Annotated in this window: 53 protein-coding genes, 1 tRNA gene and 1 pseudogene (2 of these 55 only partly in view); 27 read left to right on the forward strand and 28 right to left on the reverse strand. The window is 73.0% G+C overall.

Annotated elements, in window-relative coordinates:
* Window positions 1-1,630, reverse strand: the 5' portion of a protein-coding gene (locus ACZ4M3_RS00955) for an AMP-dependent synthetase/ligase (RefSeq protein WP_467730086.1). It extends 194 nt beyond the left edge of the window; 1,630 of the gene's 1,824 nt are visible here — the first part of the coding sequence; its start codon is at window positions 1,628-1,630; its stop codon lies off the left edge, out of view.
* Between the two features lie 173 nt (window positions 1,631-1,803).
* Complete coding sequence (locus tag ACZ4M3_RS00960; protein ID WP_467730088.1) at window positions 1,804-2,655, reverse strand: LysR substrate-binding domain-containing protein; 852 nt, start codon at window positions 2,653-2,655, stop codon at window positions 1,804-1,806.
* A 209-nt stretch (window positions 2,656-2,864) separates the two neighbouring features.
* Between ACZ4M3_RS00960 and ACZ4M3_RS00965 the strand changes: the two genes are divergently transcribed.
* Both ACZ4M3_RS00965 and ACZ4M3_RS00970 read left to right on the forward strand, forming a co-directional pair.
* On the forward strand, window positions 2,865-3,917 hold the full coding sequence (locus tag ACZ4M3_RS00965; RefSeq protein ID WP_467728947.1) for a bile acid:sodium symporter family protein: 1,053 nt from the start codon (window positions 2,865-2,867) through the stop codon (window positions 3,915-3,917).
* Window positions 3,918-3,926: 9 nt separating this feature from the next.
* The gene (locus tag ACZ4M3_RS00970) at window positions 3,927-4,364 is read left to right on the forward strand and encodes a (2Fe-2S) ferredoxin domain-containing protein (RefSeq protein ID WP_467728949.1); all 438 of its coding nucleotides are present in this window, start codon (window positions 3,927-3,929) and stop codon (window positions 4,362-4,364) included.
* A gap of 12 nt (window positions 4,365-4,376) precedes the next feature.
* On the opposite strand, the gene fdhD is transcribed toward ACZ4M3_RS00970, so the two are convergent.
* Window positions 4,377-5,204 (reverse strand): formate dehydrogenase accessory sulfurtransferase FdhD, encoded by an 828-nt coding sequence (gene fdhD, locus ACZ4M3_RS00975; RefSeq protein ID WP_467728950.1) that lies wholly within the window; start codon window positions 5,202-5,204, stop codon window positions 4,377-4,379.
* A 221-nt stretch (window positions 5,205-5,425) separates the two neighbouring features.
* Here fdhD and ACZ4M3_RS00980 point away from each other — a divergent pair, with 221 nt between their 5' ends.
* From ACZ4M3_RS00980 to ACZ4M3_RS00990, 3 genes are all read left to right on the forward strand, one after another.
* On the forward strand, window positions 5,426-6,367 hold the full coding sequence (locus ACZ4M3_RS00980; RefSeq protein WP_453352650.1) for a beta-ketoacyl-ACP synthase III: 942 nt from the start codon (window positions 5,426-5,428) through the stop codon (window positions 6,365-6,367).
* A 134-nt stretch (window positions 6,368-6,501) separates the two neighbouring features.
* Window positions 6,502-6,589, forward strand: a tRNA-Leu gene (locus ACZ4M3_RS00985).
* Window positions 6,590-6,699: 110 nt separating this feature from the next.
* On the forward strand, window positions 6,700-8,343 hold the full coding sequence (locus tag ACZ4M3_RS00990; RefSeq protein ID WP_467728952.1) for a serine/threonine-protein kinase: 1,644 nt from the start codon (window positions 6,700-6,702) through the stop codon (window positions 8,341-8,343).
* A 340-nt stretch (window positions 8,344-8,683) separates the two neighbouring features.
* On the opposite strand, the pseudogene ACZ4M3_RS00995 reads toward ACZ4M3_RS00990, so the two are convergent.
* Window positions 8,684-9,403 (reverse strand): annotated as a pseudogene (locus ACZ4M3_RS00995) (IclR family transcriptional regulator domain-containing protein); the annotation flags it as partial.
* Between the two features lie 788 nt (window positions 9,404-10,191).
* Window positions 10,192-10,713 carry an RNA polymerase sigma factor gene (locus tag ACZ4M3_RS01000; RefSeq protein WP_467728954.1) on the reverse strand — a complete coding sequence of 174 codons (522 nt, stop codon included), beginning with the start codon at window positions 10,711-10,713 and terminating at the stop codon, window positions 10,192-10,194.
* 650 nt (window positions 10,714-11,363) lie between these two features.
* Between ACZ4M3_RS01000 and metG the strand changes: the two genes are divergently transcribed.
* Window positions 11,364-13,112: a methionine--tRNA ligase gene (gene metG, locus ACZ4M3_RS01005; RefSeq protein ID WP_467728955.1), complete on the forward strand. Its 1,749-nt coding sequence runs from the start codon at window positions 11,364-11,366 to the stop codon at window positions 13,110-13,112.
* On the opposite strand, the gene ACZ4M3_RS01010 is transcribed toward metG, so the two are convergent.
* Together ACZ4M3_RS01010 and ACZ4M3_RS01015 are read right to left on the reverse strand one after the other, a co-directional pair.
* Window positions 13,076-13,525: a hypothetical protein gene (locus tag ACZ4M3_RS01010; RefSeq protein ID WP_467728957.1), complete on the reverse strand. Its 450-nt coding sequence runs from the start codon at window positions 13,523-13,525 to the stop codon at window positions 13,076-13,078. The two genes, metG and ACZ4M3_RS01010, sit on opposite strands and share 37 nt — an antisense overlap.
* Window positions 13,525-13,821 carry a hypothetical protein gene (locus ACZ4M3_RS01015; protein ID WP_467728959.1) on the reverse strand — a complete coding sequence of 99 codons (297 nt, stop codon included), beginning with the start codon at window positions 13,819-13,821 and terminating at the stop codon, window positions 13,525-13,527. The genes ACZ4M3_RS01010 and ACZ4M3_RS01015 overlap by 1 nt, the downstream gene beginning before the upstream one ends.
* Before the next feature lie 317 nt (window positions 13,822-14,138).
* Between ACZ4M3_RS01015 and ACZ4M3_RS01020 the strand changes: the two genes are divergently transcribed.
* On the forward strand, window positions 14,139-14,690 hold the full coding sequence (locus tag ACZ4M3_RS01020; protein ID WP_467728960.1) for a hypothetical protein: 552 nt from the start codon (window positions 14,139-14,141) through the stop codon (window positions 14,688-14,690).
* Between the two features lie 37 nt (window positions 14,691-14,727).
* A complete protein-coding gene (locus ACZ4M3_RS01025) occupies window positions 14,728-15,504 on the forward strand; it encodes a bestrophin-like domain (RefSeq protein WP_467728962.1) in 777 nt (258 codons plus the stop codon).
* 16 nt (window positions 15,505-15,520) lie between these two features.
* Here ACZ4M3_RS01025 and ACZ4M3_RS01030 read toward each other — a convergent pair whose 3' ends face one another.
* The 3 genes from ACZ4M3_RS01030 to ACZ4M3_RS01040 form a co-directional block, all read right to left on the reverse strand.
* Window positions 15,521-16,708 carry an MAB_1171c family putative transporter gene (locus ACZ4M3_RS01030; protein WP_467728964.1) on the reverse strand — a complete coding sequence of 396 codons (1,188 nt, stop codon included), beginning with the start codon at window positions 16,706-16,708 and terminating at the stop codon, window positions 15,521-15,523.
* A complete protein-coding gene (locus ACZ4M3_RS01035; protein WP_467728966.1) occupies window positions 16,705-17,262 on the reverse strand; it encodes a toxin-antitoxin system, toxin component in 558 nt (185 codons plus the stop codon). The genes ACZ4M3_RS01030 and ACZ4M3_RS01035 overlap by 4 nt, the downstream gene beginning before the upstream one ends.
* A 64-nt stretch (window positions 17,263-17,326) precedes the next feature.
* Window positions 17,327-17,995: a helix-turn-helix domain-containing protein gene (locus ACZ4M3_RS01040; protein ID WP_190185069.1), complete on the reverse strand. Its 669-nt coding sequence runs from the start codon at window positions 17,993-17,995 to the stop codon at window positions 17,327-17,329.
* Between the two features lie 219 nt (window positions 17,996-18,214).
* Here ACZ4M3_RS01040 and ACZ4M3_RS01045 point away from each other — a divergent pair, with 219 nt between their 5' ends.
* The 3 genes from ACZ4M3_RS01045 to ACZ4M3_RS01055 all read left to right on the forward strand — a co-directional run bounded on the left by ACZ4M3_RS01045 (window position 18,215) and on the right by ACZ4M3_RS01055 (window position 22,932).
* Window positions 18,215-19,204, forward strand: coding sequence for a helix-turn-helix domain-containing protein (locus tag ACZ4M3_RS01045; protein ID WP_467728968.1), 990 nt, complete (start codon window positions 18,215-18,217; stop codon window positions 19,202-19,204).
* A gap of 248 nt (window positions 19,205-19,452) precedes the next feature.
* Window positions 19,453-20,802 carry a 6-phospho-beta-glucosidase gene (locus tag ACZ4M3_RS01050; RefSeq protein WP_467728970.1) on the forward strand — a complete coding sequence of 450 codons (1,350 nt, stop codon included), beginning with the start codon at window positions 19,453-19,455 and terminating at the stop codon, window positions 20,800-20,802.
* Between the two features lie 36 nt (window positions 20,803-20,838).
* Window positions 20,839-22,932: an MDR family MFS transporter gene (locus ACZ4M3_RS01055; RefSeq protein ID WP_467728972.1), complete on the forward strand. Its 2,094-nt coding sequence runs from the start codon at window positions 20,839-20,841 to the stop codon at window positions 22,930-22,932.
* Window positions 22,933-22,945: 13 nt separating this feature from the next.
* On the opposite strand, the gene ACZ4M3_RS01060 is transcribed toward ACZ4M3_RS01055, so the two are convergent.
* Window positions 22,946-23,431 (reverse strand): nucleotide triphosphate diphosphatase NUDT15, encoded by a 486-nt coding sequence (locus ACZ4M3_RS01060; RefSeq protein WP_467728973.1) that lies wholly within the window; start codon window positions 23,429-23,431, stop codon window positions 22,946-22,948.
* Window positions 23,428-24,072: a helix-turn-helix domain-containing protein gene (locus ACZ4M3_RS01065; RefSeq protein WP_467728975.1), complete on the reverse strand. Its 645-nt coding sequence runs from the start codon at window positions 24,070-24,072 to the stop codon at window positions 23,428-23,430. The genes ACZ4M3_RS01060 and ACZ4M3_RS01065 overlap by 4 nt, the downstream gene beginning before the upstream one ends.
* A 66-nt stretch (window positions 24,073-24,138) precedes the next feature.
* On the opposite strand from ACZ4M3_RS01065, the gene ACZ4M3_RS01070 reads away from it, so the two are divergent.
* Window positions 24,139-25,137, forward strand: coding sequence for an NAD(P)/FAD-dependent oxidoreductase (locus tag ACZ4M3_RS01070; protein WP_467728976.1), 999 nt, complete (start codon window positions 24,139-24,141; stop codon window positions 25,135-25,137).
* A gap of 177 nt (window positions 25,138-25,314) precedes the next feature.
* Here ACZ4M3_RS01070 and ACZ4M3_RS01075 read toward each other — a convergent pair whose 3' ends face one another.
* Window positions 25,315-26,385, reverse strand: coding sequence for an ATP-dependent DNA ligase (locus tag ACZ4M3_RS01075; protein WP_467728977.1), 1,071 nt, complete (start codon window positions 26,383-26,385; stop codon window positions 25,315-25,317).
* A 102-nt stretch (window positions 26,386-26,487) separates the two neighbouring features.
* Here ACZ4M3_RS01075 and ligD point away from each other — a divergent pair, with 102 nt between their 5' ends.
* From ligD to ACZ4M3_RS01095, 4 genes are all read left to right on the forward strand, one after another.
* Window positions 26,488-27,510 (forward strand): non-homologous end-joining DNA ligase, encoded by a 1,023-nt coding sequence (gene ligD, locus ACZ4M3_RS01080; RefSeq protein WP_467728979.1) that lies wholly within the window; start codon window positions 26,488-26,490, stop codon window positions 27,508-27,510.
* 44 nt (window positions 27,511-27,554) lie between these two features.
* Window positions 27,555-28,064, forward strand: a complete 510-nt coding sequence (locus ACZ4M3_RS01085; RefSeq protein WP_467728981.1) for an HAD domain-containing protein — start codon at window positions 27,555-27,557, stop codon at window positions 28,062-28,064.
* 80 nt (window positions 28,065-28,144) lie between these two features.
* Window positions 28,145-28,939 carry a VOC family protein gene (locus ACZ4M3_RS01090; protein WP_467728982.1) on the forward strand — a complete coding sequence of 265 codons (795 nt, stop codon included), beginning with the start codon at window positions 28,145-28,147 and terminating at the stop codon, window positions 28,937-28,939.
* Between the two features lie 87 nt (window positions 28,940-29,026).
* Window positions 29,027-29,281, forward strand: a complete 255-nt coding sequence (locus tag ACZ4M3_RS01095) for a WhiB family transcriptional regulator (protein WP_467728984.1) — start codon at window positions 29,027-29,029, stop codon at window positions 29,279-29,281.
* Between the two features lie 123 nt (window positions 29,282-29,404).
* Here the strand turns inward: ACZ4M3_RS01095 and ACZ4M3_RS01100 are convergent, their stop codons facing one another.
* From ACZ4M3_RS01100 to ACZ4M3_RS01115, 4 genes are all read right to left on the reverse strand, one after another.
* Complete coding sequence (locus ACZ4M3_RS01100; protein WP_467728986.1) at window positions 29,405-30,376, reverse strand: acyl-ACP desaturase; 972 nt, start codon at window positions 30,374-30,376, stop codon at window positions 29,405-29,407.
* A 264-nt stretch (window positions 30,377-30,640) separates the two neighbouring features.
* Entirely contained in the window at window positions 30,641-32,293 is a 1,653-nt protein-coding gene (locus tag ACZ4M3_RS01105; protein WP_467728988.1) for an ABC-F family ATP-binding cassette domain-containing protein, read from the reverse strand.
* Window positions 32,294-32,565: 272 nt separating this feature from the next.
* Entirely contained in the window at window positions 32,566-32,982 is a 417-nt protein-coding gene (ssgD, locus tag ACZ4M3_RS01110; RefSeq protein WP_467728990.1) for a spore wall synthesis regulator SsgD, read from the reverse strand.
* 177 nt (window positions 32,983-33,159) lie between these two features.
* A complete protein-coding gene (locus ACZ4M3_RS01115; RefSeq protein ID WP_467728992.1) occupies window positions 33,160-33,600 on the reverse strand; it encodes a (4Fe-4S)-binding protein in 441 nt (146 codons plus the stop codon).
* Window positions 33,601-33,674: 74 nt separating this feature from the next.
* Between ACZ4M3_RS01115 and ACZ4M3_RS01120 the strand changes: the two genes are divergently transcribed.
* Window positions 33,675-34,769, forward strand: coding sequence for a WD40/YVTN/BNR-like repeat-containing protein (locus tag ACZ4M3_RS01120; RefSeq protein WP_467728994.1), 1,095 nt, complete (start codon window positions 33,675-33,677; stop codon window positions 34,767-34,769).
* Window positions 34,770-35,274: 505 nt separating this feature from the next.
* On the opposite strand, the gene ACZ4M3_RS01125 is transcribed toward ACZ4M3_RS01120, so the two are convergent.
* Window positions 35,275-35,577 carry a YciI family protein gene (locus ACZ4M3_RS01125; RefSeq protein WP_467728995.1) on the reverse strand — a complete coding sequence of 101 codons (303 nt, stop codon included), beginning with the start codon at window positions 35,575-35,577 and terminating at the stop codon, window positions 35,275-35,277.
* 25 nt (window positions 35,578-35,602) lie between these two features.
* On the opposite strand from ACZ4M3_RS01125, the gene ACZ4M3_RS01130 reads away from it, so the two are divergent.
* Window positions 35,603-36,289, forward strand: a complete 687-nt coding sequence (locus ACZ4M3_RS01130; RefSeq protein ID WP_467728996.1) for an endonuclease V — start codon at window positions 35,603-35,605, stop codon at window positions 36,287-36,289.
* A 46-nt stretch (window positions 36,290-36,335) separates the two neighbouring features.
* Here ACZ4M3_RS01130 and ACZ4M3_RS01135 read toward each other — a convergent pair whose 3' ends face one another.
* Window positions 36,336-37,541 (reverse strand): saccharopine dehydrogenase family protein, encoded by a 1,206-nt coding sequence (locus ACZ4M3_RS01135; protein WP_467728998.1) that lies wholly within the window; start codon window positions 37,539-37,541, stop codon window positions 36,336-36,338.
* Between the two features lie 93 nt (window positions 37,542-37,634).
* Here ACZ4M3_RS01135 and ACZ4M3_RS01140 point away from each other — a divergent pair, with 93 nt between their 5' ends.
* The 6 genes from ACZ4M3_RS01140 (at window position 37,635) to ACZ4M3_RS01165 (ending at window position 44,884) form a co-directional block, all read left to right on the forward strand.
* Complete coding sequence (locus ACZ4M3_RS01140) at window positions 37,635-38,027, forward strand: MmcQ/YjbR family DNA-binding protein (RefSeq protein ID WP_467728999.1); 393 nt, start codon at window positions 37,635-37,637, stop codon at window positions 38,025-38,027.
* Between the two features lie 95 nt (window positions 38,028-38,122).
* Entirely contained in the window at window positions 38,123-39,253 is a 1,131-nt protein-coding gene (locus tag ACZ4M3_RS01145; protein WP_467729001.1) for a CaiB/BaiF CoA transferase family protein, read from the forward strand.
* Window positions 39,253-40,278, forward strand: coding sequence for an LLM class F420-dependent oxidoreductase (locus tag ACZ4M3_RS01150; RefSeq protein ID WP_467729003.1), 1,026 nt, complete (start codon window positions 39,253-39,255; stop codon window positions 40,276-40,278). Before ACZ4M3_RS01145 ends, ACZ4M3_RS01150 begins: the two co-directional genes overlap by 1 nt.
* A 9-nt stretch (window positions 40,279-40,287) precedes the next feature.
* Entirely contained in the window at window positions 40,288-41,430 is a 1,143-nt protein-coding gene (locus ACZ4M3_RS01155) for an acyl-CoA dehydrogenase family protein (RefSeq protein WP_467729005.1), read from the forward strand.
* 23 nt (window positions 41,431-41,453) lie between these two features.
* A complete protein-coding gene (locus ACZ4M3_RS01160) occupies window positions 41,454-42,668 on the forward strand; it encodes an acetyl-CoA C-acetyltransferase (protein WP_453352120.1) in 1,215 nt (404 codons plus the stop codon).
* 44 nt (window positions 42,669-42,712) lie between these two features.
* The gene (locus tag ACZ4M3_RS01165) at window positions 42,713-44,884 is read left to right on the forward strand and encodes a 3-hydroxyacyl-CoA dehydrogenase NAD-binding domain-containing protein (RefSeq protein ID WP_467729007.1); all 2,172 of its coding nucleotides are present in this window, start codon (window positions 42,713-42,715) and stop codon (window positions 44,882-44,884) included.
* A gap of 50 nt (window positions 44,885-44,934) precedes the next feature.
* On the opposite strand, the gene ACZ4M3_RS01170 is transcribed toward ACZ4M3_RS01165, so the two are convergent.
* Window positions 44,935-45,594 carry a maltokinase N-terminal cap-like domain-containing protein gene (locus ACZ4M3_RS01170; RefSeq protein WP_467729008.1) on the reverse strand — a complete coding sequence of 220 codons (660 nt, stop codon included), beginning with the start codon at window positions 45,592-45,594 and terminating at the stop codon, window positions 44,935-44,937.
* A 10-nt stretch (window positions 45,595-45,604) separates the two neighbouring features.
* Window positions 45,605-46,330 (reverse strand): MerR family transcriptional regulator, encoded by a 726-nt coding sequence (locus ACZ4M3_RS01175; RefSeq protein ID WP_467729009.1) that lies wholly within the window; start codon window positions 46,328-46,330, stop codon window positions 45,605-45,607.
* An 85-nt stretch (window positions 46,331-46,415) separates the two neighbouring features.
* Here ACZ4M3_RS01175 and ACZ4M3_RS01180 point away from each other — a divergent pair, with 85 nt between their 5' ends.
* Complete coding sequence (locus ACZ4M3_RS01180) at window positions 46,416-48,233, forward strand: AMP-dependent synthetase/ligase (protein ID WP_467729011.1); 1,818 nt, start codon at window positions 46,416-46,418, stop codon at window positions 48,231-48,233.
* Between the two features lie 77 nt (window positions 48,234-48,310).
* Here ACZ4M3_RS01180 and tgmC read toward each other — a convergent pair whose 3' ends face one another.
* The 6 genes from tgmC to ACZ4M3_RS01210 all read right to left on the reverse strand — a co-directional run bounded on the left by tgmC (window position 48,311) and on the right by ACZ4M3_RS01210 (window position 52,452).
* Window positions 48,311-49,477 carry an ATP-grasp peptide maturase system methyltransferase gene (gene tgmC, locus ACZ4M3_RS01185; protein WP_467729013.1) on the reverse strand — a complete coding sequence of 389 codons (1,167 nt, stop codon included), beginning with the start codon at window positions 49,475-49,477 and terminating at the stop codon, window positions 48,311-48,313.
* Window positions 49,474-50,439 carry an ATP-grasp ribosomal peptide maturase gene (tgmB, locus tag ACZ4M3_RS01190; RefSeq protein WP_467729014.1) on the reverse strand — a complete coding sequence of 322 codons (966 nt, stop codon included), beginning with the start codon at window positions 50,437-50,439 and terminating at the stop codon, window positions 49,474-49,476. The genes tgmC and tgmB overlap by 4 nt, the downstream gene beginning before the upstream one ends.
* Entirely contained in the window at window positions 50,439-50,702 is a 264-nt protein-coding gene (gene tgmA / locus ACZ4M3_RS01195) for a putative ATP-grasp-modified RiPP (protein WP_467729016.1), read from the reverse strand. The genes tgmB and tgmA overlap by 1 nt, the downstream gene beginning before the upstream one ends.
* A gap of 123 nt (window positions 50,703-50,825) precedes the next feature.
* Complete coding sequence (locus tag ACZ4M3_RS01200) at window positions 50,826-51,038, reverse strand: hypothetical protein (RefSeq protein WP_467729017.1); 213 nt, start codon at window positions 51,036-51,038, stop codon at window positions 50,826-50,828.
* Window positions 51,031-51,192, reverse strand: coding sequence for a hypothetical protein (locus ACZ4M3_RS01205; RefSeq protein WP_467729018.1), 162 nt, complete (start codon window positions 51,190-51,192; stop codon window positions 51,031-51,033). The genes ACZ4M3_RS01200 and ACZ4M3_RS01205 overlap by 8 nt, the downstream gene beginning before the upstream one ends.
* Window positions 51,193-51,276: 84 nt before the next feature.
* On the reverse strand, window positions 51,277-52,452 hold the full coding sequence (locus tag ACZ4M3_RS01210) for a helix-turn-helix domain-containing protein (protein WP_467729019.1): 1,176 nt from the start codon (window positions 52,450-52,452) through the stop codon (window positions 51,277-51,279).
* A gap of 93 nt (window positions 52,453-52,545) precedes the next feature.
* On the opposite strand from ACZ4M3_RS01210, the gene ACZ4M3_RS01215 reads away from it, so the two are divergent.
* Window positions 52,546-53,079 carry a flavoprotein gene (locus ACZ4M3_RS01215; protein ID WP_467729021.1) on the forward strand — a complete coding sequence of 178 codons (534 nt, stop codon included), beginning with the start codon at window positions 52,546-52,548 and terminating at the stop codon, window positions 53,077-53,079.
* A 98-nt stretch (window positions 53,080-53,177) separates the two neighbouring features.
* On the opposite strand, the gene sph is transcribed toward ACZ4M3_RS01215, so the two are convergent.
* On the reverse strand, window positions 53,178-54,167 hold the full coding sequence (sph, locus tag ACZ4M3_RS01220) for a sphingomyelin phosphodiesterase (RefSeq protein WP_467729022.1): 990 nt from the start codon (window positions 54,165-54,167) through the stop codon (window positions 53,178-53,180).
* Between the two features lie 127 nt (window positions 54,168-54,294).
* Here sph and ACZ4M3_RS01225 point away from each other — a divergent pair, with 127 nt between their 5' ends.
* Window positions 54,295-55,044 carry the 5' portion of an oxygenase MpaB family protein gene (locus ACZ4M3_RS01225; protein WP_467729024.1) on the forward strand. 138 nt of this gene lie beyond the right edge of the window, so the window shows 750 of its 888 coding nt (coding positions 1-750); it begins with the start codon at window positions 54,295-54,297; the stop codon falls past the right edge of the window.

The raw sequence follows: 55,044 nt of genomic DNA on the forward strand, positions 1-55,044 counted from the left end.
GCTCCTCGTCGTGCACCAGCTCCGCCGCCGGCCGCTGCGGCAGGCCGCGCATCGACAGCCAGTGCGCGACGCCCTCCGCGTCCAGCGTCAGCAGCGCCGCGATGTACGGCCGGTCGTTGCCCACCAGCACGCACTGCGACACCAGCGGATGCGAACGCACCCGTTCCTCCAGGGCCGTCGGCGAGACGCTCTTGCCGTTGGAGGTCACCAGGATCTCCTTCTTGCGCCCGGTGATGCTCAGGTAGCCGTCCTCGTCCAGCCGGCCCAGGTCCCCGGTCGCCAGCCAGCCGCCGCGCAGCACCTCCTCCGTGCCGCGCGGGTCGTTCAGGTACCCGGAGAAGACGTGGGCTCCGTGCAGCCACACCTCCCCGTCGTCCGCGATGTGCACCGTGCCGCCGGGGATGGGAGGGCCCACCGTCCCGTACTTGGTCGCCCCCGGCGGGTTCGCGGTCGCCGCCGCGCACGACTCCGTCAGGCCGTAGCCCTCGTACACCGTGATGCCCGCGCCGTCGAAGAACAGCCCCAGCCGGCGCGACATCGCCGACCCGCCCGACATCGCGTGCCGCACCCGGCCGCCCATCGCCTCGCGGACCTTGCCGTACACCAGCTTCTCGAAGAGCTGGTGCTCCATGCGCAGCCCGGCGGACGGCCCCGGACCGGAGCCGAAGGCCTTCTGCTCGCGCGCCTCCGCGTACCGCACGGCCGTCTCCACCGCCCGGTCGAAGGCGCCGGTGCGGCCCTCGGCCTCCGCCTTGCGGCGGGCCGCCGCGAACACCTTCTCGAAGACGTACGGGACCCCCAGCACGAAGGTCGGCCGGAACGCGGCGAGATCGGGCAGCAGCTCGGCCGCCGCCAGCACCGGCTGGTGGCCCAGCTTGACCCGGGCGCGGACCGCCGCCACCTCGACCATCCGCCCGAAGACGTGCGCCAGCGGCAGGAAGAGCAGTGTGGACGGCTGTTCGCCCGCCCCGGCCTGGAAGACCGACTCCCAGCGCGTCACCATCGTGTCGGCCTCGAACATGAAGTTCGCGTGCGTGAGGACACAGCCCTTGGGGCGGCCGGTGGTACCGGAGGTGTAGATGACGGTGGCGACCGCGTCCGGGGTGACCGCTCGGCGGTGGCGGTGCACCACGTCGGGCGCCACCGACGCCCCGTCCACGACCAGCTCGGCCACGGCCCCGGCGTCCAGCTGCCAGAGCCTGCGCAGGGCCGGGAGCCGCTCGATGACCGAGCCGACGGTCATGGCCTGGTCCTCGTTCTCGACGACGCAGCCCGTGCACCCGGAGTCGTACAGGATCCAGTGCACCTGCTCGGCGGAGGACGTCGGGTACACGGGCACCGGCTGGGCGCCGATGGCCCACAGCGCGAAGTCGAACAGGGTCCACTCGTACCGGGTTCGCGACATCACGGCGACCCGGTCCCCGAACCCGACGCCCTGGGCCAGCAGCCCCTTGGCGAGCGCCAGCACCTCCTCGGCCAGCTCGCCGGAGGTCACGTCGCACCAGGCCCCGTCCGTCTTGCGGCCGAGCACCACCCGGGCGGGGTCCTCGCGGGCATGCTGGAACACGATGTCGGCCAGGCCGCCGGACGGCGTGCCCGCGACCACGGGTGGGACGGTGAACTCGCGCAACATCCCGCTCCTCTCCGTGCGGCGCCGCGACGCTATCCCACGCACCGGGCCGACCGGCACCCCCCGGGAAACCTCCACAAGATCCCCCCGCCCCCGTCGGAGCGGGCATGACCTGCACCGGGGCGGCCCGGGAGACCCCTGCGGGGCGGTCAGGCGGTCAGGCGGTCAGGCGGTCAGGCGGGCCGGCTCAGCCGGTCGCCGCCGGAGAGGACGGCGGCCGCCAGGGCGTCCGAGGCCGGGGTCGGACGCCGCCCCTGGAGCAGCGCGAACTCCACCGGCCCCAGCTCCGGGAGCCCGCCGACCCGGACCAGGCCCGGCGGGACCAGGCCCCGGGTGTGCGCCATCACGCCGAGCCCCGCCCGGGCCGCCGCGATCAGCCCGCTCAGGCTGCCGCTCGTACAGGCGATCCGCCAGGCCCGCCCGTCCCGTTCCAGCACCTCCAGGGCCCGCGCCCGGGTGATTCCCGGCGGCGGGAAGACGATCAGCGGAACGGGCCGCTCCGGGTCCAGCCGCAGCCCCTGCACCCCGATCCACACCATCCGGTCGCGCCACACGAGGCGGCCGCGCTCGTCCCCGGGACCGCGCCGCTTGGCCAGGACCAGGTCCAGGCGGCCCGCGTCCAGCCGTTCGTGCAGGGTGCCCGACAGTTCGACGGACAGCTCCAGGTCCACCTCGGGGTGCTCCTGGCGGAACGTCCTGAGGATCTCCGGGAGCCGGGTCAGGACGAAGTCCTCCGACGCCCCGAAGCGCAGCCGGCCGCGCAACCGGGTACCGGTGAAGAACGCCGCAGCCCGCTCGTGCGCCTCCAGGATGGTCCGGGCGAAGCCGAGGAGGGCCTCGCCGTCCTCGGTCAGCCCGACGCTGTGCGTGTCGCGGGCGAACAGGGGCCGGCCCGTCGCCTCCTCCAGCCGGCGCACGTGCTGGCTGACGGTGGACTGGCGCACCCCGAGCCGGGCCGCCGCCTGCGTGAAGCTGAGCGTCTGGGCGACGGTCAGGAAGGTACGGAGCTGGGTCGGGTCGTACATACCGGGACCGTTCATCCCCGCCAGCTTATTGCGGATCGCGATGGCAGTCAGTGCGGTGTACGGGTTTCCCGATGGGCATCGCCCGGGCGAGCATGGGGAACGGCCCGCCCGCCACGCCCGCCCGCCGCCACGCCCGCCCGCCGTCACACCCGCCACGCCCGCCCGCCCGCCACGCCCGCCCGCCACCACGCCCCCGCGAGAGAGCACCCATGCGCCGCCCCCGTCTGCCCGCCCGGTTCCCCCTGGACCCCTACGTCCTGGCCCTGCTGGTCACCGTCGCCCTCGCCGCGCTGTTCCCCGCCCGGGGCCCGGCCGCGAGCGCCGCCGAGGGGGCCCAGTCCGCAGCCGTCGCCCTGCTCTTCTTCCTCTACGGAGCCCGGCTCTCCACCCGCGAGACCCTGGACGGCCTGCGCCACTGGCGGCTGCACCTCACCGTGCTCGCCGCCACCTTCACCGTGTTCCCGCTGCTGGGCCTGGCCGCCCGCGGGCTCGTCCCGGGGGTCCTGACGCCACCGATCTACCAGGGCCTGCTCTTCCTCTGCCTGGTCCCCTCGACCGTCCAGTCCTCCATCGCCTTCACCTCGATCGCCCGGGGCAACGTACCCGCCGCCATCTGCGCCGGCTCGTTCTCCAGCCTCGCGGGCATCTTCCTCACGCCGCTGCTCGCCGCCGGGCTGCTGGGCGGCGCGACCGGCGGCTTCTCCGCCCGCTCCCTGCTGGGGATCGTGCTCCAGCTGCTGCTGCCGTTCCTCCTGGGCCAGGCCCTGCGCCGCTGGGTCGCCACCTTCCTGGTCCGCCACAAGAAGGCGCTCGGCTACGTGGACCGGGGCTCGATCCTGCTCGTCGTCTACGCCGCGTTCAGCGCGGGCGTGGCCGCCGGGATCTGGCACCAGGTCAGCCTCCCGCGCCTCGGTGCGCTGCTGGGGGTGGAGGCCGTACTCCTCGCCGTGATGCTTGCGGTCACCTGGTACGGCTCCGGGCGCCTGGGCTTCGTACGCGCCGACCGCATCGCCATCCAGTTCGCCGGGTCGAAGAAGAGCCTCGCCGCCGGACTGCCCATGGCCGGCGTGCTGTTCGGCCCGCAGACCGCACTGGCGGTGCTGCCGTTGATGCTGTTCCACCAGATGCAGCTGATGGTCTGTGCGGTGCTGGCCCGCCGCCGCGCCCAGGACCCGGTTCCGGCCGACGGCTCCGAACTGCCCGCCCACCGTGTGGCGGAGGTCTCCCGCACCGTCCAACACCCCACCGCCCGGGCCCGGTAACGTGCCTCGGTGACCTGGATACGCCCGCTCTCCGCCCACGCCGAACGCCCGTGCACCCTGGTGGTCTGCCGGGGCTGCTGTTGTGGAGACCCCCGCAAGAACCCCGGCACCGACCACGCCGGCCAGCTGGCCCGGCTGCGCGAGGCCGCCGCCGCGTCCGGCGGGCGCCTGGCCGTCCGTACCAGCGACTGCCTCGGCCCCTGCGCTCAGGCCAACGTGATCGTCGTCCAGCCCACCAGCGAGGCCCGCCGCCGGGGCGCCAGGGCCACCTGGTTCGGCTGGGCCCTCGACGACACCGCGACCGACGAGATCATCGCCTGGGCCGAGTCCGGCGGCCCGGGCACGAGCCCCCTGCCCGCGACCCTGGACCTGCACCGCATCGACCCGCCGGCCCCCGACCCGAAGCCGGCGGCCCGCGGGAACCGCCGGGGTCGCGCCAAGGGGTGAGGGCCGCCGGGCTCAGAGCGTCACGCGCTCCTCGCCCGCGTAGATGTTCATGTCCTGCCCGCGCAGGAAGCCCACCAGCGTCAGTCCCGACTCCAGCGCCAGGTCCACGGCGAGGGAGGACGGGGCCGACACCGCGGCCAGTACGGGTATCCCGGCCATCACCGCCTTCTGCGCCAGCTCGAAGGACGCCCGGCCCGACACCAGCAGCACCGCGCCGCCCAGCGGGAGCCGCCCGGCCTGGAGCGCCCGGCCGATGATCTTGTCCACGGCGTTGTGCCGGCCCACGTCCTCCCGTACGTCCAGCAGCTCGCCCTCAGCCGAGAACAGCGCCGCCGCGTGCAGGCCGCCGGTACGGTCGAAGACCTTCTGCGCCGCACGCAGCCGGTCCGGCAGCTCCCCGAGGACCTTGGCGCTCACCCGCACCGGATCGGCCGCGAGACCGGGGAAGCGGGTCGCGGTGCGGACCGCGTCCAGACTGGCCTTGCCGCACAGGCCGCAGGAAGAGGTGGTGTAGACGTTCCGCTCCAGCGAGATGTCGGGCAGCGGCACCCCGGGCGCGAGCCGCACGTTCACCACGTTGTAGGTGTTCGTCCCCTCGTCCGTGGCCCCCTCGCAGTAGGTGACGGCCTGGACGTCCGAGGCGTGCGCGAGGACGCCCTCGCTCACCAGGAAGCCCGCCGCGAGCGCGAAGTCGTCGCCCGGCGTGCGCATGGTGATGGCCAGCGGCTTGCCGTTCAGCCGGATCTCCAGCGGCTCCTCGGCCACCAGCGTGTCCGGCCGGACCCCGGCCACCCCGCCGCGGATCCGGACGACGCGACGGCGTTCGGTGACCCGTCCCATGTGATCACTCCACGTTCTGTCGCTCTGACGTGCGTTACGGTCCGTCGCGCACCTGCCGGGCACATTCTCGCGGATGTGCGGTTCCGGGTGCCCCCGGCAGGAAGATCCTCTGAATTCTCCAAATTACGAGCCCTCAATCCTGTCGGGTCACACGCACCCGTACCCGCCGGTAGCAGGCAAAGCTGGGTGAACCTGACAGTCGTACGAGAGGGATCCCGCCCATGACCGGTTCACGCGTGGTGGCGCTAGGGCACTACCAGCCCGCGAAAGTGCTCACCAACGAGGACCTCGAGGCGATGGTCGACACCAACGACGCGTGGATCCGCTCGCGGGTCGGCATCAGGACCCGGCACGTAGCGGGCCCCGAGGAGCCGGTCGACGAGCTGGCCTACCAGGCCGCCGGCAAGGCCCTCGCGCACGCCGGCCTGCACCCCGGCGACATCGACCTCGTGCTGGTGGCCACCTCCACCGCGATCGACCGCTCGCCCAACATGGCCGCCCGCGTCGCCGCCAAGCTGGGCATGACCGGCGGGCCCGCCGTCATGGACCTCAACGTCGTCTGCTCGGGCTTCACGCACGCGCTGGCCACCGCCGACCACGCCATCCGGGCGGGCTCCGCCACCCGCGCCCTGGTCATCGGCGCCGACAAGATGACCGAGATCACCGACTGGACGGACCGCACCACCTGCGTGCTGACCGGCGACGGCGCGGGCGCCGCCGTCGTCGAGGCCTGCGCGGAGCCCGGGATCGGCCCCGTCCTGTGGGGCTCGGTACCGGAGATGGGCCACGCGGTCCGGATCGAGGGCACGCCCCCGGTCTTCGCCCAGGAGGGCCAGGCCGTCTACCGCTGGACCACCAGCCAGCTCCCGCCGCTGGCCCGCAAGGTCTGCGAGAAGGCCGGGATCACCCCGGAGGAACTGGCGGGCGTCGTCCTGCACCAGGCCAACCTGCGCATCATCGAGCCGCTCGCCGCGAAGATCGGCGCCGTCAACGCGGTCGTCGCCCGGGACGTGGTGGACTCCGGCAACACCTCCGCCGCGAGCATCCCGATGGCCCTGTCGAAACTGGTCGAGCGCGGCGAGATCCCCTCCGGCGCCCCGGTCCTGCTGTTCGGCTTCGGCGGCAACCTCTCGTACGCGGGCCAGGTCATCCGCTGCCCCTGACGCACCCCACCGCGCATGCCCGCAGGTCAGCGCCGTGCGCCAGCGGCCCCCGGGTCCGAATACCTGGTCGGAACCACCTCGATCCCCTGCTATTGTTGTCCATGTCGCCGCGGGAAACCGGGGCCGACCACCTGGTCCGGGTGGCGGAATGGCAGACGCGCTAGCTTGAGGTGCTAGTGCCCTTTATCGGGCGTGGGGGTTCAAGTCCCCCCTCGGACACCAGCAGGAACCCCACTCCGGTGGGGTTCTTTTGCGTTTGCGCCCCCCGCGTCCGCTCCCCCCGGGCGACGCCTCGTGCGGCATCATGGCCGGAACGGGTCTAGGGGGAGAACGTGTCGCAGGGCGAGCCGCGCAACAGTGCTGTGATCGGCGGTCGTTACCGACTGGAGAAGCGGCTGGGCCGGGGTGGCATGGGCACCGTGTGGCGGGCCGAGGACGAGCTGCTCGGGCGGCCCGTCGCCGTCAAGGAGCTCCACCTCGACGGCGGCCGGGAGAGCGGCGGCGCGCTGCGCGAGGCCCGTACCGTCGCACAGGTCAGGCATCCGCACGTCGTCGTGGTCCACGACGTCGTGGACCACGAGGGCCGCCCGCACATCGTGATGGAACTCGTCGACGGCGGCTCGCTCGCCGACCGGCTCGCCGCCGGGGGACCGCTGAGCGTCGAGGAGACGGCGCGGACCGGGCTCGCGCTGCTCGGCGCGCTGAGCGCGGCGCACGCGCGCGGGGTGCTCCACCGGGACGTCAAACCCGCGAACGTGCTGATGGAGGCCGCAACGGGCCGGGTGGTGCTCACCGACTTCGGCATCGCCCACCTCGCCGGGGCCACCACGATCAGCGAGACCGGCGCGTTCGTCGGCTCGCCCGAGTACACCTCGCCCGAGCGGATGCAGGGCGCGGCGGCCGGTCCGGCCTCCGATCTGTGGTCGCTCGGCGTGCTGTTGTGCACCGCGCTGACCGGGGAGTCGCCCTTCCACCGCGACTCGCTCGGCGGGGTCCTGCACGCCGTCGTGCACGCCGAGATCCGGCCGCCGGCGCAGGCGGGCCCGCTGCTGCCGGTCGTCCGGGGACTGCTGGAGCGCGATCCGGAGCGCCGGCTGGGGGCGGCCGAGGCGCAGCGCCTGCTGTCGGCGTACGTGGCCACGGGACGGGTCCCGCTGGTGGGCGCGCTTGTGCCGGTCCCCGTGCCGGCTGCGCCCGGCGCCGAGCCCGTCGACGCGGTTCCGCCCGCCCCGTCCCCGGAGCCGGCCCCCGCCACCGCGCCCACACCTGCGCCCGGCGGGCCGCCGCGGCCCGCCGGGCGCGGGCTGCGGGCCGCCCTGGTGGCCGCCCTCGTCGCCCTGGCGGTGGTGGCCACCTTGGCCGTGACCTCGCTGCTCCGGGGCGGGACCGCGGAACCGGCCGGCCGGACCGCGCCGGGCCCCACCGCCAGTACGGCGCTCTCCCCGGTACCCGCGGGCGCCGCCCCCGCCTCGCCGCGGGCCCGGGCTCCGCTCCCCTCGACGCAGGCCACGCCGCCGCCCTCCGGGCCCGCCGCACCAGCCGGCTACGACCTCATGGCCGACCCGCTGGGTTTCAGCCTGGCCGTACCCGAGGGGTACCAGCGCGGCACCGACGACGAGCGGGTCTTCTACGTCTCCCCGGACGGTGCGTTCCGCATCGGTATCAAGACCAAGCCGACCGCCTCCGGCGGCCCGCTCGCCGTCATGCGGGCCTTCGCCGCGGGCGGCGCCGACACCAACCCGGGCTACCGCGACGCCTCGGTCGTCCCCACCACCCACAACGGACTGCCCGCCGCGCTCTGGGAGTTCACCTGGAACGGCTTCACCACGGCGGAGGGCGCCCGGCACACCTTCGACCTCTGCTGGGACGAGAACGGCCGCATGTACGACGTCTGGGTCTCCGCGCCCGTCGGGCGGACGGCCGAGGCGCGCGGCCACTTCGACGCCGCCCTGGACTCCTTCACCCCGGGCGGCTGACGCCTCAGTCCCACGCCCGCAGCACCACCAGCCCGCCGGGCGCGGAGAGGCTGCCCGGGCTGAGCGGGCCGTAGGTGCGCGGCAGGGCCAGCCGGGGCTGCCCGCCCGCCGAAGCGGCGTCGAAGAGGTACGCGGCCGCCGACGCGGAATCGCTCACCAGGTGCGGGCCCGCGGGCGCGGCCGCGGTCGCCGCACCGGTCAGCGGCGTACGGAACATGTTCCGCAGCTGGCGCAGGACCTCCGGGGTGATGCCCGCAGGGCCGGCCGGCTGCGGCACCGGCGCGTCCGGCGGCTGCGCCGAGGACCCGGCGTCCGGGGCGTCCGGCGGGATCGCCCCGGTCAGCAGCAGGGCCAGGAGCACCGGCACGGCCTTGCGGCGCAGTGCCTCGGTGGCCTGCCGCAACCGGTGCGCGTGGGTGGCCGGGAGTGAGAGGGCGAGACTCCCGGCGGCGTCGCCCGCCGCGATCGGGACGGCCGCGCAGACCACCCCGGGGGAGTATTCGCGCAGGTCGAAGACGGGCGCGCCGGGGGCCACCGCGTCCAGGGCGTTGAACAGGACCCTGCTGTCGGTGATGGTCTGCCGGGTGAGCCGGGCCGGGCGGTACCGGGCCACGTGATCGGCGCGCCGGTCGTGGTCGAGCTGGGTCAGCAGGCACTTCCCGACGGCGCTGGCGTGCGCGGCCGCCCGGAAGTCCACCCACTCCCGCACCGGCGGGGTACCGGGCCCGTCCGCCATCTGCGTGATCCGGACCTCGCCGTCGGCGTACCGGCTGAGGTAGACGGCGGCGCCCGCGCTGTCCCGCGCCAGCGCCAGCGTCCGCTGCAACTGCTCCGCCAGGCCGGTCCGGCCGGGTCCGGCGAGCCGGTCCAGGGCCGGCCCGCGGCCGTAGACGCCGGCGCCCGGGCGGTACGCGTACTCCTCCTCGCACAGCATCGCCAGGAGCGGACGGAGCTCCGCCTCGGCCAGCCCCGCCTCCCGCGCGAGCCGGCCGGCCCGTACGCCCAGCGGGTGCCGTTCGAGGACCCGTACGACGTCCAGGGCGCTGCGGGCCTGCGCCAGCGCCTCCCCCGGACCGGCGGCGGAGCGGCTGACGCGGGCCGCCGCCGTCAGGGACGGATGGCGCAGCGGGCCGGCGCCCAGCCGGGTGGGTGCCGCGGGCACCGCGGGGGGACGGAACGCGGCGATCACCGATGCCAGCCCGGGCTTCGGCAGCGGCACCGGTCCCAGGTCGGGGTCGTCGAGCTGGCGCACGTAGCGCAGGACGGCCGCCTGCGCGCACAGCCGCACCTCGCGCAGGTCGCGGCGGCCGCCCGGCCGGAACCCGCGGCGGCCGAGTTCGACCGCCCAGACCCGGGCGTCGTGGTGCTCGCCGCGCCGCGAGTGGTCGAGGAAGAGGCAGTACGCGGCCGGCGCGGTCCGCGGCCGGCCCGAACCGGCGGCGAACTGCCACCAGAAGCGGGCGCCTTCGCGCATGCCGGCCAGGTGCAGCAGACAGCCGAAGACCACGGCTCCGACCAGGTCGGTGTGGCAGCGGTCGGTGAAGGAGCGGAGCCGGGCCTCGGCCTTCGGCTCGCACACGACGGCCAGGCAGACGGCCTTGAGGTCGCGCCGGGCCCGCTCGGCGTCGAGCGGCACGTCCCGCGCCGGATCGCTCCAGCCGTAGCCGTAGCCGGAGCGGCGCCGGGTGCGGCCGTGGGCGTGGCCCAGGCCGGTGCGCGGGGTGCGCAGCAGCCGGGCCTCCGCCGCGCCGAGGTCGTAGTGCGGGTAGCGGTCGCGCACGCTCGCCCGGTCCAGGAACTCGGCCAGGGAGCGGGGGATGCCGTCGCAGTCCCGGCCCTCTCGCGGCCTCATGATTCGGCGGACGCGTCGAGCAGGCGGGCGAGCCGACGGTGGGCCTGCCCGAGCTGCGAACGGACCGTGGCCTCGTCGACGCCCATCACGGCGGCCGCCTCGCCGGGGCTGCACTGGAGCCCGTAGCGCAGCAGCACCGCGTCCCGCTGGCGCTCGGCGAGTCTGGAGACGGCCGAGTAGAAGCGGATGGTGTCGGTGAGCACCTCGTACTGGTCGGTGTGGACCTCCTTGAGCGCTGCCTCGAAGGCGCTGATGTCCATCGGTTCGGGGCTGGGCGTACGGCGGTGCTGGCGGTCGACGATCCGTTGCTTGAGGACGGTCCAGGCGTAGGCGTCGAGGCGGTCCATGTGAAGCATCCGGAGCCACTCGTTCATGATCGCGTCGAAGGTGGCGTCCACCGCGTCCTCGGCGGCCGCGTCGGAGCCGAGCTGAAGATACGCGAAACGCATGTACGCCGGCCGTCGATTGGTGTGGAAGGCCCAATAGGACAGGCGTGCGGGCGGATCCCACTGGGTCATGGGAGTCGGCTGCCGTCGCCGGCTCGGCAGTCCCACGGCACCGCCGGACTCCTCCGGTCCGCCATCGCTCACCGCTCCACCTCGTCCCCTGAATCGGCCGGATGCCGAACCCTCGTCGCCGAGCCGTGCCCTGTGCCGTACGCCCTGTGCCCTGTGCCCTGTGCCCGGTGCCCTGCGGTGCCGTGTGCTCTGGGCCCGGTGCCGTGCCGGGTCCTCGCGCGCCGGGCACCCGTCGTGGTTGCCGGCTGCCCGCGTTCGAGCCGTCAGCCTGTCAGCGCGGGCGCATTCGAAGGGCGCAGAGAGGAAACCTGGAAGCAAAGCGTTCGGTGACGATCGACTCGTGATCTCCTTCGATCGGGTGACGGCCCAACCAGTGCGTACGCATATGCCTACCGGCAGTAGCTCCCACCCGGCAATAGGGCGGCGACGGCACGGGACGGAACCCGTGGTCCCGTCCCCGTCCGCGCTCCGGTCACGGGTCGGGGACCCCGGCCCCGCGCCTGTAACATGACCCCAGCGCGAGGGCCGTGACGGAGAGGTCACTGCCCTCGCTTTTGCGTTATGTCCACCCGCAGAAATGCGGCGCCGGGCCTTTCGGCGGTTCGATACGATGAACAGCATCACAATCCGTCACGGCCCGTTGTCGCCGCATGTACCGCACAAATGAAATGGAGCATCCGAGGATGGCTCGACACCTGATCACCAGCGCGCTTCCCTACATCAACGGGATCAAGCACCTGGGCAACATGGTCGGGTCGATGCTTCCGGCGGATGTGTACTCCCGGTACCTCCGCCAGCGCGGCCACGACGTCCTCTACATCTGTGCCACCGACGAGCACGGCACCCCGGCCGAACTCGCCGCCAAGGCGGCGGGCCTTTCGGTCGCCGAATTCTGTGCGCAGGCGCACGACGCCCAGAAGGCGGTCTACGACGGCTTCGAGCTGTCCTTCGACTACTTCGGCCGCAGCTCCTCCCGGCAGAACGCCGAGATCACCCAGCACTTCGCGCGCCGCCTCCAGGAGAACGGCTTCATCGAGGAGCGGGCGATCCGCCAGGTGTACTCGCCGGTGGACGGGCGCTTCCTGCCGGACCGCTACGTCGAGGGCACCTGCCCGCACTGCGGCTACGACAAGGCCCGCGGCGACCAGTGCGAGAACTGCACCCGCGTCCTGGACCCCACCGACCTGATCGAGCCCCGCTCGGCCATCTCCGGCTCCACGGACCTGGAGGTCCGCGAGACCAAGCACCTCTTCCTCCTCCAGTCCAAGCTCCAGCACGAGGTCGAGGCCTGGGTCGCGGAGCACGAGGAGGAGTGGCCGCAGCTGGCGTCCTCCATCGCCCGCAAGTGGCTGACCGAGGGCCTGCACGACCGCGCGATCACCCGTGACCTCGACTGGGGCGTCCCCGTCCCGGCGGACACCTGGCCCGAGCTGGCCGCCGAGGGCAAGGTCTTCTACGTCTGGTTCGACGCCCCGATCGAGTACATCGCCTCCACCAAGGAGTGGGCGGACGCCGATCCCGCGAACCGCGACTACAAGTCCTGGTGGTACGAGGCCGAGGACGTGCGCTACACCCAGTTCATGGCCAAGGACAACGTCCCGTTCCACACGGTGATGTTCCCCGCCACCGAACTCGGCACCCGCGAGCCGTGGAAGAAGGTCGACTACGTCAAGGCCTTCAACTGGCTGACGTACTACGGCGGCAAGTTCTCCACCTCGCAGAAGCGCGGCGTGTTCACCGACCAGGCGCTGGAGATCCTCCCGGCCGACTACTGGCGCTACTTCCTCATCGCCAACGCTCCCGAGTCCGACGACTCCTCCTTCACGTGGGAGCACTTCACCGCCACGGTCAACAAGGACCTCGCCGACACCCTCGGCAACTTCGTCAACCGGGTGCTGTCCTTCTCCCGCAAGCGCTTCGGCGACGACGTCCCGGCGGGCAACGCGGCCGGCGAGGCCGAGGCCAGGCTGGGCGCCCAGATCGCCGAGCTGCTGGCCGAGTACGAGGGCCACATGGAGGCGCTCCAGTACCGCAAGGCCGCCGCCGCGCTGCGCGCCCTGTGGTCGGCGGGCAACTCCTACCTGGAGGAGAAGGCCCCCTGGCTGGAGATCAAGACCGACCCCGAGGGCGCGGCCCTCACCCTGCGCACGGCGATGAACCTCATCCACCTCTACTCGGTGGTCTCCGAGCCCTTCATCCCCGCCTCGGCGCGCGCCATGCGCTCCGCGTTCGCGCTCGCCGACGACACGGCGGCCTGGGTGACCCCGGAGCAGGCCGCGTCCCTGGACGCGATTCCGGCGGGCACGCCGTTCACGGTGCCGCCGGTGCTCTTCGCGAAGATCACCGAGGAGGACCTGGAGTCCTACCGCGAGCGCTTCGGCGGCTCCCCGGAGGCCTGAGGCCGGCACCAGTAGGCAGCTGAGGGGCGCGACCCGCCGGGTCGCGCCCCTTCGCGCGCTCCGGCCCCGGGCCGTGCGGTCACCGGGTCGGCGGCCCCGCTCGTATGGTCACCGCTCCGGCGGCCCCGGCGCTCGGCCGGGCGCCGGGGCCGCCCGCAGCGCCGGCCGCGCGTAGGCCGGGACCAGCACTCCCGGGCCGGCCTGCGGCCGGTCGCCAGGTCGGGCAGCGCCCGCAGCGCCGCCGCCACCGCCCGTACCCCGGCCATCGCGAGCGGCATCCCGCGGGCGGCATCCCCGGAACAGAAGTGCGGGCCCGCGCCGAACCACAGCCGCCGCAGCTCCCGGATCCCGGCGGCGTCGCGGTCCGGCCGGAACGGCCCGTACGACCGGCTGCCCAGCAGCGTGGAGATCACTACCCGCTCCCCGGCCCGGACCCGGGCGCCCCGCTCCGCCCCGCCTGGGCGGGGCTGCACAGCATCACCGGGGTCGGCGCGGTCACCCGCAACGCCGCCGCCACCAGCGTCTCGGTGCCGGTCAGCAGCAGGCCGGTGGCGCCCCGGGCCTCGGTCTCGTCCAGACCCGGGGCGCGCACCCGGCCCGGGACGGTCGCCTCATCACCGGCCCGGTACGCCGCCACCGCCGCCCCGTTCGGGCGGGCGGGCGCAGCCCGGGCGCGCTCCGTCCGGCGGGGGGCAGCGAAGTCCGCCACAGCCGGACCGCCGCGACCACCGCCGGGGCCTGAGCGAAGTCGGCCACCCGGCCGGTCATGTGGCCGGGAAGTCCCACCAGTTCGCGGATCACCCCGGTCGCCGTGTCCCGGACGCCACGGGACGGGCTGCCGTCCGGCCCCGCCGCTCCCAGCGCTCCCACTCCTGCACCCGGGCAGCGTACGGCCGTGCCCGGGCCGGAAGCAGCCCCCGCGGGCGGGGCCATCGCCCGGCCGTGCGTGTCGAAGCCGGGTCGTGATCGTTTCTTCTGCAGGAACCCTCATATCTGCCGCCGAATCGGATCGGGAGGACCAGTCGCGTGGTGACCGCTTGGCAGTACCTCGCCGGGGCCGGCCTGGTGGGCGCGCTGTACCCGCTGCACGGTCATGTGGCGGTCGCCGAGGACGGCGCGGGCCACGGCGCCCGGATCGACGTCTGCGTACCCGCCGGGCAGCCGCGGCCGCCCGCCGTGCGGCTCCCGGGGGTCACCCCGCCCGGGGCCGTGCCCCCGGCGGAGCTCCCCGTCCGGGTGACCGCGCCCGGCGACCGGCGGCCGACCGCGCAGCACCCCGGGCGGGCCCCCGGCCTGTCGGTCCGGCCGGAGCCCCCGGGGGGCGGGGCGCAGCCACCGGCGGCCGGGGCGGCTGCCGGGCCGCCGGCGGAGGCGGCGCCGGCCAAGGCTTCCGCTCCGCCCCCGCGCAGGGCCGCCGCCGCGCCCGTGACCGCCTTCCACGTGCCGACGTACCACTCATCGGCGCTGGAGCGCAGGGGCCCGAACGGCATGTCCACCATGATGCTCATGGTCGTCGTCACGACCCCGGCCGTGCTCGCCGCCGCCGCGCTGCGCCCCCGCTCCAAGAGCGCCCGGTAGCCCTTCCACTCTTCGACCCCCGAACGGGAGAACCCTCGTGTCCGAATGGCTGGTCCTGGCCATCGCCATGGCGCTCGTCTGCGCCCTCGTCCTCGCCTGCACCATGCTCCGGCACCGCCGGGTCGCGGAGGACGAGGACACCAGCGAAACCCCCGACGTCATCGAGTACATGACGATGATGGTCGGCGTGGTCTACGCGATCGTGCTCGGCCTGGCCATCGCCGGCGTCTGGGAGGCGCGCGGCTCGGCCGAGGACAGCGTGCGGCGCGAGGCACAGTCGCTGTACGAGGTCACCCAGCGGGCCGACGTCTACCCGGCGCCCGTGCGCGACCGGATCCGCGGTGAGGTGGACGCCTACGTGTCCCACACCGTCAACGTGGACTGGCCCAGGCTGACCTCCGGCGAGGCGGCCTCCACGGAGGGCGCGAACCTGCTCGGCAAGCTGCGCACCGACGTCACCCACCAGAGCCCGGCCACCGAACTCCAGGCGCAGGCCTACCAGCCGCTGCTCGACCACATCGCGGCGGCCGACGACGCCCGCCACTCGCGCGTGCAGAGCGACGAGTCGACGCTGCCGGGGGTGGTGTGGTTCGGGCTGCTGGTGGGCGGGGTGGTCACGGTCGGGCTGATCTTCACGCTGCAGATCCGGCGCTCGGGCCGGGAGCTGCTGCTGGCGGGGCTGTTCAGCGCGCTGATCGTGTTCCTGCTGTTCATGGTGTGGAGTTTCGACGCGCCGTACGGCCGGGACGGGACCGATTCGGCGGGGCCGTTCGAGGACCTCTTCCCGACGGTCTCGATCGCCGCGGCGCGCTGACCCGCCGCGCTCGGGCTCACAGGCCGCTGCCCGCCAGGGCCGCGGCCTGTCGCCGGGCCGCCGCCACCAGGGGCGAGTGCCGCAGGGCGTGGGAGATCCGTACGAGGTCGCGCGGCGAGTCCGCGGTGACGTGCACCCGCTCCGCCTCATCGGCGCCGCCGGTCCCCTCCGGGTCGGTGACGCTCGTGCGCACGGCCGCCGCGACCATCGCCGCGTCGGCCACGGCGCGGGCCGTGGCCTCGTCGGCGCCGTCCGCGCGGGCCTGGGCGTAGGCGAGGTCCCGGCGGCGGCGGTCGAAGCAGGGGCCCAGGCGCAGGAAGCCGTCGTGGATGTCCGACTCCCGCTGGATCACCCTGATCTCGGCCGGTGACCACCAGGACATCCGGACCGAGGGGGTGCCGGTGGGCGCGGTGCTCTGCATCTCGTGCCAGAGGGTGCCCAGGCGCCGGTACGTCGACCAGGTGCGCCAGCTGTCGGAGAGGCGCTGGCACAGCAGCGGCAGTACGAAGCCGACGGCGCTGACGAGCGCGCCCATGGAGGCGAGCGGCGGGGCGACGAGGGTGCTCAGGTCGTCCAGGTCGTGGCCGGTCCAGCGGGCGACGACGGCCGACATCTTGGCGGCGTCGTAGGCGAGGCTGAAGACGTAGCCGCCGACGATGATGAACAGGCCGGTGCGCAGCCAGCCGCGGACCTGGAGGGCCCAGCGCCAGCACATGGCCGTCATGGTGATGGCGGCGACGTTGTGGGCCAGCAGGTAGGCGGCGATCATCAGCCGGATGTACGGCGTGTTGGCGTAGTACGTGTCGAAGTCGCGCAGCCGCTCCACCGGGGCGGAGCCGAGCGCGTACACGACGATGATCGTGCCGATCACGACGGAGTAGCCGGAGATCCAGCGTCGGGAGGTGCGCCGGATCTCCTCGGGTTCGCCGCCGCGCCAGTTGAAGACCAGTACCAGGCAGGAGGCGCTGAACGCGGTCATCAGGCAGTACACCAGCGGGGCCGAGACGTTGGAGATGCCGGTCCAGCGGTTGACGGCCGCGATGGTCGGCGGGGCGGCGAAGGTGAACACCGCTCCGGCCAGGATGAGCAGGACGCAGACGGAGCGGTGCAGCGGGTCGCGCCGGTCGGCCCGCAGGGCCGGGACCTTCAGGGCGAGCGAGACCGCCATCGCGACTGCCGGGATGTAGTAGTCCGGTCCGTTCAAAGCTCGTTCCTGTGCCCCCGGTATCCGAGGGACGTTTCGATCCTGCCCGCGAGCTGGTCGCGCTGCGCGGGGGCCCGGTGGCCGCCGGAGCCGGCCAGCCAGTTCCGGCAGCGGCTGCCCAGCAGCAGCCCGAAGGTCTCCGCCTCCGTCTCCTCCCGGACGTCGGTGCGGGTGCGCGCGGCGACGCGGCGGACCGTCTCGCCGATGTCGGCCTCCTCGGCCAGCAGCCGCGCGGCGACGGCGGCGCCGTCGACGTGGTGGCTGCAGTGGCCGGCCTTCATGTGCCACAGTTCGTGCCCCAGGATGACCAGTTGGTGGTCGGGGGCCGTGCGCTCCTCGATGACGATCAGATCGCGGTTCGCCATGTCGAGCCACAGCCCGCTGGCCGTCCCCTGGGGGAACGCGGCCATCCGGAATTCCACCGGCCGGCCCCGTTGTCTGCTCATGCCCTCGCAGAGGGCGGCGTAGAGATCCACAGGTTCCACGGGGGCGGTCAGCTTGATGCCGGCCACCAGCTCCCCGCACAACCGCCGCTGCTCTCTGCCTATGCTCACCGTTCTCCCCGTCGGCGCGGATCCGGATCAGGACTCAAGGATCAGATCCAGACTTTCGACTGGGTCATGATTCGTTCGGTTTGACGCTTTCGAGGAGCATGTCCAGCCATTCGGTCACCTTGTCCCGGTGCTTGTCGCTGGGCAGTTGGGCGGCGCGCCAGGCGATGCCCCGTACGCCGTGGTTCTGGAGGAGTCTTGCCAGCGGATCGCCGGCTGATGCGGCCTCGGCGGGTACGGTTTCGCGCTCGCGTCCGGCGAAGTCCTGGAGCAGCTGCTGCTCGGTGCGCTGGAGGGCGTCGGTGAGGGCGTCGGCGTCGTGGGCGGTGAGGAAGCCCGCGTGTACGCCGAAGAAGCGCTGGATGGCGTCGCAGTGCTCCATCGTGGGCCGCCGGTCGCCGTTGATCAGGGCGCCCGCCTGCTGCCGGGACATGCCGGCGCCGTCCGCGATCTCCTGCTGGGTGTAGCGGCGGCCGTTGGGTTTGACCCGGGTCCGGCGGAGCAGGTCCAGCCGCTGGAGGAAGCGGGTCTGCAGGTCGGGTTCGCCGGCCCGGCGGCCGTCGAGGAGGGTTTTGATCACGTCCGTCGGGACACCAGAGGCCTCGGAGAGCCGGCGGAGGTCGAATACCTGGTTCAGGTCGCGGCCCATCTTGCCCGCGAGTTCGGCGACCCGCGTGACGGTGGCTGCCAGAGACGCGTTGGCCACCGCGACGGGAGCCGGGAAGCCGTCTGTCACCAGTGGTTCTCCTAGATCGCGCGGGGTCAATGCGGGCACGGGGTCGGCCCCAGGGAATCTATCCGGTCTCCCCCCGGAGGGCCAGAACTTGCCACAGCTGTGGCGGGAATGAGCTGTCGCAAGGCTGGAATTGCCACAATAGTTGACACTCGAATGAAGTCGGTAGCAGGATCGCCACACGGAAATGAAGATCCAGACCGTGAGGAGGGGGAGCTCTCGGTGCCACATCTCGCAGCGGTGGGCCCGTCCGATGGCCTCGCCCGAGCCGGCGAGGAACGCCTGACGGGCGACGAGTCGGCCCGTGGCGCAGTGCGGTCGGAGCGACGCAAGGAGCTTTTGCGCCAGCGCCGCGAGGAACTGGGCCTGAGCCAGGAGGACCTCGCCGCACGGCTGCGCATCAGTGTGCGCGCGTACGGGAATTGGGAACGCGGCCTGGTCAAGGAGTGGACGGACCGCAAACTGCTCGCCCTGGCCGAGGCCTTGGAGATGAGCGAGCGGCAGTGCTTCTGGCTGTTCCGGGTCATGGTCGACCGGGACCCGCCGCCCACCTGGCGGGCCGCCGAGGAGAACCGGCTGCCCGAGGACCCCGCCCAGCGCGACTACCTGTGCGACTACGCGGCCCTCATGGAGGCCGTGCCCTACCCGAGCTTCCTGGTGGACCACCGCTGGGACGTGGCCCTGACCAACTCGGCCTTCGACAAGCTGTTCCAGACGGTGCGCCCGCACCCCACCGCCCTGCCGGACGACAACTTCCTGCGCTTCGTGCTGTTCCACCCGGACGCCGCCGCCGTGCTGGAGGACCACGAACCGGCCTGGTGCGTCCCGCTGCTGGCCCGTTTCGCCACCGCGCTGGCCGCTTCCCCGGACGACGAGGGACTGCGGAGCATCCGTCAGGAAGTGGCCCGCGACCCGTTCATGGAGGCCGCCTACCGCTACGGCGTCCCGCACTGGCTCAGCACCCACGGCGAGGACGCCGCCGAACAGGACGGGGCGGTACGGACGGTGCGCCACCCGGACCCGGGCTGGGGTCTGGTGCGGTGCCGGATGGTGGCGGAATCCAGCCGGATGCTGGACGCCATGGGGCTCACCAGGATCACCATGATCCTCTCGGCGCCGCAGGGCCTGCCGGCCGGTCCGGTCCGGCCGGGCCAGGGGTTCCCGCACCCGCAGGGCGCGCGACTGCGCGCGGTGCCGTCGCTCGGGGACTGAACCCCGCGCGGCGGGCCGGCGGTATGGCCCCGTGTGCCGACCGGCGGCAACCGGCCGGGGCGAGCGGGCCGGCCTCCGGCCCGCCTCCAGGGCCGGCTGAGGCCGGGCTGACTCCCGGCCGGGGCTGCCCCCGCGGGCACCGGCGGCGGGGGACACTGGAGTCCTTGATCGGTGCCGAACCGGGCCGGCCCAGCCGGGCCCGTCCGCCGTGTCACCGATCGTGGCACTGGCGAAGGGGCGGTAGGGACGTGCGGCTCACCATTCTCGGCGGGGGCGGCTTTCGCGTACCGCTCGTCTACGGGGCACTCCTCGGCGACCGCGCCGAGGGCCGGGTGACCCACGTGACCCTCTACGACGAGGACCCGGCCCGGCTCACCGCCATGGCCCGGGTCCTGGCCGACCAGGCCGCCGGGGTACCGGACGCCCCCGCGGTCGCCGCCACCGGCGATCTCGACGAGGCCCTGCGCCAGGCCGACTTCGTCTTCTCCGCCATCCGCGTCGGCGGCCTGGAAGGACGCGCCGCCGACGAGCGGATCGCCCTCGCCGAAGGGGTCCTGGGCCAGGAGACGGTGGGCGCGGGCGGGGTGGCGTACGGCCTGCGCACGGTCCCGGTGGTCCGGGAGATCGCCCGCAGGATCGCCCTTACCGCCCCCGACGCCTGGGTCATCAACTTCACCAACCCGGCCGGTCTGGTCACCGAGGCGATGGCGGAGGTGCTCGGACAGCGGGTCATCGGCATCTGCGACTCCCCGGTGGGCCTCGGCCGGCGCATCGCGCGCCTGCTCGGGGTCCGGCCCGAGGACGCGTGGATCGACTACGTCGGCCTGAACCACCTGGGCTGGATCCGGGGGCTGCGGGTGGCCGGCCGCGACGAGCTGCCCCGGCTGCTGGCCGACACCGAGGCGCTGGAGTCCTTCGAGGAGGGCCGGCTCTTCGGGACGGAGTGGCTGCGCTCGCTCGGCGCGATCCCGAACGAGTACCTGCACTACTACTACTTCAACCGCGAGACCGTACGCGGCTATCAGCAGGCCCCGCAGACCCGCGGCGCCTTCCTGCGCGACCAGCAGCGCGAGTTCTACTCCCGGGCCGGCCAGCAGGGGCAGCCGCCCGGATCGGCGCTGGCCGCCTGGGACCGGACCCGGGCCGAGCGGGAGGCCACGTACATGGCCGAGAACCGGGAGGCGGCTGGCGCCGGTGAGCGCGAAGGGAGCGACCTGGAGTCCGGCGGCTACGAGAAGGTCGCGCTCGCGCTGATGCGGGCGATCGCCCGGGACGAGCGGGCCACCCTGATCCTGAACGTGCCCAACGGCGCCACCCTTTCGGCGCTCGACGCACGGGCCGTCATCGAGGTGCCCTGCCTGGTGGACGCCAACGGCGCGCACCCGGTGGCCGTCGACCCGCTGCCGCTGCACGCGGTGGGACTGGTCACCTCGGTCAAGGCGGTCGAGCGGGAGGTGCTGGCCGCCGCGGCGAGCGGCTCGCGCGCGGACGCGGTCAAGGCCTTCGCCCTGCACCCGCTCGTGGACTCCGTGACCGTGGCCCGGCGGCTCCTCGATCGGTACGCGGCGGACCACCCGGGTCTGGCCTACCTGCGCTGACCCGCGCTGCCCGTCACCCGTACGGTCCCCAGCCGCATGCGGCGCGGCGGGGGCGCTGTGAGAGTGCGAGATGTGACCACTGCCACCGCCACGGCCGTCCCGCCACCCGTGCTCGACCGGCGGCGGCGCAACATCGTCTTCGGCACGATCATGCTGGGCGTGCTGCTGGCGGCGCTGGACCAGACCATCGTGGGCACCGCCCTGCCGACGATCGTGGCGGACCTCGGCGGCGCCGCCCACATGTCGTGGGTGGTGACCGCCTACCTGCTGGCGGAGACCGTCGCGACCGTCCTGGTCGGCAAGTTCGGCGACCTCTTCGGGCGCAAACTCGTCTTCCAGGTCTCGGCGGTCGTCTTCATCACCGGATCGTTCCTGTGCGGGCTGTCCGGCAACATGACCATGCTGATCCTGTGGCGGGGCCTCCAGGGCATCGGCGCGGGCGGCCTGATGGTCACCTCGATGGCACTGATCGCCGACGTGGTGCCGCTGCGCGAACGCGGCAAGTACCAGGGGGCGATCGGCGCCGTCTTCGGCGTCGCCACCGTCATCGGGCCGCTGCTCGGCGGACTGTTCACCGACCACCTGAGCTGGCGCTGGGCCTTCTACGTCAACGTCCCCGTCGCGGTCCTGGTGGTGATCGCCGCCGCCCGGACGATCCCCTCGGTGCGGGCGGCGGGCAAGCCCGTCATCGACTACCTGGGCATCGCGCTGGTCGCCGTCGGCGCGAGCGCGCTGATCCTCGCCACCAGCTGGGGCGGGAACGAGTACGCCTGGGGCTCGGCGGTGATCAGCGGCCTCTTCGCGGGCGGCGCCCTCGCCCTCGCGCTGTTCTGCGTGGCCGAGACACGGGCCGCCGAACCGATGCTGCCGATGCGGCTGTTCCGCAACCCCGTCTTCACGGTGTGCTCGGTGCTCAGCTTCGTGGTGGGGTTCGCGATGCTCGGCGCGATGACGTTCCTGCCGACGTACTTGCAGTACGTGGACGGCGACTCGGCCACGGTGTCGGGCGTACGGACCCTGCCGCTGGTCATCGGGCTGCTGATCGCCTCGATCTTCAGCGGCAACGTCACCGCCAAGACCGGCCACTACCGGTTCTTCCCCCTCGTGGGCTGCGCGGTGATGGGCGCCGGGCTGTACCTGCTGTCGCTGATGGGCCCGGACACCGGCGCCTGGCTGGAATCGGTGTACATGTTCGTCCTCGGCACCGGCATCGGCCTGTGCATGCAGGTCCTGACGATCGCCGTGCAGAACACCGTGGACTACGCCGACCTCGGCACCGCCACGTCCGGCGTCACGTTCTTCCGTACGCTCGGCAGCTCGTTCGGCGCCGCGGTCTTCGGCACGATCTACGCGAACACGCTGGCGCCCCGGCTCGCGGCGGGCGTGGCCGAAGCGGCTCGGGCCACCGGCCGCGATCCGCGGCTGCTGGGCGCGGCGGCGCAGAGCCCGCAAGGGGTGCACGCCCTCGGCCCGGCCGCCGCCGGGCCGATCATCGACGCGTACGCGCGGACCCTGCAAACGGTGTTCCTGTGGACCGTGCCGGTGGCGGCGCTCGGCTTCGTCGTCGCGCTGTTCCTCAAGGAGGTCCGGCTGCGCGACAGCGCCCGGGCGTCGTCCACGGACATGGGCGAGGGCTTCGCCTCACCGGTCACCGCCTCGGGGGACTCGGCGAAACTGCTGGAGCTGGCGGTCGGCAAACTCGTCCGGGGCATGGGGCCGGACACGGCGCGGGCGATCGTGAACGGCTCCGACACCCGGCTGGACATCGCGGGGGCGTGGACGGTGATGCAGGTGGACCTGCTGACCCGGACGGTCGGGCACGCCAGCATCGGCCTGGTCGCGGCCCGCCGGTCGGTGCCGCCCGAGGTACTGCTGCCGGTCTTCGACCGGATGGGGGAAGAGGGCTACCTGAGCCGCGAGGGCGTCTACTTCTCGCTCACCGCGGCGGGGGAGCGGGAGGCCGCGGTGATCTCCCGGGCGTGGGCCGACTGGCTCGGCGACCGCCTGGAGCGGGACGGCGGCCGCCCCCGCAGTACGGCGCTGCGCGCGGCGGCGGACGCGATCGCGAAGCGGCTCCTCGCGGAGGACCTGGCGGAGGGCAACTTCGCCCCCCGCCCGGCGCCGGCCTGAGCCGCGGACACGCTCAGGGGGTGTCCCGAGGGGCGGCGCGGTAGTCGTGCGAGGGGACGTGGGGGAGCTCGGGGGTGAGGTCGGGGCGCCAGGTGCGCAGTACGGCGGCCGAGGGCGGGTAGAGGGCCGGGGGGATCTCGGCCGGGGCGAACCAGGCCCAGCGGACGATCTTGTGCGGCTCGGTGACGGCGGGGGTGCCCTCGGCGGCACGGGTGACGGCGGTGGCCGTCAGCCGGGTCAGGCCGGCCCGGTCGTCGATCTGGACGCCCAGCACTTCGATGTCCCGCGGCTCCGCCCGCAGTGCCGTTTCCTCCGCGAGTTCCCGGGCCGCGGCCTGCTCGAAGCCCTCCCCGGGGTCGACCTTGCCGCCGGGCAGCTCCCAGCGGCCGTCGTGGGCCTGGCCGAGCAGGACCCGGCCGTCCGCGCCGACCACGACGAGGCCGACGCCGACCACCGCGTGCGGCTGCGGGACGGCGCGTTCGGGGCGTTCGGTGCTCATGGGCGTCCTTCCGGGGAGGAGGTGGTGGGGCGGGCGCGGACGTGGATGCGCTCGCCCTGGGGGCCGAACAGACTGAGGAACTCGGCGGGCTGCGGGCCCGCGTTGAAGAAGGCGTGCGGTGTGCGCGTGTCGAACTCGGCGGCCTCGCCCGCGGTGAGGACGAGGTCGTGCTCGCCCAGCAGCAGCCGCACCCGGCCCGAGAGCACGTACAGCCACTCGTAGCCCTCGTGGACCTTCGGCTCGGGCAGCGGCAGCGCGGGGTCGCGGGGCGGCAGGATCTGCTTGAACGCGTGCACCCCGCCGAAGTCCCTGGAGAGCGGTACGTAGGTGCAGCCGTGCCGGACGAAGGGGCGCGGGCGGATCCGGGGATCCCCAGTCTCCGGCGCGCCGACGAGGTCGTCCAGCGCCACCCGGTGCGCCTTGGCCAGCGGGAGCAGCAGCTCCAGCGTGGGCCGGCGCTGCCCCGACTCCAGCCGGGAAAGCGTGGACAGCGAGATGCCGGTGGCCTCGCTGAGCTCGGCCAGGGTCGTGCCACGCCGGCGGCGCAGCGCGCGCAGTCGCGGGCCGACGGCGGTGATGACGTCGGCGAGGTCCGCGCCCGGCCCTTGATCGGCGGGCGGCTCGTGGGCGTGCGTGGCCATGACTCCATTTGCCGGTTCGGCAAGCTCATTTGTCAAGCGGCCCCGGCCGGGCGCAGTCTCGGCCGTATGGAAAACCTGAGCGCGCGGCGGTTCGACGTGGTGGTCGTGGGCGGCGGGACCGCCGGCCTGGCGGGGGCGCTGACCCTGGCCCGGGCCAGGCGCTCGGTCCTCGTGCTGGACGCGGGCAGCCCGCGCAACGCCCCCGCCGCCCTGCTGCACGGCTACCTCGGGCACGACGGCGAGAGCCCCGCCGGGCTCCTGGAGCGGGGGCGGGCCGAGGTGGCCGGTTACGGCGCCGAGCTCCGGACCGGGCCGGCCGGGACCGCGATCGCCGCCGACCGGGAGCCCGACGGGGGATTCCTGGTCCGCTGCGGGGACGGCTCGGTGGTCCGGGCGCGGCGGCTGCTGGTCGCCACCGGTCTGGCGGACGAGCTCCCGCCGGTGCCGGGGCTGCGGGCGCGCTGGGGACGGGACGTGCTGCACTGCCCGTACTGCCACGGCTGGGAGGTGCGGGACCTGCCCCTGGCGGTGCTCGCCGTGGCGCAGACCGGGCGGCTCTCCGTGCACCAGGCGCTGCTGTGGCGGCAGTGGAGCGACCGGGTCACGCTGCTGGCCCACACCTGGCGGCCGGGCGCGCCCGAGCTGGAGCTGCTCGCCGCGCGGGGCGTCGCGGTGGTCGAGGGCGAGGTGACGGGGCTGGCCGTCGACGGGGACGACCGGCTGAGCGGGGTGGTCCTGGGGGCCGGGGCAGGCGTGGAGCCCTGCCGGGCCCTGGTGGTCGCGCCGCGCTTCACCGCCCGCGCCGGGGTGCTGACCGGCCTCGGTCTGCCCCTCACCACCGTCGAGCGGGACGGGGCGGTGCTCGGCACGTGCGTGGCCTGCGATCCGCAGACCGGGGCGACGGCGCTGCCGGGGGTGTGGGTCGCCGGGAACGTCACCTCCCCGGTGGAGCAGCTGGCGGGCGCCGCCGCGCAGGGTGTGCGGGCCGCGGTGGCGTTGAACGCCGACCTGGTCGAGGCGGAGACCGGCAGGGCGTTGCGGGCGTACCGGGGGGACTCCGGCTGAGCGCAGCCCCCGGCGCATGGCTCCGACCGTTCGGAAAGCGGTGGCCCGCTGGCTGGCCGACCGGCCGCACTACGCGCCGAACGCGGTGGGTCCGGACCGGGGGGAGTGGGAGAAGCTGACGTCGGGCTGAGGGAGGTTGGCGCCGGACCGAGGGGAACGGCAGGGAACCCGGACGGGTCAGGCCCCGGGCGTACCGAGCACTTCGGCCAAGTCGTAGCGGACGACCTCCTCCAGCTGGGCGTAGGTACAGCTCTCCGGAGTGCGGTCGGGGCGCCAGCGGCGGAACTGCGCGGTGTGGCGGAAGCGGTCGCCCTCCATGTGGTCGTAGGCCACCTCGCAGACCCGCTCGGGGCGCAGCGGAACCCAGGACAGGTCCTTCTTGCCCGTCCAGCGGCTCTGCGCGCCGGGCAGCCGGGCGCTTTCGTGGGCCGCCTCCTCGGCCCAGGCGGCCCAGGGGTGGCCGGCGGGGTCGGGCATCCGCAGCGGTTCGAGCTCGGTCACGAGCTCGGCGCGGCGCTTCATGGGGAAGGCGGCGCAGACGCCGACGTGCTGGAGGGTGCCGTGGGCGTCGTGGAGGCCCAGGAGCAGCGATCCGATGATCGGACCGCTCTTGTGGAAACGGAAACCTGCGAGGACGACGTCGGCCGTACGCTCGTGCTTGATCTTGAACATCAGACGGGCATCGGGCCGGTAGGGGAGATCGAGGGGCTTGGCTATCACCCCGTCCAGTCCGGCGCCTTCGAACCGCTCGAACCAGTCGTGTGCGAGCGCGGAATCGGTGGTGGCGGGCGCGATGTGGACGGGGGGCCGAGCGGTGGAGAGGGCGCGGGTCAGGGCGCTGCGGCGGGCGGCGAGCGGGGTGTCGAGGAGCGAGTCGTCGCCGAGGGCGAGCAGGTCGAAGGCGACGAAGCTGGCCGGGGTCGTCTCGGCGAGCATCTTCACCCGGGAGGCGGCCGGGTGGATGCGTTCGGTGAGGCGGTCGAAGTCGAGCCGGCGGTCGTGGACGATCACGATCTCGCCGTCCACGACGCAGCGGTCGGGCAGATTCTCCTGGAAGGCCGTCACGAGTTCGGGGAAGTACCTGTTGAGCGGCTTGCCGGTGCGGCTGCCGATCTCGATCTCGGCGCCGTCGCGGTGGACGATGGCGCGGAAGCCGTCCCACTTGGCCTCGTACTGCATGCCCGGCGGGATGACCGGGACGGACTTGGCGAGCATCGGTTTCACGGGCGGCATCACCGGCAGGTCCATGCCTTCGATTCTGCGGCGGTCCGGCGGGAGCCGCGCGGTGTGCGCGCCCGGCCGGAGCCGTCCGGTGTGCGGGCCGGCCGGGGGCCGCCTACCGTGGCGGACATGGGTGCTGCGCGTGATGCGATCGAGCTGGACGCGGGCGGGCGGACGGTCCGGCTGTCCAGCCCGGACAAGGTGTACTTCCCGGAACGCGGCCTCACCAAGCGGGACGTCGCCGAGTACTACCTGGCGGTCGCCCCCGGCATCACCCGGGCCCTGCGCGACCGTCCGACGACGCTGGAGCGGTACCCGGAGGGGGTGGAGGGGGAGTCCTTCTTCCAGAAGCGGGCCCCGAAGAACCTGCCCGACTGGATCCCGACCGCCCACATCGCCTTCCCCAGCGGGCGGACGGCCGACGAGATCTGCCCGACCGAGCCGGCCGCCGTCCTGTGGGCCGCCAACCTGGGCTGCCTCACCTTCCACCCCTGGCCGGTGCGCCGGGAGGACACCGACCGGCCCGACGAGCTGCGGATCGACCTGGACCCGCAGCCGGGCACCGACTACCACCATGCGGTCGCGGCCGCCCACGAACTGCGGGCGCTGCTGGACGAGGTGGGGCTGCGCGGCTGGCCGAAGACCTCGGGCGGCCGCGGACTGCACGTGTTCGTGCCGATCGCTCCGCGGTGGACGTTCACGGAGGTCCGGCGGTGCGCGATCGCCCTGGGCCGGGAGCTGGAGCGGCGGATGCCGGGCAAGGTCACGACGGCCTGGTGGAAGGAGGAGCGCGGCGAGCGGATCTTCGTGGACTACAACCAGACGGCGCGGGACCGGACCATCGCCTCCGCGTACTCCGTCCGGCCCCGCCCGCACGCCCCGGTGTCGGCGCCGCTGCGCTGGGACGAGGTGGACGACGCGGAGCCGCGGGACTTCGACATCGTGACGATGCCGGCGCGCTTCGCGGAACTCGGAGACCTGCACGCCGACATGGACGAGCACGCTTTCACCCTGGACACCGTCCTGGACCTGGCGGCCCGCCAGGAACACGACCACGGCCTCGGCGACATGCCGTACCCCCCGGACTACCCGAAGATGCCGGGCGAACCCAAACGCGTCCAGCCCAGCCGGGCCAGGCCCGCGGACGACTGAACATCCCTTCTCGGGCGAGGCGTGGGGTTGCGTAGGGTACGACGGTGACGCGCTCAGACCGGTACCCCGTCCTCTTCCTCGACATCGACGGCCCGCTCATCCCGTTCGGCGGCCCGTTCGGCGGCGCGGGATACCCGACCTACCCCGTACTCGGCGGGAGCGGCGGCAATCCCCTGCTGGACCGGCTCGATCCCGCTCTCGGACCGCGGCTGGCGGCGCTGCCGTGCGAGCTGGTGTGGGCGACGACGTGGATGGCGGACGCCAACCCGCTCGTAGGACGGCGGATCGGGCTGCCGGAACTCCCGGTTCTCGACCTGCCGGACCCTGGCGGTCCCGAGCAGCCCGGCCGGCTGCACTGGAAGACCCGGTCGCTCGTCGCCCGGGCGGCCGGGCGGCCCTTCGTGTGGGTCGATGACGAGATCACGCCCGACGACCGCGCCTGGGTGGCCGGGCATCATCCCGGGCGGGCGCTTCTGCACCGCGTCGATCCGGGCACCGGCCTGACCGACGGCGACTTCGCCGTCCTCGAGGGCTGGCTGCGCCGCCTGGGCTAGCGACGCGGGGCGGCCGTTGTCAGTGCGGGGTGACATGCTCGGAGGAGGCAGCAGTCGCCGCGCAGGGAAGGGGTACGGTCATGCTCAGCACGGACTACAGGGACGGGTCCCCGAACTGGCTGGACCTCGGGACTCCCGACACCGGTGGCGCCGCCGAGTTCTACCGGGGCCTGTTCGGGTGGGACTACGAGCCGGGCGGCCCGGAGGTCGGCGGGTACGGGATGTTCCGGCTCGACGGGAAGACCGTGGCGGGCGGGATGACCGTCACGCCCGAGCAGGGGCCCTCCGCGTGGACGGTGTACTTCCGGACTCCCGACCTGGACGCGACGACGGCGGCCGTGCGGAAGGCGGGCGGAGCGGTCACGCTCCAGCCGATGGACGTGCTGGACCTCGGCCGCACGGCGATGTTCACCGACCCGGCGGGCGTCGCGTTCGCCGCCTGGCAGCCGGGCCGCCACCAAGGGCTGGACGAGGTGACGGCCGTCGGCACCCTGTGCTGGGCAGAGCTGTACACGGGCGATACCGGTGCGGCCGCCGACTTCTACCGGGCGGTCTTCGGCTGGGAGATCACCGAGATGCCCTTCGAAGGCGGCACCTACACCATGGTCAAGCCGTCCGGCGCGCCGGACGGGGAGGCCTTCGGCGGCCTGGTCCCGATCGGGGCGGACCCGGTGGAGGACACCGAACGCCCCTACTGGACCCCGTACTTCGAGGTCGCCGACTGCGACGCGACCGCGGCCCGGGTGGAGGAGTCGGGCGGCAAGGTCCGTCTCACCCCCGTCTCCATGGAAGGCGTCGGCCGCTTCGCGAAAGCCGCGGACCCCTTCGGCGCGCGGTTCGCGGTCATCACCAGCGCCCCCGCCCCCGGGGCGTAGGGCGCGGGCCGGCCGGCCCGGCGTCCTGGACACCGTGTTGATGAGGCGTTGATCGGACGTCCATCGGCGGCGGTGAGGATCTCCGACATGTCGATGAACACGAGCGAGCGCCCCACGAACACCGCCGCACCCGCCTGGTACGACCTCGCCCTGTGCGCGCAGACCGGCCCCGCCTTCTTCTTCCCGGAGCCCGGCTCCTCACTGCGCGACGCGAAGCGGCTGTGCGGGGCGTGCGAGGGCCGGGCGGCCTGCCTGGAGTACGCCCTGGCCAACGACGAGCGCTTCGGCGTCTGGGGCGGCCTCTCGGAGTCCGAGCGGCTCGCCCTGCGCCCGCGCGCCTGACCCACCGGCCAGGGGGTGAGGGACAGGGCGTAAGAGACACAGGCACGCGGCGGAGCCCCGGCCGGGCGCGCGGCCCTGCCGGGGCTGACGGGCGTCAGGTCAGCGGGTCAGCGGGTCACCAGGTCAGGCCGTGCGCGCCGCGATGCGTGCCGCGCGGGCGGCCAGCCGCTCGTCGAACTTGCGGGCCTCGGAGTCCAGGCCGCCCATGTACAGGCCGAGCTCCTCCTGGGCCTTCTGCCCCTCCGGGCCCAGACCGTCGATCTCCATGATCTTCAGGAACCGGATCACGGGGCTGAGCACGTCGTCGTGGTGGATCCGCAGGTTGTAGACCCCGCCGATCGCGATCTGCGCGGCCATCCGCTCGAAGCCCGGCATGCCGTGCCCGGGCATCCGGAAGTTGACCACGACGTCCCGCACGGCCTGCATCGTGAGGTCGGGGGCCAGCTCGAAGGCGGCGCCCAGCAGGTTGCGGTAGAAGATCATGTGCAGGTTCTCGTCCTGCGCGATGCGGGCCAGCATCCGGTCGCACACCGGGTCACCGGACTGGTGGCCGGTGTTGCGGTGCGAGATCCGGGTCGCCAGCTCCTGGAAGGCCACGTACGCCACCGAGTGCAGCATCGAGTGCCGGTTGTCGGACTCGAAGCCCTCCGACATGTGCTGCATCCGGAACGCTTCCAGCTTGTCCGGGTCCACGGCGCGCGAGGCCAGCAGGTAGTCGCGCATCACGATGCCGTGGCGGCCCTCCTCGGCGGTCCAGCGGTGCACCCAGGTGCCCCACGCGCCGTTGCGCCCGAAGAGCGTCGCGATCTCGTGGTGGTAGCTGGGCAGGTTGTCCTCGGTCAGCAGGTTGACGACGAGGGCGATCTTGCCGATGTCGGTGACCTTTGACTGCTCCGGGTCCCACGCCTCGCCGTCCTCGAAGAAGCCCGGGAAGTTCCGGCCGTCGCTCCACGGGACGTACTCGTGGGGCATCCAGTCCTTGGTGACCTTCAGATGGCGGTTGAGTTCCTTTTCGACCACCTCTTCCAGCGCGAACAGCAACTTGGCGTCGGTCCACGCCTCCGAGCTGCCGAGGTGGGGGGAGGTGATCGTCACGGGTACTCCAGGGGGAACAAGCGAATTACCTACGGTTCCGTAGCCTACGGAGTCGTAGGTTAAGCACGGCATCAAGGACCAGCCAAGCCCCACCCCTACCTATGGGTGGTTACGTCCGGTTATCTCCGCAGTTTGAGGGCGTGCGGGAGCGCGGGCGAAGGGGCAAATCGGAAGCGAAATCACGCCCGTAGGTGGTTCGCCGCTCCCGACTTGACGCCCGGGCCGGGCGGCGTACCGCCCGGCCCGGGCGTCAGGGCCGGATGGTCAGCCGTTCCAGAGCGACTCGCGGACCTCCTCGGCCGTCGTCGGGCACAGGCCCGCTTCCGCATCCAGCAGCAGCCAGCGCGTGATGCCCAGCGACTCCAGGAACGGCACGTCGTGGCTCGCCACCAGCAACGTCCCCTCGTACGCCTCCAGGGCGCCGGTCAGCTGCCGCACGCTCGCCAGGTCCAGGTTGTTCGTCGGTTCGTCCAGCATCAGCAGCTGCGGCGCCGGCTCCGCCAGCAGCAGCGCCGCCAGCGCGGCCCGGAACCGCTCGCCGCCCGACAGGGTGCCGGCCGGCCGGTCCGCCCGGGCGCCCCGGAACAGGAAGTGCGCGAGCCGTGCCCGGATCAGGTTGTTCGTGGCGTGCGGCGCGAACCGGGCCACGTTCTCCACGACCGAGCGGCCGTCGTCCAGTACGTCCGCGTCCAGCCGCTGCGGCAGGAACCGCATCGGCACGTGCGCCGTCACCTCGCCCGAGACCGGGGCGAGCAGGCCGGCGACCGTCCGCAGCAGGGTCGTCTTGCCCGAGCCGTTGCGGCCCACCAGCGCGATCCGCTCCGGCCCGCGAAGTTCCCACTCGCCGGTGATCACGGGCCCGTGGGCCGGGCGCAGGCCGGCCAGGGTCAGGACCCGCCGCCCCGGCGGCACCGAGGTCGCGGGCAGCTCGATGCGGATCTCGTCGTCGTCGCGCACCGCCTCCACCGCCTGGTCGAGCCGCTCCCGGGCATCCGCCAGTCTCTCGGTGTGCATGATGCGGTGCTTGCCGGCCGACTCCTGGGCGGCGCGCTTGCGGGCACCCATCACGATCTTCGGCTCGCGCTTGGAGTCCCACATCTTCTGGCCGTAGCGCCTGCGCCGGGCCAGTTTCATCTGTGCGTCGGCCAGTTCGCGCTTCTGCCGCTGTACGTCGGCCTCCGCGACCCGGACCATGCGCCCGGCCGCCTCCTGCTCGGCGGCGAGCGCCTCCTCGTAGTCGGTGAAGTTCCCGCCGTACCAGCGGACTTCACCGTCGCGCAGGTCGGCGATCTGGTCGACCCGCTCCAGCAGTTCGCGGTCGTGGCTGACCACGACCAGTACGCCGGACCAGGAGTCGACGGCCGCGTAGAGCCGGCGCCGGGCCCGCAGGTCCAGGTTGTTGGTCGGTTCGTCCAGCAGCAGGACGTCGGGGCGGGCGAGCAGCAGGGCCGCCAGCCGCAGCAGCACGCACTCGCCGCCCGACAGCTCACCGACCGTGCGGTCCAGACCGATCCGGGCGAGGCCGAGTGCGTCGAGCGTGGCCAGCGCCCGTTCCTCCACGTCCCAGTCGTCGCCCACCGCGGCGAAGTTCGCCTCGGTGGTCTCGCCCGCCTCGATGGCGTGCAGGGCGGCGCGGGTGCCGTGGATGCCGAGCGCCTCGTCCACGCGCAGAGCGGTGTCGAGGATGAGGTTCTGCGGGAGGTAGCCGACCGTTCCGGCGACGGAGATCTGTCCGGCGGACGGGGTCAGTTCACCCGCGATCAGCTTCAACAGGGTCGACTTGCCGGAGCCGTTGAGGCCGATCAGGCCCGTTCGGCCGGGCCCGACGGTCAGTTGGAAGCCGTCGAGGACGGAGGTTCCGTCGGGCCAGTCGAAGGAGAGCGCGGAGCAGGTGACGAAGGTGGGGGCAAGACTCATGGAGGCCTCCAGGTTGCGTGAAGTGGTGCGGGCAACGTGGGGAGACAGCCGACGGGTGGTGAGAGCTGAGTGTGGTCGGTGTCTCGGACCTCAGAAGAGCAATGTCCTGCTCCGTTTCGACGGCGATGGGGCGTCTACGAAGCTACGGGCGGCCGGAGCCGCCTCGCAACGGATTTAACCGCAAGGGGGCGAAGGGCTGAGGGTGAAGGGGCGAGGGGGTGAAGGGGCGAGGGGGTGAAGGGGCGAGGGGTGAGGTGCGAAGCGGTGCGGGCTCAGCGCGGGCCGCGCATCAGCTCGGCCAGGCCGTGGTCGAGATCGAGGTAGAGGTGCTCCAGCCCCGGGGGCGCGACCGTGGCGGCCCGCTCCAGGAACCGGTGCAGGTCGGGGGTCCCCATGAGCACGATCGCCACGCCCTCCGGCGCGTGGAACTCGATGCTGGTCCGCTCGTCGTCGTACGGGCGTACGCGCACGTCACCCGAGCCGGCGGGACGGCGCAGCCCCGCCTCCAGCAGCTCGCGCGCGAACGTCCAGGAGACCTCGACGCCCTCCAGCGTCGCCGGGCCGGGGAACGCCATCCGGACGGCGAAGGGGTCCGAACGGTCGTAGCAGAGGGTGACGGGCACGGTCTCGACCTTCGGCGCGGTGGCGACCAGTCGGGCTTGCACGGCCTGCTCGATGACAGTGATCAAGGCTCGCTCCCTTGCGGCGGTTCTCCTGCCGGGCTTGGGGTGGAGCCCGGCAACCGGATAGACGCCCGAAAGCGCAAATCCGTGCAGGCGCATTCGAGTGAGCTGTGTCACCGATTGGCTTGATCGACACCGTCTGATCGCACAGAGTGACCGGATGGGCTCGGCGCACCTAGGCGATCAGTCGCTGCCGCAGGCCCCGGAGTGGTCGCAGTACGGCTGATTACCGCTCACTCCACAGGCGCAAAGCATGGCCCTGGTCTCCCGGCGGACAGTGCCGTCCGGCCTGGTCACGCTGAGTTCGCCGCGCAGCACCAACTGGCCCACGGGTGACCGTACGATGCTCGTCGGCCGGTCCGGCGCCTCCGCCGGTCCGTCCTGGAGCCGGTACTGGAGCGCCCCCGAGGGGCAGCGGCGGACCACCTCCGCCACCCGCCCCGGGTCGGCCCCGTCGGGCTGCACCCAGGGCCGCCGGCCGGAGTCGAAGACCTCGGGCAGCCCGCCGACGCACTCGGCGGCGTGCAGGCACCGGGCGCTCTCGTACGTGACGGTGATGTGCTTGCCCGCGTAGGGCTTCGGGTCCTGCGCCGCGTGCTGTGGATGCTGGTCCTCAGGAGGCATGGCGTCAGCCTAGGAACCGGGGCGCCCCGACGCACCCTGGACGGGAAATCCGGCGTGCGTTAGCTTCCCGCGCCATGAGACTTCTGGGAGTTGGCATGTGCGTGGCGGCGCTGGCGGTCACGGCGCTGGCCGCGCCCGCCCAGGCGGACCCGGGCGGCCCCGGTGCCGGCGCGCGTGATCCTCGCGGTGCGGGCTGGGCGCTCAAGGCCACCGGGAAGGACGCGGTCCGCTTCCGCGGCCTCGCGGCGGTCAGCCGCTCCGCGGCCTGGGTGGCCGGCTCCAAGGGAACGGTGCTGCGCACCTCGGACGGCGGCCGCAGCTGGCGTGACGTCTCGCCGCCGGGAGCGGTGGCGGAGGGGCTGGAGCTGCGCGACATCGAGGCCTTCGACGAGCGGCGGGCGGTCGCGCTGTCCATCGGCGAGGGCGAGGCCTCCCGGGTCCTGCGCACCGAGGACGGCGGGGCGACCTGGACCGAAAGCTTCCGCAACACCGACCCGCGGGCCTTCTACGACTGCCTGACCTTCTTCGACGCCCGTCACGGCCTGGCGCTGAGCGACCCGGTGGACGGCAGGTTCCGGCTGCTCGCGACGGAGGACGGCGGTCGGAGCTGGCAGCTGCTCCCGGCCGACGGGATGCCGCAGGCGCTGCCGGGCGAGGCGGGTTTCGCGGCGAGCGGGCAGTGCCTGGTCGCGGCCGGGCCGCGGGACGTCCTGATCGCCACCGGAGGCGGCGCCGTCGCCCGTGTGCTGCGCTCCGGGGACCGCGGCCGTACCTGGAGCTCCGCCCCGGCGCCCGTCCCGGCTGGGGATCCGGCCCGGGGCGTCTTCGCGCTCGCGTTCCGCGACCGTACGACGGGCCTCGCGGTCGGCGGTGACTACCGCACCGGTCAGGCTTCGCCCCGGGCGGCGGCCGTGTCCTCGGACGGCGGCCGCACCTGGCGGCCCGCGGACACGCCTCCGGCCGCCTACCGGTCCGGCGCGGCCTGGTACCCGCACTCCCGGCAGGCCGCGCTGGCCGTGGGCCCCACGGGCACGGACCTGACGCTCGACGGCGGCCGCACCTGGCGCCCGCTGGACGCGGGCTCGTACGACACCGTCGACTGCGCACCCGACGGCGGCTGCTGGGCGGCGGGGGAGCGGGGACGGGTGGGCAGGCTGGAGCGGCGCTGAGCCCGCCGCCCGGACCGACTGGCGTCGGCTCAGGTATACGCGGTCAAGCCGCCCGCCGGGCGCGGTGCCCCTGCGACGCGCGAAGGCCGAAGCGGCCTGCCGGCCAGCGCCGTTGGCCGGGGCGGTGGTGCCGACCCGGGCCGTACGCATGCTGACCGACCGGGCCGTCGAGGAGCGCGGCGTGCCCCGCGTCGAGCGGTGGGTCCCCGCGCGGAACGAGCCCCGGCCTCGCGCTCGCCCGGCGGCTGAGGCCGACCCGGGACGGAGCGCCGCGCGGGAGCCACTCGTACCGGGGCGAGCACCACGACGAGGAGATCCGGCCGACACCGGCCCGCGGCGGCGTGCCCGCCGTGCCCGCGCCCGCAGGCCGGGCGGCGGTGCCGGACGCCTGGCGGACCCCGGTCCACCGGACGGCCCGTACCCGGCCGCGCTGAGGCGGGGGCGCGGTCCGGCTGCCGGTCCGGCTCACCGCGACGGCAGCTACCGGCCGCGAGCTTCGCGCCGCTCAGGCCGGCGGGAGGTTCTCCCGGAGCGGCGCGAGGTCGGACGACGTCTTCGTGGCGACGAATTCGGTGATGCGGTAGGCGCAGACACCGGCCACGGTGAACGGGTCCTCGGCCGCGATCTCCTCGGCCTCCGTGCGGGAGACACCGGCGGCCAGGATGACCCCGCCGTCACGCGGCACCTTGCGCCCCGAGGCGAGGAAGACGCCGGACGCGTAGTAACGGTCCAGCCACGCCACGTGCGCGTCCATCTGCTCGTCGACGGCTTCGACGGGGGCGGTGTAGGTGAGCTCCATTACGAACATGATCGCCAGGCTACCCTCGCACCTCATGACCACTGCGAAGACCCCCGCCGACGAGGCCGAAGCCCGGGCCGTACAGGACGAACTGCGCCGGAGCGTGGTGCTGGACGAGCCGGGACCGCCGCCCGGCTCGGGGCTCGTCGCCGGGGTGGACGTCGCGTACGACGACGACCGGGACCTGGTCGCCGCCGCGGCCGTGGTCCTCGACGCGGCCACCCTGGAGGTGGTCGAGGAGCGCACCGCAGTCGGCCGCGTCAGCTTCCCCTACATCCCGGGGCTGCTCGCCTTCCGGGAGCTGCCCACCGTGCTGGCCGCGCTCGACGCCCTGAGCGTCACCCCCGGCCTCGTCGTCTGCGACGGCTACGGGCTCGCGCACCCCCGCGGCTTCGGTCTCGCCTGCCACCTCGGGGTGGTGACCGGCCTGCCGAGCATCGGCGTCGCGAAGAACCCGTTCACCTTCGCCTACGAGGAACCCGGCGCCCGGCGCGGCGACGCGGCCGCGCTCCTCGCCGCGGACGGCGGCGTCGTCGGGCGGGCGCTGCGCACCCAGGACGGGATCAAGCCGGTCTACGTCTCCGTCGGCCACCGCGTCTCGCTCGACAACGCCTGTGCCCACACCCTCGCCCTGAGCCCCCGTTACCGGCTCCCGGAGACCACCCGGCGCGCCGACTCGCTGTGCCGGCGCGCCCTGCGCGAGGCGGCGGAAGCCGGCTAGACGGTGCCAGGCGGGCCGGCCCCGGCCCTGATCCGTCAGACGCTCCCTAGGCCCCCGTCTCGGCCGCCACGCGGAAGCGGAGGCCGGCTTTCTGGAGCCGGTCCAGCAGGGCGTCGCCCATGGCCACCGCCGTGGTGACCTGCCCGGAGGTGTCCGGGAGGGCGTCGTACGCCAGGCACAGGGCCGACTCCGCCAGCATCTTCGCCGTCTCGCCGTAGCCGGGGTCGCCGCCCGAGACCTCCGTGAAGACCCGCCGGCCGCCGCCCGTCCCCACGAAGCGGACGGTGAACCAGCTGCGCGCCCGCCGCTGCGCGTCCGGGCCCCGGCCCGGCTCCCAGCGGCCCATCAACCACCGCCGGGCGGCGGGCACCTGGGCCAGCAGGGCCGTCGCGCCGACCGCCACCGTGGCGCCCACCGCGAACGGGAGGTGCTCCAGCGCCGCGTAGTGCCGGTAGCGGAAGTCCGGGCCGTACCGCTTCAGGGCGGCCGCCGAGCGGGCCACGACCCGCGGGTCCAGCGTCGGCAGCGGCAGCGCCCAGCTGCCGGTCTCGCGGCTGAACCGCGGTGCGCCCCCGGAGCCCCGGACCCGCCGTCCCGGCAGCCGCGGCGCGTACAGCCGGCGCTCGCGGGCGGCCGCCAGGGTCTGGGGGCCCCGGCTCATCGCGGTGAGTCCGGAGGCCAGGGTTCCGCCGGAGAGCAGGGCGTTGGAGCGCATGAAGCCGTCGACCCGCAGCGGCACCCCGGCCGGCAGCCGGTTCACCGTGAAGTACGCCCCGAGGTCGGCCGGGACGCAGTCGAAGCCGCACGCGTGCACCAGCCGCGCGCCGGTCTCCCGGGCCCGCGCGTCATGGGCGACGTACATCCGGTCCACGAACTCCGGTTCGCCCGTGAGATCCACGTAGTCGGTGCCCGCCCCGGCGCACGCCGCGACCAGTTCCGCCCCGTACCAGATGTACGGCCCCACCGTCGTGGCCAGGACCCGCGTGGAGGCGGCCAGTTCCCGTACGGCCCGCGCGTCGGAGGCGTCCGTCCGGATCAGCGGCAGGGTCGCGCAGGCCGGATGCAGAGCCGCCAGCCGCTCGCGCAGCCGCTCCAGCTTGCCCGGGTCGCGCCCGGCGAGGGCCCAGCGGCAGCCGGCCGGGGCGTTCGCGGCGAGGTACTCGGCGGTCAGGGTGCCCACGAATCCGGTCGCGCCGAAGAGCACGAGGTCGTAGGCGCGTTGCCGTTCTCCGCGGCGGACCCGCTCGTTCATGACGCTCCTCCCAGCTGGTGTCGGTGGCTGAGGCTAGCGTGAGTGTCGACTGTCCGTACGAGCAGGTGTGACCTGCGGTAAGTGGAGGCGTCGATGAAGGCCGCGGTGCGCAAGTGGCAGGAGGTGCGGGAGTTCGCTCTGGGGCTGCCCGAGGCGGCCGAGGAGTTTCCCTGGGGGCCCGAGGACTGCGTGGTCAAGGTCAACAAGAAGATCTTCGTCTTTCTGGGCAACGCCGACGGCCCGCAGCCGCCCGGCCTCTCCGTGAAGCTCGAGGACGAGGCGCTGCACGGCCACGCGATGACCTTTCCCGGCGCCGCACCCACCGGGTACGGCCTCGGCCGGGCCGGCTGGGTCTCGCTGTCGCTGGACGGGAAGGGGGCGCCGGCCGCCGAAGTGCTGTGCGAGTGGGTCGAGGAGAGCTACCGCACCGTCGCGCTCAAACGCCACATCAGGGAACTCGACGCGCGGACCGAGGCAGATGGCTAAGCGCCCGCTCTTGTGCTGAGTGGAACACGTTCCTAGCATCTCTGGTGTTACATCAGTTGTGTCACACACTTCCCACGGGAACCGCTGGGGGTTCGATGGCAGTGTCCGGTACCGGCCCGCTCGCCGGAGTACGTGTCGTCGAACTGGCCGGGATCGGTCCGGGCCCGTTCGCCGCGATGCTCCTCGCCGACCTCGGCGCGGACGTGGTCCGCGTGGACCGACCCGGCGGCGGCGGACTAGCCGTCAACCCGGCGTACGACGTCACCAACCGCAACAAGCGCTCGGTGCTGATCGACCTGAAGGCCCCCGAAGGCCCCGGCCGGGTCCTGGACCTCGTCGAGCGGGCCGACGTGCTGATCGAGGGGTTCCGCCCCGGGGTGGCCGAGCGGCTCGGCGTCGGCCCGGCCGACTGCCACGCCCGCAACCCGAAGCTCGTCTACGGCCGGATGACGGGCTGGGGCCAGGAAGGGCCGCTCTCCCACACCGCGGGGCACGACATCGCGTACATCGCCGTCACCGGGGCCCTCGGCATGATCGGCGACCCGGACGAGCCGCCCGCGGTCCCCGCCAACCTGGTCGGCGACTATGCGGGCGGATCGCTCTACCTCGTGATCGGCGTCCTCGCCGCCCTCCGGCACGCCGGCACCCCCGGCGGCACGGGCCAGGTCGTGGACGCCGCGATCGTCGACGGGACGGCCCACCTCACCGCCATGATCCACGGCATGATGGCGGCCGGCGGCTGGCAGGACCGGCGCGGCGCCAACCTGCTCGACGGCGGCTGCCCCTTCTACGGCACCTACGAGACCTCCGACGGCCGGTACATGGCGGTCGGGGCCCTGGAGCAGCAGTTCTACGACACCTTCGTGGAACTGCTCGGCATCAAGGAGCAGGCTCCCGCCCGCAAGGACCTCGCCCGCTGGGGCGAGCTGCGCGAGAGCGTCGCCGCCCGCTTCAAGTCCCGGACCCGGGCGGAGTGGACAGCCGTCTTCGAGGGCTCCGACGCCTGTGTGGCGCCCGTGCTCTCCCTGGGCGAGGCGCCGCACCACCCCCACCTCGCGGCCCGGGGCACCTTCACCGACTTCGGCGGGATCACCCAGCCCGCCCCCGCGCCCCGCTTCTCCGCCACCCCGGCCGGCGTCCGGAGCGGCCCCGCGCAACCGGGGGCGCACACCGAGTCCGTGGCCCTGGACTGGGACGTACCGGGCCTGCCGGGGAAGGGCGCCTGATGGAACTCTCCATGATGCTCGACTACTCGGGCGATCCGCGCCGGGCCGCGGACGAGGCGGCCGCGCTGGAGACGGCCGGGCTCGACGCGGTGTGGGTCGCCGAAGCCTGGGGCTTCGACTCCCCGACGATCATGGGCTATCTGGCGGCCCGCACCGAGCGCATGCGGATCGGCTCCGCCATCTTGAACGTCTACTCGCGCACCCCCGCCCTCATCGCCCAGACGGCGGCCGGGCTCGACGCGATGTCGGGCGGCCGGGCGATGCTCGGCCTCGGCGCCTCCGGCCCGCAGGTGATCGAGGGCTGGCACGGCAGGCCGTACGACAAGCCCGTCGGCCGCACCCGCGAGACGGTCGAGCTGTGCCGGCGGATCTGGCGCCGCGAGACGATCGACCACCACGGCATCACCGACATGCCCCTGCCGCCCGCCAAGGGCGGCCGGCACGGCAAGCCGCTGAAGCTGCTGACCCGCCCCGTGCGTCCGGCCGTCCCGGTCTACGTGGCCTCCCTCGGCCCGGCGAACGTGGCGATGACCGCGGAGATCGCCGACGGCTGGCTGCCCACCCTGTTCCTCCCCGAAAAGGCGGATTCCGTGTGGGGCGGCGCCCTCGCCGCGGGCGCCGCCCGCCGGGACCCCGGCCTCGGCCCGCTCCAGGTCGTCGCGGGCGGCCTGCTCGCGATCGGCGCGGACGCGGCGGCCGTCCGGGAGCTCGCCCGCCCGCAGATCGCCCTGTACGTCGGCGGCATGGGCGCGGTCGGCAAGAACTTCTACAACGACCTCGCCGTCGCCTACGGCTACGCGGACGAGGCCCGCAAGATCCAGGAGCTCTACCTCTCCGGACGCAAACGCGACGCGGCCGCGGCGGTCCCGGACGAGTTCTGCGAGCTCATGACGCTGTGCGGACCAGAGGGATACGTCCGCGAGCGCGTCGAGGCGTTCCGCGCGGCGGGCGTCACCATGCTCAACGTCACCCCCGTCGGCCCCGAGCCGGCCCGCCTGATCGAAACCGTCAAGAGCTGGCTTTAGGGAGCCCCGATGCAACGCCGCATCTTCGACGCCGACCACGAGGCGTTCCGCGAGACCGTACGCACCTTCCTCGCCAAGGAGGTGCTGCCGCACTACGAGCAGTGGGAGAAGGACGGCATCGTCAGCCGCGCGGCCTGGCGGGCCGCCGGCCGGCAGGGCCTGCTGGGGCTCGCCGTCCCCGAGGAGTACGGAGGCGGCGGGAACCGCGACTTCCGCTACGCCGCCGTGATCGCCGAGGAGTTCACCCGGGCGGGTGCGCCCGGACTCGCGATCGGCCTGCACAACGACATCATCGGCCCGTACCTGACCTCGCTGGCCACCGAGGAGCAAAAGCGCCGCTGGCTGCCCGGGTTCTGCTCGGGCGAGACGATCACGGCGATCGCGATGACCGAGCCCGGCGCCGGCTCGGACCTCCAGGGCATCCGCACGAGCGCCGCGGACCGGGGCGACCACTGGCTGCTCAACGGCTCCAAGACCTTCATCTCCAACGGCATCCTGGCCGACCTGGTCATCGTGGTGGCGAAGACGACCCCGGAGGGCGGGGCGCACGGCCTGTCGCTGCTGGTCGTCGAGCGCGGCGCGGCGGGCTTCGAACGCGGCCGCAACCTCGACAAGATCGGCCAGAAGGCGCAGGACACCGCCGAGTTGTTCTTCCACGACGTACGGGTCCCCAAGGAGAACCTGCTCGGCGAGCAGAACGGCGCCTTCCTCCACCTGATGACCAACCTCGCCCAGGAGCGGATGGGCATCGCGATGGCGGGCATCGCCGCCGCCGAACACCTGCTGGAGATCACGACCGCGTACGTCAAGGAGCGCGAGGCCTTCGGCCGGCCGCTCTCCAAGCTCCAGCACATCCGGTTCGAGATAGCGGAGATGGCCACCGAGTGCGCCGTCACCCGGGCGTTCCTGGACCGGTGCATCGTGGACCACTCCAACGGCGAACTGGACCACGTCCACGCCTCGATGGCCAAGTGGTGGGCCACCGAACTCCAGAAGCGGGTCGCCGACCGCTGCCTGCAACTGCACGGCGGCTACGGGTACATGAGCGAGTATCCGGTCGCGCGGGCCTTCACCGACGGACGCATCCAGACCATCTACGGCGGCACGACCGAGATCATGAAAGAGATCATCGGCCGTTCCCTGCTCGGCTAACCTCCCCTCGAAAGGCTTGACCAGTGAGCACCGAAGCGTACGTATACGACGCGATCCGCACGCCGCGCGGCCGCGGCAAGGCCAACGGCGCCCTGCACGGCACCAAGCCGATCGACCTGGTCGTCGGCCTCATCCACGCCCTGCGCGAGCGCAACCCCGGTCTCGACCCGGCCACCATCGACGACATCGTGCTCGGCGTCGTCGGCCCGGTCGGCGACCAGGGCTCCGACATCGCCCGCATCGCGGCGATCGCCGCCGGTCTCCCCGACACGGTGGCCGGGGTCCAGGAGAACCGCTTCTGTGCCTCCGGCCTGGAGGCCGTCAACCTGGCCGCCGCCAAGGTCCGCTCCGGCTGGGAGGACCTGGTCCTCGCGGGCGGCGTGGAGTCCATGTCGCGGGTGCCGATGGCCTCCGACGGCGGCGCCTGGTTCGCCGACCCGATGACCAACTGGGACACCGGATTCGTCCCGCAGGGCATCGGCGCCGACCTGATCGCCACGATCGAGGGCTTCTCGCGGCGTGACGTGGACGAGTACGCGGCCCTGTCCCAGGAGCGCGCCGCGACGGCCGTCAAGGACGGCCGCTTCGCGAAGTCCGTCGTCCCCGTCACCGACCGCAACGGCCTGGTGGTCCTGGACCACGACGAGTTCATCCGCCCCGGCACCACCGCCGACACCCTCGCCAAGCTCAAGCCGTCGTTCGCGGACATCGGCGACCTCGGCGGCTTCGACGCGGTGGCGCTGCAGAAGTACCACTGGGTCGAGAAGATCGACCACGTCCACCACGCGGGCAACTCCTCCGGCATCGTGGACGGCGCCTCGCTCGTCGCCATCGGCTCCCGCGAGGCGGGGGAGCGGGGCGGCCTGACCCCGCGCGCCCGGATCGTCTCGGCCGCCGTCTCCGGCTCCGAGCCCACCATCATGCTCACCGGCCCCGCCCCGGCCACCCGCAAGGCCCTCGCCAAGGCCGGCCTGACCATCGACGACATCGACCTGGTCGAGATCAACGAGGCGTTCGCGGGCGTCGTGCTCCGCTTCGTCAAGGACATGGGGCTCTCCCTGGACAAGGTCAACGTCAACGGCGGCGCCATCGCGCTGGGCCACCCCCTCGGCGCCACCGGGGCGATGATCCTGGGCACCGTCATCGACGAACTGGAGCGCCAGGACAAGCGCTACGGCCTCGTCACCCTCTGCGTCGGCGGCGGCATGGGCGTCGCGACCGTCGTCGAGCGTCTCTGAATCGTCCTGTGACCACCGAACCCTCCGACACGGAAGTAGCGAACATGAGCGAGTCCACCACGATCCGCTGGGAACAGGACGAGACCGGCGTCGTCACCCTCGTCCTGGACGACCCCGGCCAGTCCGCCAACACGATGAACCAGGCCTTCAAGGACTCCATCGCGGCGATCGCCGACCGCGCCGAGGCGGAGCGGGACTCCATCCGGGGCATCATCTACACCTCCGCCAAGAAGACCTTCTTCGCCGGCGGCGACCTCAAGGACATGATCCGGCTGCGCCCCGAGGACGCGCAGCTGGCCTTCGACACCGGAACCGCGATCAAGCGCTCGCTGCGCCGCATCGAGACCCTCGGCAAGCCCGTCGTCGCCGCCATCAACGGCGCTGCCCTCGGCGGCGGTTACGAGATCTGCCTCGCCTCCCACCACCGGATCGCCCTCGACGCCCCCGGCTCCAAGATCGGCCTGCCGGAGGTCACGCTCGGCCTGCTGCCGGCCGGCGGCGGCGTGACCCGCACCGTACGCCTGATGGGCATCGCGGACGCGCTGCTGAAGGTGCTGCTCCAGGGCACCCAGTACAGCCCCCAGCGCGCCGTGGACAACGGCCTGGTCCACGAACTGGCCGGGACGCCCGAGGAGATGCTGGCCAAGGCCCGCGCCTTCATCGACGCCAACCCGGAGTCGAAGCAGCCGTGGGACGTCCCCGGCTACAAGATCCCGGGCGGTACGCCGGCCAGCCCGCGCTTCGCCGCGAACCTCCCGGCCTTCCCGGCCAACCTCAAGAAGCAGTTGAACGGGGCCCCTTACCCGGCGCCGCGCAACATCCTGGCCTGCGCCGTCGAGGGCTCGCAGGTGGACTTCGAGACCGCGCTGACCATCGAGGCCCGGTACTTCACCGAGCTGGTCACCGGCCAGACCGCCAAGAACATGATCCAGGCGTTCTTCTTCGACCTCCAGGCCGTCAACGCCGGGCGCAGCCGCCCGCAGGGCATCGCGCCCCGCCAGGTGCGCAAGGTCGCGGTCCTCGGCGCCGGGATGATGGGCGCGGGCATCGCGTACTCCTGCGCCCGCGCGGGCATCGACGTCGTGCTCAAGGACGTCACGCCCGAGGCCGCGGCGAAGGGCAAGGCGTACTCCGAGAAGCTGCTCGACAAGGCCCTTTCGCGCGGCCGCACCACCGAGGCCGAGCGCGCCGAGCTGCTCGCCCGGATCACGCCCACCGCCGAGGCCGCCGACCTGGCGGGCTGTGACGCGGTCATCGAGGCCGTCTTCGAGGACACCGCCCTCAAGCACAAGGTGTTCCAGGAGATCCAGGACGTGGTCGCCCCCGACGCCCTGCTCTGTTCCAACACCTCCACGCTCCCCATCACGGGGCTGGCGCAGGGCGTTTCGCGCCCGGTCGACTTCATCGGACTGCACTTCTTCTCGCCGGTCGACAAGATGCCGCTGGTGGAGATCATCAAGGGCGAGCGCACCGGGGACGAGGCCATCGCCCGCGCCTTCGACCTGGTCCGCCAGATCAACAAGACCCCGATCGTGGTCAACGACTCGCGCGGCTTCTTCACTTCGCGGGTCATCGGCCAGTTCATCAACGAGGGCGTGGCCATGGTCGGCGAGGGCATCGAGCCCGCCTCGGTCGAACAGGCCGCGGCGCAGGCGGGTTACCCGGCGAAGGTGCTGTCCCTGATGGACGAGCTGACGCTGACCCTGCCGCGCAAGATCCGCAACGAGACCCGCAAGGCCTTCGAGGCCGAGGGCCGCACGTGGACCGAGCACCCGGCGGACGCGGTGATCGACCGGATGGTGGACGACTTCGGCCGCCCGGGCCGCAGCGGCGGCGCCGGGTTCTACGAGTACGACGAGGCGGGCAAGCGCGTCCGCATCTGGCCGGGCCTGCGCGAGCACTTCGCCAAGCCGGACGCCGAGATCCCCTTCGAGGACATGAAGGAGCGGATGCTCTTCGCCGAGGCGCTGGACACCGTCCGCTGCCTCGACGAGGGCGTGCTGACCTCGATCGCCGACGCCAACATCGGCTCGATCCTGGGCATCGGCTTCCCGGCCTGGACCGGCGGCGTGATCCAGTACGTCAACGGCTACGAGGGCGGTCTGCCGGGCTTCGTGGCCCGCGCCCGCGAACTGGCCGCCCAGTACGGCGAGCGGTTCACCCCGCCCGCCTCCCTGGTGGCGAAGGCGGAGCGCGGCGAGACGTACGCCGACTGACCGGCGGGTACGGCTCCGGGGTAGGCCGACCCCGGAGCCGTGCGCCCGGCCTACGCCGGGTACAGCGCGGCGAACAGGCCCCGGTGGGCGGTGCCGTCCGGGGTGGTCCAGCCCGCCGTGATCCGGCCGATCGCCCCGGCGGGGGCGCCGGCCGCAGGGTGCGGCCGCAGGACCCGCGCCACGGTGAGCTTCGGGCCGTCGCCGAGGGCGATCTCCGTGTCCCGTGCGGTGTGGGCGACCTGCGGCCGCAGCGGGGGGAGCAGCGGGACCGGCAGGCTCCGTCCGTCGAACTCCGCGGTGACGGACGGGTCCGGCGTGTCCGAGCGGCTTTGCGCCTGGGCCACGGCCCGGCCCTGGAGCAGCGACAGCAACTGCCCGACGAGCACTGGGTCGCGGGTGCCGTCGTACACCCAGCGCCGGCCGAGCACACCGTGCTCCGAGGTACCGATGAGAGCCGCCTCGCCGCCTTCCAGCGGCGCCCCGCGGTAGCTGACCGGAACGTGGTAGGCGACCGGTCCCTCGGCCGACTCCTCGGTGAGCACCATGAATTCGAGGCCGACCTCGCCCTCCGGGTCGTCGAGCCGGAAGCCGCCCGCGCGGGCCGGCTCGGGGGCACGCCGGGTGGACACGTACCACGGTTGGGCCGCGAGCCAGGGTGCGAGCAGCTCCAGTTTGCCCGGGGTCATCGATGTCTTGTGAATGATCGCCATGCCCGCGAACCTACCCTTCCGGGACGAAGGCAGTGCGCAGCTCCTCCTTCAACGACCGCTGAAAGGCCGTCACCAGCGCCTGCACCACCATCGGTTGCATGTGCGCGGACAGCGCCTTCATCGACTCCACCCGCTCCGGATCGCTCTCGCCCTCAGTGAACGGCCCCCACACCTCGTCCCGGAAGAGCGCCATCAGCTGGTGCGCGGCCGTCCGCGCGTGGTCCAGCAGGACCGAGCGGGCCGCCAGGATCGTCTCGTAGGAGATCGGCACGTCCAGCAGCGCCACCCCCAGCCGCAGCAGCCCCATGTCCACCCGGAACCCCCCGCCGGCCGGCGTCAGTACGTTCATCGCCGTCAGCCGCCGGATGTCGGTCTCCGTCAGCGCCCGCCCGGCCCGCTTCTCCAGTTCCTCCCGTGAGGACTCCAGCGCCGAGTCCGGGGCCCAGGCCGCCACCAGCGCCCGGTGGATGGCCAGGTCGTGCGCGCTCAGGTCGTCGGGCAGCGCGTCCAGGTAGCGCTCGATGGCCGACAGGGTCATGCCCTGGTGCTGCAACTCCTCGATCAGGGCGAGGCGGGAGAGGTGCTCGGGGCCGTAGTGGCCCACCCGACGCGGTCCGATCACGGGAGGGGGCAAAAGCCCGCGCGTGCTGTAGAACCGTACGGTGCGGACGGTGACACCCGCCCGGGCGGCCAGTTCGTCGACGGTGAGCGTCGGCTCGGGTGCCTGGTCGGCCATCGTCTGCGCCTCGCTCTCTGCTCCACAGCTTGGGTTCAACAGTATTGCTGTCGCACCAACGATGTGAAACGGCCAGGAGCTGCCCATGACCACGACCCTGCGACTGCCCGGACCGCCCGAGGGACTCACCCTCCCCGATCTGCTCGCCCGCAACGCGGGCCGGTACGCGGACCTGCCCGCCCTGTCCTGGCGCTCGGGCACCGGCTGGCGGACCCTCAGCTGGGGCGAGGTCCGCCACGAGGTCGCCGCCCTGGCCTGCGGCTACGCGGCCCTCGGCGTCGAGCGCGGCGAGCACGTGCTGCTGATGATGGGCAACCGCCCCGAGCACTGGCTCAGCGACCTCGCCCTCGTCCACCTCGGCGCCGTCCCCGTCACCGTGTACGGAACCTCCGCGCCCGAGCAGGTCGCCCACATAGCCCGCCACAGCAGGGCCCGGCTCGCCGTCCTGGAAGGCGCCCGCGAACTCCCCCGGTGGGAGCCGCTGCTGGACGATCCGGCGGTGGCCCTGGAGCGCCTCGTCGTAGCCGAGGAGGCCGACGCGGGCCCGCACCGCACGTACGCCTCCCTGCGCGCGGCCGGGGTCCCGGCGCAGCGCGCCGAGGCCTTCGAGCAGGGCTGGCGCCGGACGCGGCCCGAGGACCCGCTGACCGTCGTGTACACCTCCGGCACCACCGGCGACCCCAAGGGGGTCCGGCTGACCCACCGCAACATCATGCTCCAGGCGGTCCGCCTCGACCGGCGCACCGACCTGCCCGAGCACGCCGAGCACATCTGCTACCTGCCCTTCGCGCACATCGCGGAGCGGATCCTGGGGATCTACCTGCCGCTGCTGCGGGCCGCGCACGTCCGCCTCGTCGCCGACCCCGCCGCTGTCGCGGGCGCCGTCCGCGAGCTGCGCCCCGTGCAGTTCTTCGGCGTGCCCCGGGTCTGGGAGAAGCTGGCGGCGGCCGTAGGCGCCGTCCTCGCCGGGCTCCCCGAGGAGCAGCGGGCCGCCATCGGGGCGGCCAACGGCGTGGCCCGCGCCGTGGCCGGGCACCGGGAGCGCGGCGAGCCGGTCCCGGCGGCGCTGGAGGCCTCGTACGCCCGGGCCAAGGAGGCGGTGCTGGACCCGCTGCTGGGCCTGGCCGGAATGGACCGGCTGGTCTGGACGGCCAGCGCCACCGCGCCGATGCCGATCGACGTGGTGCGGTTCTGGGCCGGGTGGGGCATCACGATCATGGACGCCTGGGGGCTGACCGAGACGTCCGGGGTGTGCACGGTCAACAGCCCGGACGGCTTCCGGCTGGGTTCGGTGGGCCGTCCGATCGACGGCGTCGAGCTCAAGATCGCCGGGGACGGCGAGATACTCGCCCGCGGCGCGACCGTCTTCGGCGGCTACCTGCGGCCCGACGGCTCGGTGGAGCGGGCGAGCGACGCGGACGGCTGGTTCCCCACCGGGGACGTGGGGCGGCTCGACGACGACGGGTTCCTCTGGCTGACCGACCGCAAGAAGGAACTGATCGTCACCTCGAACGGCAAGAACGTCTCGCCCGCCCTGGTGGAGAACACGGTCAAGGAACACCCGCTGATCGGCCAGGCCCTCGTACACGGCGACGGGCACTCCTACCTCGTCGCCCTGCTCGTCCTGGACCCGGAGCTGGCCCCGGCCTGGGCGGCGGCCCGCGGCATCGCGGCGGCCTCGCCCGCCGCCCTCGCCGAGCACCCGGCGGTCCTGGAGGAGATCGCCCGCGCGGTGGCGGCGGCCAACGCCCGGCTCAACCGCACCGAACAGATCAAGCGGTACCGCCTGCTGAGCGAGGAATGGAGCCCGGAGTCGGGCGAACTCACCCCGTCCCTCAAACTCCGCCGCCGGATCGTCCACGAGAAATACGCGCCCCTGATCGAGGACCTCTACGCGCAGTAACGCCCCGACGGGACCCACCGCCGGGCGGCGGAACTCGGTGCCGGACGGCGGCGGCCCGACCGGGGCTCAAGTGTTGTTCAGCAAATCGGGTGCTGCCACTGCAAGTCCACGGAGCCGTCGATCCAGTACGTGTGCGAGTACTCGGTCACCCGCACACGGACCTCGGTGATGCCGGGCCGCCCGCTGCCCTCCCATCCGAGGAGTGCCCGCTCGACGTCGTCCCACAAGGAGACGGGGCCGCCCTGGCGTACGAGCCACTCGCCGCGGTCCTGCACGAGTTCGGCGAACGACTCCCGGTCCGGGTCGAAGAGGTAGACCAGGACGCCGCCGTCGCCGGCCCGGGCTCGCAGGACTTGGGCCGACGGCGCTGCGAGCTGGGTCAGGAGAGCCGGCATCGGCTCGTCCAGGCCAGTCGGCGGTACGAGGGCGCGCCGCTCGCTGGCGGAGTACGCCACGCGGGAGGACAGGTCTCCGGCGACCGGAGTGACGGCCTGGGAGCGCGCCTGCATGAAATTGGCGTGGGAGACGAACCGCCCCTCGGCCGCTCCGTCCTCGCGCACGGTGACCTTGGCTAGACCGGTTCCCGTGACAAGTGACCCGAGGGTGGCGAGGATGATGCCGCCGGGGCGGGTCTGCCGGACCCACGCGTAGGGGATACGGCGAACTCCGCAGGTGGCGATCACCCTGTCGTACGGGGCGCGGCGGGGCAGGCCGAGCAGTCCGTCTCCCGTGACGGTCCAGGTGGAGAACCCCGCGGCCTCCAGGGCCGCATCCGCCCGGGCGGCGACCCCGGTGTCGACCTCGATCGTGGTGACGTTGTCCTCACCCAGCCGGTGGCACATCAGAGCAGTGGAGTACCCGGTCCCGGTGCCGATCTCCAGCACTCGGTGCCCGTCCTCGACCGCCAGTTCCTCGATCATCTCCAGTACCAGCCGAGGAGCGGTTGAGGATGAGGTCGGGATGCCGGGGACCGTGCCGGGGGCTTGGTCGGCGGTGAGCTGATTGTCGAGCTGCGTGACGAGGGACTCGTCGGAGTACGCGGTCCTGGCCCACTCAGCCGGTTCCGTTTCGGCGGCGGACACCGGCCGCCAGAAACCGGGGGCGTCGGGCAGGAATACACCGGGGTTCAGAAACAGCTCGCGGGGGACAGCTTCGACGGCCTTCCGCCATGCGGGGGTGCGGATGGCGCCGGCGGCTTCGAGCCGGTCGGCGAGAGCCTCCCGCTCGGGACTGGTGTCGATCAACGGGTTCCTCCTTGGGTGAGCAGATCGGCGAAGGCGGCGGCCATGGGGAGCCCCGTGTGCTCCTCCAGCCAGCCCCACTGACCGTTGGGGTTCAGTTCCAGGAACCAGTACGTCCCGGCATGGTCCACTGCGAGGTCGAAGCTGCCGGACGCAAGACCAAAGGCGCCGAGGAAGGCGAGCAGAGCCGCTTCCAGCACGGTGGGCAGGGTGATGACCGTGTACGTCAGGGCAGAGTAGTCTCGCCGCCAGTCCAGGAGATCGGACTCGATGCGTACGGCGAAGACCTGGTGCCCCACGACCAGGACACGGACGTCACACACCTTTTCGACGCGTACCTGGAAGAGGTGCGGGACGACTCGTACCCGGTCGTCGATCTCGTTTGCCGAGACCTGTTCTGCCCACGAGACCAGGGGGACGCCGTCCCGTTGGTAGGACGTCGCCCGCAACGTCTTGTGGATCACTGAGGGGTGCGCCGCGACGAACTCGTGGGCATCGGCGACATCGTTGGTGATGAGGGTGGTCGGCACGGCGAGGCCAAGGCCGTCCGCCTGCGTCAACTGGTGCGGCTTGTAGTCGGCTTCGACGTTCCGCAGCGGGTGATTCACCCACAGCGGGCCATCAAGGGCGTGTAGGACACCGCCGAGCCCGAACCGCGTTTGCGCCGAGGCGAACCGGGCGTCGTCTGGACCCAAGTGCGTGAAGGCCGGCCAAGTCGGCCGGCGCCAGTACACCGCTCGCACGTCACCCAAGTCGGCGGTTCTCGACGGGGTGAGCATCCGCCCGGCCGGATGGGCCGGGCGGATGCCGTACCGAGCCGAAACCGTCAGGCCGTCGCCGATGTCGGCAGGGTTGAACCTGACCACCGGCACACTTCGTCGGTTGAGTTCCGTGATGACCATGTCCGCGGTGATGTCGTCCGCCTCGGTGGCCACCAGAACCGGCCTCTCCTCGGTCTTGGACATCAGTCCTGCTGGCTGTCCTGGTCGCTGCCCTGGTCGCCGGTGCCCTGCCCACCGTCGGGGCTGGTCGAGGTCGTGGTTCCCGTGCCGGTGCTGGTGCCGTGCTGACCCATCTCGACCACGCGGCCGTGCCGGTCGCGGCGGATGCCGAGCTGCGTGTCGGGGTCGACCGTGACCGAGGCGTGCGGGAGCTGCACGGTGGCGGGGTAGGGGGCGAGGCGGCTGCTTCCCCACGGGGCGACGGGTGTGGGAGACGTGCTGGACATGGAACTCCGATCGATAGAAGATTCCGGTACCGTCCGGGACCGGAAGCCAGCGGGTGCCGACGACGACGGCGGTGAAGAAGCCGAGCACGATCACGACGTACAGGAGCTGGCGGCTGAGCTCGCTCACCCGAGGGCCTCGATGTTCGAGGCCGCCGTCGACAGCTCGCGTCCCGACGGCATGCGGATGTACGCGGTCGGCTTGTACTGCGGGTCGCCGCGGATTTGGCCGGCTTCTTCGTGGACCACGGCCATCAGCTCTCCCTCCGTGCCGGAGGCGATGTCCCGGACCCGACGCCGCAACAGCGGGTGTGACAGGTGCTCGAAGGGTTCAGGCATCGGAGCCGTCCGAAGCGGACGCGAAGAACCGGCCCCCGCCGACGAGCGCGCGATCGAGGAGGTCGGTACTCGGCTGCGACACCCCGGCAGTGTCTATCCGGGTGCCGTCGAGGGTGTCGAGGCACAGCACGCCTCGGGAGACGGGGCTCGTCATGGGGTCAGTCCCTACCGTCGTCAGCGGGTGGCAGGACCAGCGTGACGGGGAGGGCGGGGAGGAACGCTCACACTTTTGTGAGTCCTACATGCCGAGCCAGCGGGCCAGCCCGCCCAGGCCGTCGGGGGCGCGCCGCGACATGTGCACGAGGCCACGGACCGTGCTTCGAGTTCCCGGCATGTGCCTGGTCTGCTCCGGTGCCACCTGCCGGGCCTTCACCAGGTAGTTCAGGGACACGTCAGCGTTCCCGGCCTCCATCTCCACCAGGGCGCGATCCACCAGATACCGGGCACGCCGAGAGGTCAGCGTCGATGCAGGCAACTTCAACGCCCGAGCGTGTACCAAAGCGTCGTCATAGGCGCGCATCGTGATCGCCGCCCCCAGCTCGTGCAGCCCCACATTGACCCGGCCGAAGGAGAGCCAATGCACCTCTCCCGCCTCACCACCGACCCTGTCCGCCAGTTCACGGGCCGCGGCGATGTGCGTCTCCACCGCAGTACGGTCCGCCGCTTTGGCGGCAACGGTGGCCGCACCCAAGTGGAGCTGGCCCGACACCGCGAGCGCCTCACGGGTGGTCTCTCCGACGAGCAGGCTCTGGCCGGACGAGATCAGCGGGAGTCCCGTCGCGCACCGCCAGAGGATCGCCCGCTTGTACCGCTGTACCGCGTCGAGGCACGGGTCCGACGCCCGTTGCGCCGCCCACCCCATCCGGTCCAGAGCCACCCGTGACAGATCCGGGTAGCCGAGTTTCAGCGCGACGTCGTGCGCGGTCCGGTATGCAGAGGCCAGAGCCTGCCAGAGCGGGGTGGAGGGGGCGGTCCACACAGTGTGCGTCAGCTCCACGATCAGCGCGGGCAGGACTTCGGCCGCTGCTCGCAGACGGGCGGCGCGCACCTGACGGCATACCGAGTCCGCCTTGGTGATCAGCTCCTGCGGCGGGCGGACATCGGACAGATCCCGGTTCGGTCCGAGGTCGAAGCGATCGAGAGCTTCCCGGATCGGGGCGATCAGCGTGAGCAGCCGGTCAAGGGGCAGCGAGGCCGTGGCAGTGGGGCTCGCCAATCGGGACGCGTCCACCCTGAGCACCTGCGCCACAGCCGCCACCAGGCCGGCGCTCGCGGAGCGGGCGCCGCATTCGACCTGGTTCAAGAGGCTGAGGCTGTACGGAATCCGGTCGGCCAGTTCGCGCTGTGTCAGGCGCGCGAGTCGCCGCTGTTCCCGGATTCGGGAACCGGTGTGGTCATCGTCGGGGAGAGGCATGCCGGGCTCCGTCCAGGACTCGTCATCGAGGACCGTATCGCCGTCGTCCCCGACTCCGCCTGAACCGGAACCGATTGCATAGGCTCGGGCGGTATGACGACGAGGACCCTGTACCTGCTCTGTTCGGCTGCCCCGCCCGTCTTCGAGATCGCCAGTGTGGTGGAGGAGGCGCAGCGTCGCGGCTGGGACGTCTGCCTCGGGCTCACGCCCATGGCCGCGGACTGGCTTGAGGACAGCCTTCCCGGACTGGCCGCTCTGACCGGTCACCCGGTGCGCTCGCGGTACAAGAGGCCAGGTCACCCGGACGTGTGGCCGGGGCCGGACATCGTGCTCGTGGCGCCGGCGACGACGAACACCATCAACCGCTGGGCCCTCGGAATCACGGATACCTGGCTGGTCGGAGTCGTCGCGGAGGGGATGGGCAAGGGCATCCCGATGGTGGTGATGCCGTGTGTGAACTCCGCGTACGCCCAGCACCCCCAACTGCCCAAGTCGCTGGAAACCCTCCGTGAGGCCGGCGTCCGGGTGCTGTACGGGCCAGGTGGCTTCGAGCCGAACGAGCCGGGGGAGAAGGGGCCCTATCCGTGGGGGCGCGCGCTTGACGCGGTCGATGCGTTGGGCTCGTAGCCCGGGCCCGGACGTGGGCCTCCCAAGGGACGGTTTCTGCCTCGTGGAGCCCCACCTCCGGACTGTTGTTGCGTGCCGCTACCGGGGCGGGCGCGGGGTCAGTGGCCGATCAGGGGGTAGTGGTCCGAGAGGTTGGTGTACGTGTAGGAGGTGCCCCAGCTGGAGACCGTCCAGGGGGCGGACTGCTCCTTCACCACCGTGTTGTCCCAGGCAGCCGGGCGGGCGTTGCCCTTGCGGTACAGGACGTAGTCCAGGTCCTCGCGCGGGTCCGTCGGGTAGCGGTAGTTCGCGATCGAGTTGAGCGCCGTGTCGAAGGAATACGGGTGCCCCGTACGCGAGTCGGCGCCGACCAGGTCGGCGTTGGCCAGCATCGAGGGGTACTCGGCGCTGCGCGAGTCGACGTTCATGTCGCCCGCGACGATGACCTCTTCACCCGCCGGGATGTTCTTGGCGTCCAGGAAGGCGTCTATGGCGCGGAACTGGCGCGCGCGCATGTCCGCCGCCTCGCCCGTGCCGCAGCCCGAGTCGGTGGACTGGGCGTGGGTGCCGACCACGTGCACCTTGGTGCCGTTCACGTTCAGGACCACGTAGGCGAAGCCCTTGTTGGACCACCAGTCCGAGCCGCAGGCGTCCTTGTACACCACCTGCTCCTTGCGGAGGATCGGCCACTTGCTCAGGACCGTGACCCCGCCGTCCTCCGGGGTGGTGGAGGAGTACGAGCCGCCGGTGGCGTCCCAGCCGCTCGTGGACCGGCCGACGACCGGCGTCTGGTACGGGTACTGCGCCGAGGCGTTGGACTTCAGCGCGTCCGAGGCGGTGTTGTCGAAGGCCTCCTGGAGCACCACCACGTCGTGACCCTGGAAGAAGGGAGCCTTGGGGATCGCCGAAGCGCGGTACGCCTGACCCCAGTTGGGGTAGAGGTTCGTGGACATGAGGAACGTGTTGTACGTGAGGACGCTGAGCCGCGGGGCGGTGGCGCTCTCCGCGGCCGTGGCGGCCGGGGCGGTGGTGAGGGCCAGCGCGCCCGCGGCGACCGCCGCGACGGCGGTGGCGGCGGTGCGTCCGCGGCGGTTCAGGGTGTGCGTCATGGGGGCTCCGTCAGTCCGGCGGGGAAGATCGACGCCGTCATCCAAGCAGCCGCGGTTACCTCTGGGTAACACCCATGCAGAGACTTTCTGTCCGCAGCACGGCCGTCTGGACTCGCATACTTGAACCATGAGCAACACGGAGTCCGCCACCCGGGCGCCGGCCCCCCGCCGTGACCCCGAGCCGCCCCCGCCCGGCGGCGTGCTGTGGACCATCGCCGGGGACGTCCGCGCCCTGCTGATGCTCCCCGCGGCCTTCACCATGCAGGTCGCGCACCCCGCGATCGGGGCGGGCGTCGACGAGCACTCGGTCTTCCGCACCGACCCCTGGGGGCGCGGCGAGCGCTCGCTGCGCTCCGTCCAGCTGTGGGTGTACGGCGGCGAGCGGGCCGCCGAGGAGGGGCGCCGGGTGCGCCGCCTGCACAAGGAGATCCAGGGCACCGACACCCGCGGGCGCCGCTACCACTCCCTCGACCCCGCCTGCTACTCCTGGGTCCACGCCACCGGCTTCCCGGTCTACCTCTACGCGGGCCGGTACCTGCTGCGCCGCTTCACCCCGGCCCAGGAGCGGCAGCTGTACCGGGAGTGGCTCCAGGTGGGCCGGATCCTCGGCCTGCACGACCGGGACATGCCGCAGAGCATCGAGGAGTACTGGGTCTACTACCGCCGGATGCTGGCCGAGGAGATCGAGCCCACCCCGGTCGCCCGCGAGCTGGTCGCCACCGACGTGGCACTGCCCCGGCCCGAGGGCGGACCCTGGCCGGTACGGCTGCTGCTGCGGCTCGCCTGGCCGGCGCTGCGGGCCGCGTTCCTGCGGCTGCGGGCCTTCGTCACCGTCGGCTACATGCCGCCCGACGCGCGCGCCGCGATCGGGCTGGAG

Source organism: Streptomyces sp. NPDC026522 (assembly GCF_055567555.1).

Bases quoted from the DNA above. Each gene is read 5' to 3' on its own strand.
- ACZ4M3_RS00960 (WP_467730088.1), bottom strand. From the start codon at position 2,655: ATGTACGACCCGACCCAGCTCCGTACCTTCCTGACCGTCGCCCAGACG.
- ACZ4M3_RS00965 (WP_467728947.1), top strand. From the start codon at position 2,865: ATGCGCCGCCCCCGTCTGCCCGCCCGGTTCCCCCTGGACCCCTACGTC.
- fdhD (WP_467728950.1), bottom strand. From the start codon at position 5,204: ATGGGACGGGTCACCGAACGCCGTCGCGTCGTCCGGATCCGCGGCGGG.
- ACZ4M3_RS00980 (WP_453352650.1), top strand. From the start codon at position 5,426: ATGACCGGTTCACGCGTGGTGGCGCTAGGGCACTACCAGCCCGCGAAA.
- ACZ4M3_RS01000 (WP_467728954.1), bottom strand. From the start codon at position 10,713: ATGACCCAGTGGGATCCGCCCGCACGCCTGTCCTATTGGGCCTTCCAC.
- metG (WP_467728955.1), top strand. From the start codon at position 11,364: ATGTACCGCACAAATGAAATGGAGCATCCGAGGATGGCTCGACACCTG.
- ACZ4M3_RS01055 (WP_467728972.1), top strand. From the start codon at position 20,839: ATGCGGCGCGGCGGGGGCGCTGTGAGAGTGCGAGATGTGACCACTGCC.
- ACZ4M3_RS01060 (WP_467728973.1), bottom strand. From the start codon at position 23,431: ATGAGCACCGAACGCCCCGAACGCGCCGTCCCGCAGCCGCACGCGGTG.
- ACZ4M3_RS01065 (WP_467728975.1), bottom strand. From the start codon at position 24,072: ATGGCCACGCACGCCCACGAGCCGCCCGCCGATCAAGGGCCGGGCGCG.
- ACZ4M3_RS01070 (WP_467728976.1), top strand. From the start codon at position 24,139: ATGGAAAACCTGAGCGCGCGGCGGTTCGACGTGGTGGTCGTGGGCGGC.
- ACZ4M3_RS01075 (WP_467728977.1), bottom strand. From the start codon at position 26,385: ATGGACCTGCCGGTGATGCCGCCCGTGAAACCGATGCTCGCCAAGTCC.
- ligD (WP_467728979.1), top strand. From the start codon at position 26,488: ATGGGTGCTGCGCGTGATGCGATCGAGCTGGACGCGGGCGGGCGGACG.
- ACZ4M3_RS01090 (WP_467728982.1), top strand. From the start codon at position 28,145: ATGCTCAGCACGGACTACAGGGACGGGTCCCCGAACTGGCTGGACCTC.
- ACZ4M3_RS01095 (WP_467728984.1), top strand. From the start codon at position 29,027: ATGTCGATGAACACGAGCGAGCGCCCCACGAACACCGCCGCACCCGCC.
- ACZ4M3_RS01105 (WP_467728988.1), bottom strand. From the start codon at position 32,293: ATGAGTCTTGCCCCCACCTTCGTCACCTGCTCCGCGCTCTCCTTCGAC.
- ACZ4M3_RS01115 (WP_467728992.1), bottom strand. From the start codon at position 33,600: ATGCCTCCTGAGGACCAGCATCCACAGCACGCGGCGCAGGACCCGAAG.
- ACZ4M3_RS01120 (WP_467728994.1), top strand. From the start codon at position 33,675: ATGAGACTTCTGGGAGTTGGCATGTGCGTGGCGGCGCTGGCGGTCACG.
- ACZ4M3_RS01125 (WP_467728995.1), bottom strand. From the start codon at position 35,577: ATGTTCGTAATGGAGCTCACCTACACCGCCCCCGTCGAAGCCGTCGAC.
- ACZ4M3_RS01130 (WP_467728996.1), top strand. From the start codon at position 35,603: ATGACCACTGCGAAGACCCCCGCCGACGAGGCCGAAGCCCGGGCCGTA.
- ACZ4M3_RS01135 (WP_467728998.1), bottom strand. From the start codon at position 37,541: ATGAACGAGCGGGTCCGCCGCGGAGAACGGCAACGCGCCTACGACCTC.
- ACZ4M3_RS01140 (WP_467728999.1), top strand. From the start codon at position 37,635: ATGAAGGCCGCGGTGCGCAAGTGGCAGGAGGTGCGGGAGTTCGCTCTG.
- ACZ4M3_RS01145 (WP_467729001.1), top strand. From the start codon at position 38,123: ATGGCAGTGTCCGGTACCGGCCCGCTCGCCGGAGTACGTGTCGTCGAA.
- ACZ4M3_RS01150 (WP_467729003.1), top strand. From the start codon at position 39,253: ATGGAACTCTCCATGATGCTCGACTACTCGGGCGATCCGCGCCGGGCC.
- ACZ4M3_RS01155 (WP_467729005.1), top strand. From the start codon at position 40,288: ATGCAACGCCGCATCTTCGACGCCGACCACGAGGCGTTCCGCGAGACC.
- ACZ4M3_RS01165 (WP_467729007.1), top strand. From the start codon at position 42,713: ATGAGCGAGTCCACCACGATCCGCTGGGAACAGGACGAGACCGGCGTC.
- ACZ4M3_RS01170 (WP_467729008.1), bottom strand. From the start codon at position 45,594: ATGGCGATCATTCACAAGACATCGATGACCCCGGGCAAACTGGAGCTG.
- ACZ4M3_RS01175 (WP_467729009.1), bottom strand. From the start codon at position 46,330: ATGGCCGACCAGGCACCCGAGCCGACGCTCACCGTCGACGAACTGGCC.
- ACZ4M3_RS01180 (WP_467729011.1), top strand. From the start codon at position 46,416: ATGACCACGACCCTGCGACTGCCCGGACCGCCCGAGGGACTCACCCTC.
- tgmB (WP_467729014.1), bottom strand. From the start codon at position 50,439: ATGTCCAAGACCGAGGAGAGGCCGGTTCTGGTGGCCACCGAGGCGGAC.
- tgmA (WP_467729016.1), bottom strand. From the start codon at position 50,702: ATGTCCAGCACGTCTCCCACACCCGTCGCCCCGTGGGGAAGCAGCCGC.
- ACZ4M3_RS01200 (WP_467729017.1), bottom strand. From the start codon at position 51,038: ATGCCTGAACCCTTCGAGCACCTGTCACACCCGCTGTTGCGGCGTCGG.
- ACZ4M3_RS01205 (WP_467729018.1), bottom strand. From the start codon at position 51,192: ATGACGAGCCCCGTCTCCCGAGGCGTGCTGTGCCTCGACACCCTCGAC.
- ACZ4M3_RS01210 (WP_467729019.1), bottom strand. From the start codon at position 52,452: ATGCCTCTCCCCGACGATGACCACACCGGTTCCCGAATCCGGGAACAG.
- ACZ4M3_RS01215 (WP_467729021.1), top strand. From the start codon at position 52,546: ATGACGACGAGGACCCTGTACCTGCTCTGTTCGGCTGCCCCGCCCGTC.
- sph (WP_467729022.1), bottom strand. From the start codon at position 54,167: ATGACGCACACCCTGAACCGCCGCGGACGCACCGCCGCCACCGCCGTC.